A 48,883-nucleotide genomic window follows, 5' to 3' on the forward strand; every position below is an offset into this window, starting at 1 on the left:
TGGCTCTGGCTCTGGCTCTTCAGATTGTGATTCGTCGCTCGACTCGTCAACAAAAAAATCGTCAGATTCAAAGCTTTCATCACCTAACAGCGCAGTAAAATAATCATCCAGTGCTTGTTCACTGGAGAGACTTGGCTGCGCCAATGTTGATTCTTTATTCGCGCTCATTTATCGCCAACCTTTCGAGATAAATAAGCAACTGTTTATAAGCAAATACACCACGGCTACCCGATGCAAAATGAGAGGCTGGCAAGCGCTTTAGGCTCGCATCTCGAAACTTGGTATCAATCGGCACAGCAGACGTCCAAACTTGGTTTGGGTAATCATCTTTGAGCTGCGTTAATGTTTGCAGTGAGGCTTTGGTTCGCTTGTCGTACATCGTCGGGACAATCGTAACCTTAAACGGTGTTTTTCGAGACTTCTGCATGATGGTCAAAGTGCGAATCATGCGCTCTAAGCCCTTCATCGCCAAAAACTCAGTCTGTACCGGAATCAATATACGATCGCTAGCAGCCAATGCATTGACCATCATCACACCAAGAATTGGCGGGCAATCAATCAACACATAGTCATAGTCGTCTTTCAAAGCGGCCAAAGCACGCTTCAAGATCAACCCCATGCCGCTTCGATTTCCCATTACACGGTCTAATGTCGCCAAAGACATGTGCGCAGGGATAATATCGATACCTTCGACTTCCGTTTGTAGAAGCAAAGGTCTTACCGTCTGCGCATTAAACTCACGCAACTGGAACAGATCAAACAGGCTCGATTCCACCGTATCTGAGTCGTAACCCAGATAGGTGGTCAGTGATGCATGTGGGTCAGTATCAACCAACAGAACACGGTGCCCCTTCAACGCAAGTAAACCTGCTAGAGTCACGGTCGTGGTCGTTTTACCAACACCACCTTTTTGGTTTGCAACACTCCAAACAATCATTTCGATTTACCTAAGCTAACCCAACTTCAACCAAGATCCTTTCCGCAATGCGGTCTAGAGGTAGGTCTTCAGTAGAAATGCCAGCTTTTGCTACAGCTTGAGGCATACCATATACAACACAACTATCTTCGTCTTGTGCCCAAATCGTCGAGCCCGCAGTTTTCAACATACGCGAACCTTCTCGGCCATCTGCTCCCATACCGGTCAGTATCATAGACAAGACTTTGTCGCCGTAGATCTTCGCTGCAGAGCCGAATGTGACATCCACACAAGGCTTGTAGTTCATGCGGTCGCCGCCATCGATAATTCTTAGACGTGCAGACCCTGCGCGGCCATCCACCATCATCTGTTTACCACCCGGAGCAAGATACGCCACGCCAGGCTTTAGCACATCACCGTCTTGCGCTTCACGAACTTCAATCTTACACAAGGTGTTCAATCGACTTGCAAAAGCAGCGGTGAATGTTGCAGGCATATGCTGAACTAACACAATGGGATGTGGATAGTTGGCAGGGATGCGAGTCAAAATCTTCTGTAGAGCAACAGGGCCGCCAGTCGACGTACCAATTGCTGTTAATTGATACTTCTTACCTGACGCTCTGAATTTCGCCGTTGATGCAACCGCAGGCTTCGCTGTGGAAGTCGCAGCTGTTGTTGAAATTGGTTGGCGTAATGGCGTAGATGTTGAAGTCGTTGCTGTCGCTCTCGGCACAATAGGAGCACGACGCATAAATGCACGCTTTGCAGCAATCTGAATCACTCGCTGTTGAAGCAATGCAACTGCATCGTCGCGGTTACGTGCGATGTCTTCAAACTTCTTAGGTAAGAAGTCGAGAGCACCTGCATCTAACGCATCTAACGTTGCTCTCGCTCCATCATGCGTTAACGATGAAAACATCAAAATAGGCGTTGGAGACGCGGCCATGATCTCACGAACGGCAGTGATACCGTCCATGACAGGCATTTCAATGTCCATAGTGATTACGTCAGGTCTTAGCTGTTTCGCTTTCTCAACGGCTTCTTTACCGTTTACTGCAACATCAATGACTTCTAGGCGAGCCTCTGAGTTGATGATCTCGCTAACGCGACGACGAAAAAAACTCGAATCATCAACGACTAATACTTTAATCGCCATATTTATCCTTAAATTAAATTCTTGACGCTGCTGCGTACTGCTTCAACAAGTCCGGCACATCTAGAATCAATGCAATGTGTCCGTCACTTGTAATTGTCGCGCCTGCCATTCCTGGCGTGCCTTGCAGAAGCTTATCAAGCGGCTTGATGACTACTTCTTCTTGACCGATCAGCGTATCGACAACAAAACCAACACGTTGGCTACCAAGTTGCACGATAACAACATGGCCGTGTCCTTTGCGCAGTTCAACAATACCCGCTTTAGGTGCAAGCCAGTTTTGCAAGTAGAACAACGGAATAGACTTATCGCGAACGATGATCGTCAGCTGACCATCAACCACGTTTGTGCGGCTTAAATCTAGGTGGAAAATCTCGTTAACCGATGCCAATGGCAATGCAAATGGGTGACCTGCAACACCGACCATCAAGGTTGGTAGAATCGCTAGGGTTAGTGGAACCTTGATGGTGATCTTGGTGCCCTGTCCCATTTCTGAATCAATATCAATAGAGCCGTTCAGTGTGTTGATCGCTGTTTTCACAACGTCCATACCCACACCACGACCAGAGATATCCGAGATCTGCTCTTTGCTTGAGAAGCCAGGAGCAAAAATCAGGTTAAAACACTCTTTATTTGATAAGCGAGACGCTGCATCTTCATCCATCAGGCCACGTTTAACCGCGATAGCACGAAGCTTATCAGGGTCCATACCGCCACCGTCATCAACGATAGCCAGTTCAATGTGGTCACCTTCTTGAGAGGCAGACAGAATCACTTTACCCGTTTGTGATTTACCCGCAGCAACACGGTCGTTTGGCATTTCAATACCATGATCGACAGAGTTTCTCACCAAGTGAATCAGGGGATCAGCAAGTGCTTCTACTAAGTTTTTATCAAGGTCCGTTTCTTCGCCACGCATTTCAAGAACGATGTCTTTCTTCAAGCTACGAGCAAGGTCACGGACAACTCGTGGGAAGCGACCAAATACTTTCTTGATCGGCTGCATACGAGTCTTCATTACCGCACCTTGAAGGTCTGCAGTAACAACATCTAAGTTAGAGACAGCTTTCGACATTTCTTCGTCGTTGCTGTTGAGGCCTAGGCTGACTAGTCGGTTACGCACCAATACCAGTTCACCCACCATGTTCATGATGGTGTCCAGTGTTGATGTATCAACACGAACTGTCGCTTCAGCTTGTTGCTTCTTAGCCGGCACTTTAACTTCAGCTTTTGCTGGAGCGCTCGGTTTTGGCTCAGCTTTAACGGCAACTGGCGCAGCAGGTTTAGGCGCAGCTTGAGGTGCTACTGCCTTAACTTCTGCTGGCTTAGTCGCGGCATCCAATTCTTCAATCGAAGGTCCATTACCTGAGCCATGTAGTTGGTCAAGTAACTTCTCGAACTCTTCGTCAGTCATCAGATCATCGCCTTCAGACATCGCCGAAACAGGTGCTGCTGGCGGCGTTGGCGGTGGAGGAGGCGTTGAACTTGCCGCTGTCGGGCTCTTACCCGCACCGTGCAATTCATCTAATAACTTTTCAAATTCGTCATCAGTAATATCACCACTGTCAGCAACAGACTGAGGTGCAGCGGGTGCTGGCGGCGGTGTTGGTGCAGAAGGCGCTGTTGGTGAACCACCTTTACCGTGAAGCTCATCAAGCAAGCGTTCAAACTCATCTTCAGAGATATCATCGACTGAAGATGCATTGATGTTTGAGCTTTCAGCAGTAGGTTCCGGAGCAATAACAGGCTCAGGCGCTGCAACAACAGGTTCAGGGATAATAGGTGCAGGCGCTTCTACTGGTGCCACTTCATCCGCAGACTCTGGTTTACAGAGACGGTGAAGTTCATCCAATAAAGATTGGTCGGCTGGCACTAAAGGTTCCTGATCTTGCACGGCGCGAAACTGTACATTGACTGTATCTAGCGCCTGCAGCATGGTATCCATCAAACCTGATGTTACGCTGCGTTGGCCGTTTCGCAGAATGTCGAACACATTCTCAGCACCATGACAAGTATCCACCAGCTCAGTTAATGCTAGGAAACCAGCACCACCTTTTACTGTATGGAAACCACGGAAAATAGCATTTAATAGGTCTTTGTCGTCAGGGTTATTCTCAAGCTCTACCAGTTGTTCTGATAGGAGTTCAAGGATCTCTCCTGCTTCGACTAAAAAGTCCTGAAGAATATCTTCGTCTAAATCGTAGCTCATACGTTACCTTTAAAATCCAAGACTGGATAACAAATCGTCGACTTCATCTTGAGATGCGACAGCGTCTTCGCGCTCTTCTGGGTTCATAATTGGACCTTCAGGCGCAATCGATGCTTTCTTCTCTGACTCTGGAGTTGGCTCTTTTTGATTCGCACCGAATACCGTGAGAATCTCGACCAAACGTCCTTCCACCTCATTCACCAAGGTAATAACTTTGCTGATTATCTGCCCAGTTAAATCTTGGAAATCCTGAGCCATCAAGATTTCAGTCAATTGTCCGCGTAGTTCAGTACTGTCGCCTTCTACTTGGACAAGCAATCCATCAATGCGGTGACATAAAGCTTTAAATTGTGCCAGCTCAATGCGGCCATGCATCAGTTCATTCCATTGAGGCCTTACTTGAAGTAAACACTCGTGTAGGTTGTCTGCGATTGGCATACAGCGATCGACAGCGTCCATCGTCTTATTTGCCGCAACTTCCGTTTTATCAATGACATACTGAAGGCGATCCCTTGCATCAGGGATTTCGTCATTTGCGATAACGCTGATGCGTTCATCGAAATTGAATTGAGTCAAAGAGTCGTGGAGGTCGCGTGTCAGACTTCCTATTTCTTGAAGCATTGGATTGTCTTGAAGACTAAAGTTATCTTCATAAATGCTTCTCACAAGAGAATCAGCATTTTGCTGCTCATCGTTCTCAAGCAGCTCTACTAATTTTTTTGCTTGTTCTAATGAAATCATCCTGAATTCGGCCTTACTCCGCATACTTTGTGCGCTTAGGCTATCGAGATAAACAGATAACTTATCAGTCAGTGTTTACCTAGAAGTGCCTAAATTTATTGATGCTTATAAGCGATCAAAAATCTTATCAAGTTTCTCTTTCAGCGTTGCAGCAGTGAAAGGCTTCACAATGTAACCATTAACACCCGCTTGCGCAGCTTCGATGATCTGCTCACGCTTCGCTTCAGCTGTGATCATAAGCACTGGAAGGTGCTTAAGTTCTGCGTCTGCGCGAATGTGTTTAAGCAGGTCAATCCCTTGCATGCCTGGCATGTTCCAGTCAGTTACCACGAAATCAAATTCGCCTTTTTTCAGCATAGGTAACGCGGTCAAGCCATCATCTGCTTCTTGAGTGTTGTTGAAACCTAAATCGCGAAGTAGGTTTTTAACAATTCGGCGCATCGTTGAAAAATCATCAACAATGAGAATTTTCATGTTTTTGTTCAAATTAGCCTCCACTGAATAGGATCAGTGTTGTTAGTCGTTCTGTGTCCAAGCACTTAACTTAGTGCGTAAACGCTGCATAGATTGGCTCAGTATTTGGCTGACACGAGATTCGCTGACACCTAACACTTCCCCAATCTCTTTTAAATTGAGTTCTTCGTCGTAATAAAGCGAAAGCACAAGGCCTTCCCTTTCCGGAAGTTGTTTTATCGAATCGATCAAAGCTTGGCGGAATGACTCATCAGCAACCCCTTGAAAAGGCGTATTATCTTGAGAGTCTTCATTCGGAGATATTACATCATCTGAGACGCCTAAATCTTCAATTCCAACCAGTCTTGAGCAATTAATGTCAGTTAAAGCACTGTGATACTGCTCTAAACTGAGCCCCATGTGTTTTGCCACTTCGGCATCACTCGGGTCGCGGTTGAGGATACCCTCTAATTCCGCAATTGCACTGCTGATTTCTCGATTGTTCTTATGAACCGATCTCGGCACCCAGTCCCCACGGCGAATGTCATCCAACATTGCCCCGCGAATCCGAATACCAGCATACGTCTCAAAGCTTGCGCCTTTGGTACCATCATAGTTTTGTTGCGCTTCAATCAAGCCGATCATGCCAGCTTGAATTAAGTCATCAACCAATACATTAGGCGGTAATCGCCCCAACAAGTGATGAGCGATACGTTTAACCAACACAGAGTACTTCTCAAAAAAAGCCTGTTGGCTATTGTGATTAGCGTGTTGGTCGTAAGTAAGCGCTTTATTCACCAAATGGTTCCTCTATAAATTCAGTACGATTCAGCAGCCTTTCAACAAAGAACTCCAAGTGTCCGCTCGGTGTTTTTGGTATTGGCCAGGTCAAGGCTTTGTTAGCCAAAGAGCTGATTGCCAATGCAGCTGGAGAGCGAGGAAACGCATCGACTACGATTTTCTGTCTCTTGACTGATTGACGTACTTTATCATCTAAAGGAATACATGCTACGAGTTCGAGGCTCACATTCAAGAAGCGCTCTGTGACCAAAGTCAACTTTGCAAATAATTCTCGGCCTTCGCGGTAGCTTCTGACCATATTTGCAACAACTTTGAATCGCTGAACTTGGTGTTCTCTGCTTAAAAGCTTAATCAAAGCATATGCATCCGTGATCGAGGTAGGTTCATCACATACCACGACAACCACGTCTTGCGCCGCTCTTGAGAAGCTGATCACCATGTCCGAAATACCGGCTGCGGTATCAACCAACAAGATATCCATCTCGTCTTCAAGCGAACCGAATGCGCGAATCAAACCAGCATGCTGTGCGTGTGAAAGTTCAGTCATGCTTTGAGTGCCCGATGTCGCTGGAATAATTTTAATTCCGTGCGGCCCTTCGACAATCGCATCCTTAAGTTCACATTCGCCAGCCAACACATGCCCAAGGTTTCGTTTAGAACGAATACCTAGCATGATATCGACGTTCGCTAGTCCTAAATCGGCATCTAGCACCATGACTTTTTTGCCTTGGCGCGCCATGCAAATAGCCATACCTAACGTCACATTAGATTTACCAACGCCTCCCTTACCACCGGTTACAGCGATAACTTTTGTGAGTGAAGGCTTGGTTAAGCGACGGAGGCCGCTAGCTTGGTCATGTATCATATTTTCATTCATATTTATCCGCCGCCTAGAGCCCTTCAGAATCGCTATTCCAGTAATGAGGTTCATTCTCTGTAGATTTTTCTAATAGCTCATTAGCCTTAGCAATCATGTACTTTGGCTGAGCTATAACGATATCTTCAGGAACTCGTTGACCATTTGCTATGTAAGCAACTGGTAATGCATTTTGTATTACGACACTGATGAATTCACCTAGACTTAGGGATTCATCCAGCTTAGTCATGATGCATCCCGACAACGGGATTCTTCTAAAGTGTTCAATTGTTTCTTGCAGCACTTTGCGTTGCGCGGTTGCAGGCAACACAAGGTAGCTATTGATAACGGAACCACTCTCTTGCATCAATGTGTCTAACTGCTCAGATAGGCGAACATCTCGTTGTCCCATGCCTGCAGTATCGACCAGAATCAGGCGACGATTACGTAACTGATATATTACATCGGCCAGTTCGCTAGAATCTTTAGCAACTCTTACAGGACAACCCATAATTCGGCCGTAGATCGATAACTGCTCATGTGCACCTATACGATATGTGTCAGTTGTCACTAGTGCGACGTTATCAGCGCCATATTCCATGGCAGCACGTGCAGCTAGCTTTGCAACAGTCGTTGTTTTACCCACGCCGGTTGGGCCAAGTAGAGCCACAATACCGCCGCGTTTTAAAATATCTTTTTGTGTAACGGAGATTTGGTCAGCAACCAGAGCTAACAGAGCCTTCCATGCACGTGCAGGTTTAGTATCTTCAGGAATGTAGCAAGCCATTTGATCGGCAAGCTCTGCAGATACACCCATACGTTCAAGGCGCTTAATAAGCATGGCTCTCAGTGGTTCACGGCGCTCAACTTCTTGCCACATCAACCCAGAAACTTGATGCTCTAACAGACGACGAATTGAGGTCATCTCTTCGCGCATCGTTTCCATTTCAGTATCAGAACCTTTGGACTGAGTGTTCTCTCGACCACGATCATAACGGGTAGGATCCAAGCGAGGTGTCGGGCGCTCTACTCTGCGGTCTTCAGCAATCAACTTAGACAAACCCGTTTCACGAGCAAATGCAGAATCAAGATTTCCGTGAGACTGTTGGTTACCGTGAGATTGCTGATGGCCATGAGACTGCAAATTGCTTTGAGTCTGATGACTATGAGGCTTATGGCCCGTGCTTGATTGGCGATTGAGCAATGCTGACAATGAATCTTCATTTTCTGCACGATGCTGTGGCTCATCATCGGCGCCATGACTGTATTGCTTAAGCATATTCGCAAAGCGCTTAGTCATTGAGCGTCCACCTTCAACATTCGACTGTAGGCTAACCTTGTCATCGTCTAGTTGACGTCGCCCAGCAGGAGCTGCGGGCGCGGCCATTTGCGTATATTGGCTTTGTGCAGGCTGCTGAGGTTTATTTAATCTCTGGCTCGCTGTCGACGGGCTGGATTCGCCATCAATAGCGGCAACAATTTCCACGCCACCTGCGACCTTTTTGTTAGACATGATCACCGCTTCTGAACCAAGTTCTTCTTTAACTTGGAGCAGAGCCGTTCGCATATCTTTTGCAAAAAATCGTTTAATTTTCAATTCGATTGTCCGTTCTAATTAGGCGGCTTAATTACCAACAGCTTGTACTATACGTATCTGCTTTTCGTCCGGTATTTCTTGGTAAGACAAGACTCGCAAGCTTGGGATCGTGTTCTTCACGAACTTAGCCAGAGTCGAACGCAACACGCCAGAGGTCAATAGTACCGCGGGCTCACCTTTCAGCTCTTGCTCTTGTGTAGCGTGGCTGAGAGAGGTCTGTAAACGTTCGGCTAAACCAGGTTCAATACCAGCAGATTCTCCGCCGGATGCCTGCATGGTTTGATGCAAGATTTGTTCCAGCTCAGGAATCAAGGTTATCACTGGTAACTCGGGCTCTATACCATTGATTTCCTGAACAATTAATCGTTTCAATGAGATGCGAACCGCCGCAGTAAGTATGTCAGGTTCTTGACTCTTACCTGAATACTCCGACAAAGTTTGGACTATGGTTCGAATGTCACGAATTGGAATCGCTTCATTCAGCAGGTTCTGTAGCACTTTCACAACCACACCCAACTGCAATTGATCCGGTACAAAACCTTCCACCAGCTTAGGTGTTGAGCGGCTGAGCATCTCAAGTAAGTTCTGAACTTCTTCGTGGCCAATGAGCTGCGATGCGTTGTTGGTTAGCAGCTGGCTAAGGTGTGTCGCCAGTACTGTAGAAGAATCTACAACGGTATAACCTAGAGCTTGTGCGTGTTCACGCTGCTCTTCACGAATCCAAACCGCTTCAAGGCCAAAGGCAGGGTCAATCGTCGGCTCGCCATCGATCATGCCATAGACTTGGCCCGGGTTAATCGCGAGCTCCATGTCTGGCTTAATCTCAGCTTCACCCACAGCAACACCCATCAGGGTAATACGGTAGCTGTTTGGTGTCAGTTCTAGGTTATCGCGAATGTGTACCGCTGGGATCAAGAAACCAAAGTCTTGAGACAGCTTTTTACGCACACCTTTAACGCGTTCAAGCAATTCACCACCTTGGTCTCTATCAACCAAAGGAATTAAACGGTAACCCACTTCTAAACCAATAATATCGACAGGTTGAACATCATCCCAAGAGAGCTCCTTCTGAGAGCCTACTTCTCCATTCGCTTCAACTGTCGCCGGAAGGTTAGGCTCTTCCGCCTTCTTCTTGTTCTTTTTATCGATGTAATACGCCCCCGCGCCTGCAACGATGGCAAGGCTCAAGAACGAGAAATGTGGCATACCCGGAACAATACCCATGATGCCAAGGATGGCGGCGGTGATCATCAAGGCTTTTGGATTGTCGAACATCTGGAAGACAAGTTGCTCACCCATATCTTCATCAGTATTTTGGCGCGTTACCATCATCGCAGCTGCAATAGACAGTAATAGAGATGGAATTTGTGCAACCAGACCATCACCGATAGTCAGTAGCGTGTAGATTTCGATTGCTTCACCAAAACCAAGATCAAACTGAGCCATACCAATGCTCAAGCCACCAATGATGTTGATGAATAAGATTAAGATACCAGCGATCGCATCGCCTTTAACAAACTTAGAAGCACCGTCCATGGAACCGTAGAAGTCAGCTTCTTTGGTGACTTCAAAACGTCTCAGACGCGCTTGGTCTTGGTCGATCAAACCTGCGTTCAAGTCGGCATCGATTGCCATCTGTTTACCCGGTAAGGCGTCTAACGTGAAACGCGCGCTTACTTCCGAGATACGACCCGCACCTTTGGTTACAACCATGAAGTTGATGATCATAAGAATCAAGAACACCACTAAACCAACCGCGTAGTTACCACCGATAACCACGTTACCGAAGGCTTCAATCACGTTACCTGCCGCGTCGCCACCTTCGTGACCATGGAGCAATACCACACGTGTCGAAGCAACGTTCAAGGCCAATCGAAGTAGAGTCGCAATCAGCAGGACGGTCGGGAATGCAGCGAAATCTAAAGGCCTGCGGGTATAAACCGATACCAATAGCACAACCATAGACAGTGCAATATTGAAGGTGAAGAACATATCCAACAAGAAAGCTGGAATGGGCAACACCACCATAGCAAGCGTTGCAAGTACCATAACAGGTGCACCAATCGCAGGCATGGCACGGTTAGGGATTTTAGGTAGCTTGTCCACAAAAGGCAGGGAGAATTTCATAAATCTAGACAGTTTCGCTATGTTGTAGCTCTCTGAACAAGTGGATTAGGTCTTAGTCAGGGCTGTTTGCTATGGGCTTATAATGTTCAGGCTACTACAGCAAACACTGTACCAACATCTCACGTCAAATTATCGCCATCACCTCTATAAAAGGAAGATTAGCTAGCTCGCTATTATCAGGGTTCATCACGCAGAGCTCAAGCAATTGATCTAATGACGTAAATCAGGTGGGATCGGCATATTAGAATCTTGCAGCTTTGGTCGCTCACCACCTCGTTTTCGGTACTGTTTAAGCTGGAAAACATATGCAAGCACTTGTGCAACTGCTGTAAACAGACCGTCAGGAATTTGTTGTTCTAGCTCAGTGGTATGATAAAGCGCCCTCGCCAATGGCGGCGCTGGAACGATATAGATGTCATTTTCACGCGCAATCTCTCGGATCTTCATCGCCATGTGGTCGACACCTTTAGCAACCACAATTGGTGCTTTGTCTTGATTCTGCTTATAGCGCAGCGCCACTGAAAAGTGTTCCGGGTTGGTCACAATCACATCCGCTTGAGGGACATCAGCCATCATGCGACGCTGAGCCGCTTCCCTTTGAAGCATACGAATTCGGCCTTTCACTTCCGGCTTACCTTCAGTGTCTTTGAATTCGTCTTTGACTTCTTGTTTGGTCATCTTCAGCTGATCAGCGTGTTGCCAAATCTGGAATGGGATATCAATCGCCACAACAATCAACAAAGAACAACTGATCAACAGAATAAAGTTGAGCAAGATATCCAAGGCATGGAAGATGTTTTGTGGATAGACGTCCATGCTCAGCTGCATTAAATCATGCTGAGAGGCTTGAATCAGATAAATCGCCATCCCCGATACGAGCGCTACTTTAAGAATAGACTTGAGCAGTTCAACCCAACTTTGCAGGCCAAACATACGCTTGATACCACTGAGTGGGTTGAGCTTAGACGCCTTTGGCATCGCCGCTTGCATTGAGAAGTTAATCCCACCGACACCCGCAGCGCCGATGACGGCAGCAACAAACAAAGTTATCAGTATCAAAAACAGCGGGAACAGCAGGTTCACCAGTGCACCACCAGCGATTTCTAGGAGTTTGTTAGTGTCAAAGATCTCGTCGCGACTCAAAGAGAACAGGCGTTGCATCGCCTCGAACAAAGCCTTCGCCATCGATTCGCCAAACCACATTAAAGCAATCGCACCGACAATTAATACCGATGCTGACGCTAGCTCTTTTGACCTTGCAACCTGCCCTTTCTCTTTGGCCTGTTGCAAGCGTTTGGGCGTGGCGTCTTCTGTGCGTTCTTGACCGTCTGACTCTGCCATTTCAGTCTCCTAGCAATCTAACCGGATTAGACGACATATCTGTTGTTCGCCCTGCATCCAGAATAGCTCATAGTGACTATACAAGCCGCCAAGGATGTACCAACAAAGTAACAGACCCACGAGTAGCGCAAATGCAAAACCCAAAGAAAAGATGTTTAATTGAGGTGCCGCACGCGTCATTACACCAAAAGAAAGGTTAATCGTTAGCAGCGCGATAATCCCCGATAAGGACATCGCCAGTGCTGTTTTGAACATGATACCAAGCCACAATGCGAGCTCTCGAAAATCTACAGAGGTTAGAGAGCCACTGCCAATCGGCAAGGTCTTAAAACTAAACACCACCAGCTGCAGCATTTTCAAGTGACCATCGGTCGCCAAAAAAAACATGGTCGCTAGCAGCATGAACAGCTGACCAAGTACCGGCGTATTTTGCCCGTTAGCCGGGTCGACCATTGATGCAAAACCCAAGCTCGATTGCATACCGAGGATCTGACCCAGCATAACAAAGGTTTGAATCATGAACTGGGTAACAAAACCCATGGCCACGCCAATCACAATTTGCTCGAAGACAGTCAGGAAGCCTTGAAAGGACAGAAGTTCAATCTCTTTGGGAACGGCCGGAATCGCAGGCATCACCGCAAAAGTGATCGCCAAGCCTAAATACAGACGAATACGCGGCGACACGAAGCGTGCCCCTGTTACCGTCATCACCATCAGCATCGCTGAGATGCGAGTGTATGGCCAAAAATAATTGGCTAACCACTCTAGTACAAGGCTCGTTGGGTATTCCATATCGGTTTAATACAGAACTTGCGGCAAGCGTTCGATGAGCTCAAAAAAGAACTCCATCATCATCTGGGTCATCCAGTGTGCGAATAGCATCAACGCCAACAAAGTTACGATCAAACGCGGCAGGAAACTTAGGGTTTGTTCGTTGATTGAGGTCGCAGCTTGGAAAACAGCCACAACCAAACCGATCAACAGGCTAGGAATAATGATGGCGCAAACCATGATTAATACCATCCAAAGGGCATCTCGGAACAACTCTACGAATATTTCAGGATTCATTATTCCCCCAGCTACAAGGCAAAACTGCCGGCGAGTGTGGAGAGTATCAAGTTCCAGCCATCAACCAGAACAAACAGCATCAACTTAAACGGCAGCGATACAATCATCGGTGACAACATCATCATACCCATAGCCATCAATACCGATGCCACCACCAAGTCGATGATTAAGAACGGCAAAAACAGCATAAAGCCGATTTGGAAAGCCGTTTTTAATTCCGATGTGATAAATGCTGGAATCAGAACCGCCATCGAAACATCTTCAGGGTTAGTCACTTCCGCACCAGAAATCTCAACAAAGGTTTCAAGATCTTTGATTCGAGTCTGTTTAAGCATGAAGGATTTAATCGGTTCTTGGGCAACATCAAATGCCTGTCGTGCCGAGATCTGTTCATTAAGATATGGCTGAACTGCTTGTTCGTTCACTTGGTTAATCACTGGCGACATGATGAAGAAGGTCAAGAATATCGCAATACCAATAATGACTTGGTTAGACGGTGTTTGTTGTAGACCCATCGCCTGACGCAAGATAGACATCACTACCACAATACGAGTGAACGATGTCATCAAAATCACCATCGCCGGCAAGAAGCCAAGCATGGTCATTAACGCGAGAATTTGCAGGTTAATCGAGTAGTCTTCACCGCCATTGGCATTGGTTGTCATGGTAAAGGCAGGTATGCCGCCACCATTGCCAGTTAAGCTGCCCGTGGTCATGGTTGTCGATTTGGCTTGGTCTTGTTCCATCGTGCTGATAGTCACCGATTCCGAGCCAGCGGTATTCGCAGGAATGACGGTGCCGTCTTCAGCTTGTGCAAATACCGACACACTGAATATGATTGAGCATAGGAGAATAAGCTGAACCAACCACACTTTCACCGTTCGGAAAACTCCGGCTTGGTGAAAGTAAGAGGAGTTCAAAAGTCCGTTACTTGTTTGCATCTTTTTTTATTAGCTGGGAAAGCTGACTTGAAAATGTACTTTTTTCCAGCATCTCCTGAGTAAGAGGTTTATCAAGCTTAGAGATCAGCTGAATCGATTGTGTGGTAATCCCTACCAAGAACTGTTCATCACCCGCTTGCACAATAGCGATGCGCTCTTTAGTACCAACAGGGATTTGCCTAACAATCGCCAAACCTTGTTGATTCGACATCGCAGGTACTTGCATTCGCTTGAGTAGCCAAGCAATAAATAAAATGAAGGCTATAACGAAAATTAGCGACCCAAAGGTGGTCGCTAAATCGAGAGAAGGCGGTGTTGCTGCAAAGGCAATGGAAGGAGCCGTTAATAGCCCTACTCCCAAGATTCCTCGTAACAAACCTGTCATTCCGAGAAAAGAGCCCGCAAGTCTTTGAGACAAAAAGCTCATTAACGCAGCTTCTTAATTCGTTCTGTTTGGCTAATAACGTCAGTCAAACGAATACCAAACTTGTCGTTCACCACAACCACTTCACCATGAGCAATCAAGGTACCGTTTACCATCACATCCAGTGACTCACCAGCAATTCTATCTAGCTCAACAACCGAACCTTGGTTCAACTGAAGTAAATTACGGATACTGATCTGAGAGCGACCAACTTCCATCGAAATAGTCACTGGAATATCCATAATGGTATCCAGCTTACGACGCTCATCTTCAGAAATCGGAGATGATGAATCGGTTAGCTCATCAAGTGGTGCCGCAAGCACATCATCAACATCAATTGACGGCGCTGAAGGATCTTCACCAAGTGCTGCAGCCCATTCGTCTGCTAGCTTTTGATCTTCACTAGGTTCCATTACCAATTCCTATACTTTTATCTATTTTACTATTCGTCGTCATCATCACTGTTTTCGAGCTCAGACAATAAGTCTTTACCTAGAAAAGCGAGATCAGTTTTAACCACATGTGGTCTTTGAATTTTTTCCGAAATCTGTACTGCAAGCTTCTCACCAGAACGGCCCATTTTCACACGATAAGTCGGCAGTTCTTCGACAAACATGGTTGCGTGCTCAGGCATGTTCATTGGGATAACATCACCAGGGCGCAGCTCCATCAGATCACGAAGGGAAATATCTTGCTCTAGCAAATTCACGCGGAAATTGACGGGCACATCCATGATCTCATCACGCAGTGCGGTACTCCAACGAACATCGGTTTCCATCTTGTCTGATTGAACACCCGCATCAAGCAGTTCACGGATCGGCTCAACCATGGAGTAAGGCATGACAACGTGGAAGTCACCACCACCGCCATCCACTTCAATGTGGAACGAACTCACAACAATCACTTCGGTTGGGCTCACAATGTTCGCCATACTTGGGTTCACTTCGGAATCCAAGTATTCAAACTCAACCCCCATCACTGGCGACCAAGCTTCTTTGTAATCTTCAAAAACAATTTTCAGCAGTAACTGAATGATTCGTCTTTCAGTAGGCGTGAATTCACGACCTTCAATCTTGGCGTGGAAACGACCATCACCGCCAAAAAAGTTCTCTACGAGAATGAAAACCAGACGAGCTTCCATGGTGATGAGTGCCGTACCTTTCAATGGACGGAAACGAACCATGTTTAAACTGGTGGGTACATACAATGTGTTTTGGTACTCACCAAACTTCATCATCTGTACGCCGTTGATCGACACTTCAGCCGTTTTACGTAACATATTAAACAAGCTGATACGCATATGACGTGCGAAGCGCTCGTTAATAAGTTCAAGGGTCGGCATTCGACCACGGACGATTCGATCTTGAGATGAGAAGTCGAAATTGACCGCATTGTCATTTTCGGTTTCTAAGACATCTTCAACTTCTTCAACATCATCAACGCCATGTAACAGCGCATCAATTTCGTCTTGGCTTAATAAATCGGTCACAAATTACCTATTGAATTACGAAGTCAGTGAATAACACTTTTTCAATCACAGGCTGGCCAACAGCTTGAGCCAGGCTTGCTTTAATATCTTCTGTTGCCTTATTACGCAGTTCCACGCGGCCTGTTGGTGAGCGCAATTGATCAACCGTTGCCGAAGCGAACGTGGCCAGTAGCGTACTTTCTACAAGTGGAGAGTGGTAACGAGCCAGGTCTTCATTCTTACTGCCACGTACCATGAGCTGTGCTTTTATCTGAACTAGGCGATCTTTTTTGTCACCTGTCACATTAAACAAGAAGGGCTGAGGAATATTAACATACATAACCGGCTCTGCAGCGACCACAGCCGTTGCTGGCTGAGACTGAGATTCAGAGGCGCTATCGTCAGAACCTAAGAAAAAGTACAGCGCACCACCTATACCAAGCAGTAACACAACTACGGCAATAATAATTATAAGGAGCTTGCTCTTCCCTTTAGGTGCATCTTGTTCTTCGGCCATATCTTACTCTAACTTCCTGTTCTTGCGATTAACTGATGGTTCTTTTTATTAACTGTTTTTTTCTATTAACCAAGCGTTCTTAGCCTGATATTAGGCATAATAACTAATTCCATCACGCTTTGATGCGACATTCAATTCAAGATTGCTGCCACTATCAAGGTTTTCATCACCTTGCGTATCATTTGTGCGGTTAGCGCCGGATTGTTGCTCACCATTGTTGTATCTATCTTGTCCCTGACCGGAGTTCTGTTGTTGAACAGACGAATCGGCAAGCTGCAGACCTTGCTGAGCAAGCATCTCTCTCAAGCGAGGTAAGGTTTGTTCAATCACATCTCTCGCTTGCTGATTACTCACCGTAAAGTGCACGTTTGCCACGTCATTATTCATGGTCATGCGGATTTTCATTTGGCCCAATTCTGGTGGGTCGAGACGAATGTCCAAGTTCTTAAGGTTCTTAGACATCATCATTTGTACTTTTTCAGCCACTTGCTCATTGGCTAGCTCTTTGGTGAGCTGTAAGGGCGCTTGTTGAGCAGCTTGAATTTCAGCTCGCGTAGGTGCTGAACCCACCGTTGCCGTACCTTGTGCACCAGCCGCAGAAGCGATCTGCTGAGCAAAGGTCGAATCTTTAGAATCTTCTTTAGCACCCGCTTTACCCAAACCAGACAGTGCTGCTGCACCGGCGCCCGCTTTAAGAAGCGTATCAGTCGAGCCTGCTTTTGTGGCAGCTGGCGTTGCATTCATCGCCATTCCTTGCGCGGTTAAAGCTGGATCCAACGTTGCTTGCTGCTGAGGTGAAGCCACATTAGCTTGTTGAGCTGCGGCCTGTTGGGCTGCATGTGCATTATTGGCGTGCAGCATTGCCGCCTTGTCCGTAAGAGCATTGTTTGCTGATTGAGAAGCGGCCTGCGCTGACACTTGTTGTGTAGCCGTCGCTACAGCTGCTGTTGATGCTGCCGCAGCTAAGGCTTTAGTTTCGCTTGAATCCGTATTATCCCAATCGATAGCAGTGGGTTCACCAGACGCACTGTTCGCAGCCGGAGCTTGACTTAGCAAAGCTGTTACTTGTTGTTGAACGTTAGCGAGCTGTTGATTCAACAGGTCTAGGTTAGAGGTCGCTTTAGCCAAAGCGGCTTGCTCATCAACCGTCAACTTAGCGCCACTTTGTTGCTTATCAAGCAAGCTATCGACAACAGACTGCTCTGATTCGATTTGTCCATTCAATTGGTTTAGCGCTTTGGTATGGGCATCTACTTGCTTTGCCAGTTCAATATCCACGGCTGACAATGCTTGGCTCTGCTCGGCAGCAACCGCACTAGCTGCATTCTTTTGGCTCAGCTCTCGGCTCATACTGGCTTCAATTTGTTCTGGAGTGACGCCTTTATCCATCAACTGTCGAATTTCAGTATCAGTTAGCTGAGAAACACCCTTACCTCCGGTAAGTACAGCGATTTCAGAATCGACTTCAAGGCTCTTCTCCTGATTTGCAGCCTTAGCTTGTTGTGTCGCCTTATCCGTAACGGAAACTCCTGCAACAGAAGCACCGGTGATATTACCTTGGGCTTGTTCTACCTGACCTTGCTGAGGCAAGCCTTTGCCGTTTGGCGCTTGATTTAGGGTTTTGTTTGCCTCATCCAATTGACCAAGCAATTTATTGCCTTCGCTCATCGCTGCATTGGCTTGCGATGCCTGCGTAGCACCATCTACCGCTGATGGACCCTGAGTTTGGGATTGAGCAATATGTTCTTTAGATTCGTTAGTCGTATCCTGCGCATCTTTACCATCTGCCTTATCTGCAACAGTCTTATCAGCGACAGTGCTATCAGTGCCCGAATTGGCTTTGAGCTGAGCCTCAGATCCAGACGCAGCCTCTGCTGATGTTTTATCAGCAGCTTTCTCGCCTTCTACTTCTGAGCTTTGCGCTTCGCTCACTTCGTCAGTAGCCTTTGATTCAGCGGAATCACCTTTGTTCGCTTCGGCTGACGCTTCACCTTCGGTAGATGTCTGTTTAGTATCAGGTTTCGCAGTGCTTTCTGTGTCTTTTGCTGCGACTTTACTGTCACTTTCTTCAAAGCCGAGCGCTTCTTTAAAGGACTCAAAGAAACCTTTAGAGTCGCCGGTTTCTTCTACCTTGGAAGAGGCAGAACCGGTGTCCAACAACGATGACATTTTGTTGGTCGCTGAATTTGAGGAAAGACTAACATTCATATATACAAGCTCTATCTACTAGCTTTGCTGCCATGAATCAGGCAACAAAAAGAAAGTCGGATGCTTTTCATGCCTTTGGTGGGCATAACGCGCAATTTTATATAAAACGGAGCAAGAAACATGCCTATAAGTTCGGTTTTCACAATATAGAGAACAGCACTGACGTCATTCGTGGCTTAGGATCACATCTTCTTTCGGCTGTATAACAGAGTCGAAAACTCATCCATTTGCTTTTGTTCTCTTCGATCTTGCAGCTTTGCTTTCTCTTTCTGCTTTTTCTCCATCAACCACTCGTAGGATTTACGTTTTTTGCGTAACTCCATCCAGTAGCTTTGGCAGTTGTCGACTTGATTTTTAAAGTGGTGCTCGGCTTCTCTCTGTTTGGATAATGTTTCATCCAACTGAGTTAAGAAGCGGTTCAAGTGACCATATTGGCTCGCCGTTAAGCCAGCCTTACCGCGGTCAACGAGCTGCTGACAATAATCCAGTCGATACTTTTCAATCTGCGCAACCTGCTCATAGTAGCCTTGCAGCTCAGAGTTCGCTTTGTTGAGCGCAAGTACCGCTTGGTTCTCTTGATCTTTGGCTTGATCGAGCAAAAATTCTAATGCGTTATCCATGACTAACCTTATTCACCCGTTAGCCACCCAATACATGTTTCAACATGTTGACGCACATGTCGTATGGGACGGTCTCTTTCATCTTCTGCTGCAAGTACTCATCCAGTTTTGGTTTCAACGTGAAGGCACTATCGATTGCTGGATCCGTTCCTGGCTTGTAAGCACCAATCGACACCAAATCTTGGTTTTTACGACAGATAGACAGCACTTGCCTTACCGCTTTCGACATCAAGACATGTTCTTCAGTGGTGATTTGCGGCATAACACGACTGACGGATTTCTCAACGTCAATCGCTGGGTAGTGACCGGCATCGGCCATCTCACGAGATAACACAACGTGACCATCGAGAATTGCTCGCGACGCATCCGCAATCGGATCTTGTAAGTCATCGCCTTCGGTTAACACGGTAAAGAAAGCCGTGATAGAACCTTGTTCATCATTGCCGTTACCTGCTCGTTCCACCAGCGCAGGAAGCTTAGCGAAGACTGATGGCGGATAGCCCTTGGTTGCTGGCGGCTCACCCACAGACAGAGCAATTTCACGCTGAGCTTGAGCAAAACGGGTCAATGAATCCATGAGTAGCAGAACATCTAAGCCTTGGTCGCGGAAGTACTCGGCGACAGCCAACGCGGTTTGACAGCCTTTTAAGCGCATCAATGGTGATGAGTCGGCAGGAGCGGCAACAACAACCGAACGCTTACGGCCATCTTCACCAAGAATCTCTTCAATAAATTCTTTAACTTCTCGTCCACGCTCACCGATTAGGCCTACGACCACTACTTGCGCAGTTGTGCCTCGAGTCATCATGCCCAGAGTTACGGATTTACCGACACCAGAGCCAGCAAACAGACCGATACGTTGCCCTTTACCCACGGTTAGCAAACCATTAATGGCTTTCAAGCCGACATCGAGTGGTTCAGAAATCGGTTTACGAGCTAACGGGTTGATTGGCTCCGCATTAAATGAAGCGCGTTGCTCTGTATAGATTGGACCTAACCCGTCGAGTGGATTACCTACGCCGTCGATCACTCGACCAAGCAGTTCCATTCCAACAGGGATACCACTTTCGGTGGTCATTGGCGTGACGCGAGCGCCAGGTAAGATCCCGGTGATTTGTTCACTCGGCATCAAAAAGAGGTTATCGCCAGAGAAACCGACGACTTCGGCTTCCATCTGACCAGACATAGTTTCGACTAAACACAAACTTCCGATTGGCGCTTTACAGCCGGTCGCTTCAAGCGTTAAGCCAACAACGCGTACTAACTTACCTGAGGCAATCGGTCGTGATTTTAACCCTTCGACTTTGTACTGACTGAGACGGTTCGCTAACTCAAGCATTACTCATGACCTTGGTGACGGTTTGCGCCGCAGAAGTTTTGAATGACGTTCTTTACGCGATCTTCCATGCGGTAGTTAACGCTCGACTCACCTGCTTCGATTTGCACGTCACCACGGTTGAGTGCTGGCTCTGCTACCAGTGTCCAATTACGACAGTCCAATTCAGTTTCGCCATACGCAGAGCGAATGATCGCCACATCTTCCGGATTGAGTTTCAATGTGATTGCGTGACCAGAAATCGGCAACGACTCTACCGATTCTTTAACGGTATCTAATATGATTTGTGGGTTGGTTTGCACTTCAACATGAACCACTTCTTTGACCATGGTAAGCACCATGTCGACCAATTGCTTCTCCACCTGAGCGTTCATCAACTCTAATGGTTGAGCGAACTGGTTTGCCAGCCCCATGAAGACGGCCACCTGCTGTTGAATGTACTCTTGACCCGCGGTTACGCCTTCAAGCTTGCCGGCTTCGTTGCCTTCTTCGTGACCGGCAGCAAAACCTTCTTCTTTGCCTTTTTCATAGCCTTGCTTAAAGCCCGCCTCTTGGCCTTGATGCAGCCCTTCCTGATAAGCGCCTTGTTTAATCAGCTCGATTTGCTCTTCAGTCAGAACCAGCTCTTCATCTTCAATGGCTTCTTCAACCGTTGGCATCCAACTAGGGTCGTAGTTAAAAGCGGTTTCTTTGGCTTGTTTGCTCACGTCAGAGGTGTAGTCAGGCAGCCCCCATTTCTGAGGTTGGGCAACCGTATTATCTTCTTCAGGGCGAAGGAAGCCGCGTTTTCTATCACCTGACATATCAGTACCTATCTATGAGTGGCTTAACTGTATTGTGAATTCAAGCAGTTAAACTGAGTTAATCTGTGGTTCGAGATTGGATAAAGAAAAGCCCCAACAGTGTGGGGCTTTTGAGATTTCTGTATTAAAGGAACTCGTCGGCGCCACCAGACAGCATAATTTCGCCACTGTCTGCCATCTTCCTCGCGATACCCAAAATCTCTTTCTGAGCCGCTTCAACATCAGAGACTTTGACTGGCGGCATCGCCTCAATATCGTCTCTCATCATATCGGCAGCACGTTTAGACATGTTCTTGAAGATCTTCTCACGTAGACCTTCATCTGCACCTTTAAGTGCTTTCTGTAGAATATCTTGTGGAACATCACGTAGTAGTCGTTGAACACCTTGGTCATCAACTTCAATAAGGTTTTCAAAGACAAACATCAGATCTTGAATCTGTGTTGCCATGTCTTCGTCTTGGTCACGGATTTGATCCATCAAGACGCCTTCCACGTTGTTATCCATGTAGTTCATGATCTCAGCCGCGGCTTTCAGGCCACCAATTTTGGCAGCTTGAGCACCCGCTTGACCCGCGAACTGTTTCTCCATGATTTCATTCAGTTCAGCAAGCGCCGAAGGTTGAACTTCTTCAAGGTTGGCAATACGCATCATCAGATCCAGACGAACTCGCTCTGGGAACTGAGACAGGATCTCAGCCGATTGATCGGCATCGAGGTACGACAACACAATAGTTTGAATTTGAGGGTGCTCGTTGATGATAATGCTCGCCACCTGACGAGGATCCATCCACTTAAGCGAATCCAAACCTTTCGAACCTGTGCCGAGAAGGATTTGGTCAACAAGGTTATTCGCCTTGTCTTCACCCAGAGCAGCAACTAACGCATTACGCATGAAGTCTTCGCTGCCCATACCAATGTTGGTGTACTTCTGAATATCATCTAAGAAAGCACGGTGCACAGCGCCTACTTTCTCTTGGGATAGGTCTGTAGCTCGCGCCATCGCACTACCCACACGCTGAACCTGCTTTGGCTCTAGGTGACGAATAATACCAGCAGCATCTTCTTCATTTAAACTGAGCAACAAGATCGCAGCGCGCTCATCGCCTGAGATAGAGCCGATATCCACGCTAGAGACATCAAGCACTTCACCGCCTTCAGTTTGTTGTGGAACTATTTCGTTAGCCATCTACCATCCAATTCTTAACTACTTGAGCTGCTAGCTCTGGTTCATTCGCTACAAGTGCACGTACTGCTTTCAGCACGTCCTCGTCTTTATGAAGGTTTGGTAAGTCGATACTTGAACCAAATTCAAACAGCTCACCACCTTCAATATCACCACCAATTAAGCTGGTTTCGCCGTCGGCACCAATTGGCATGCCATCAGGTCCGTACATCTGTTCATCGTTGTCTGCTGCTGGGTTAAGCAGTTTCTTCATTGCAGGGCGAACAAGTACCAACACCACCACAATGATAACCAAGGCACTTGCAAACCAACGAACCCAATCATTGAAGTTTGGATGCTCCCAGATTGGCACATCAGCAACAACATCTGTTACTTGAGGTGCAAACTGCATGCTTAATACGTTGAGCAAATCACCACGAGTTTCATCAAAGCCCACCGTACCAATCAGTACTTGGCGAATCGCATTGATCTCGCTCGCCGGAATCGGAGTATGAACCACTTCACCCGTATCTGGGTTCAAGGATTGGCGGTCTTTGATCGCAACAGAAACCGTCTGACGATTAACCGTGCCGCTCTGTTTACGTTCATGACTGATGGTGGTGTCTAGCTCAAAGTTTCGAGTCGCTTCTTTGTGAACAGAGCCTTGACCTGTCATCGCGCCGTCTTTCATCTGAGCCACATCTTGTGGAATTGAGGCATCCGCTGGAGGCTGGTTACTCAACGCACCCGGAATACCCGCCACCGTATTTCCATTGTTGTAATCTTCTAAGGTGTATTCACTTCGAGTCGCCGGTGTATTCGGATCAAAACGTTTTCTGGTTTGCTCCACAGCACTGAAATCGAGCTGGATATCAACCTGAGCGGTGTAGTTACCAAACCCAAGAATAGGAATCAGGATGGAGTCAATTTTTTCACGCAGCGCTTGTTCTTGATTGCGCTCTAACTCGTGTTCTTTACGACGCGCCGCTGACATAGGGTCTTGAGAGCCTGAGCTCAACAATCGGCCATGCTGATCGGTCACCGTAATACGTGAGGTTTTCATTCCCGGAACGGCACTTGCCACCATATCCACAACAGAATCAACTTCTTGCTGCTTGAGGTTAGTACCTGTTTTTAGAGTTAGGAATACAGAAGCAGAGGCTTCTTGATTATGACGTACAAAAACACTCTGCTTCGGCAGGGCCAATAAAACCTGAGCTTTACGTACCTGTTTCATCTGCTCAATGGCTTTGGCAAGTTGTCTTTCGCGGCTTAATTTAAGGCGTTCTTGTTCTAAACGTTGTGATACACCAAAACCCATGTCTTGCATGAGGATGTCATCACCCGCGTTTCGCTCTTGATTCAAACCCGCTCGTACCATATTAAGCTTTAATGAGTTGTACTCACTCGCCGGTACTGAGATGGTATTGCCTTCAAGCGTGTAATCGATCTTTTGCAGATCTAAGTAATCAAGAACGGGGATCAATTCTTCTGTTTCGTAAGCCCCTAATGGACGCATTTCTGGCTCTTTTACCCAGAAAAACAGCATCACAATCAGCGCTACACAGATAGAGATAGAAAGGACTAAGACGACCTGACGAAGTAAATCGAGATCACCGACAGCCATATCGAACTTCGATGAACTGCGTTCACCTAGATCGGGATTTTGCCCTTCTCCGTCTAGCTCAGAGCCTGCAATCAGTGCGTGGTCGTTGCTATCGCTTACGGTTAAATCTGTTGTTTGACTATTATCTGCCACTATTTAACTACCCAACTTATACCGGCATATTCATCAGCTCTTTGTACGATTCGACCAATTTATTTCTAATTTGGATCGTCGCCTCAAAAGCCACACTAGATTTATTACGAGCAATCATCACGTCCGATAGGGATACGCTTTGGTCGCCACTATCAAAACGAGCTTGAAGATCACCTGAAGTCTTTTGTAATGAGTTCACATTATTGATGGCATTAGTCAGCATGTTGCCAAAATCTGCACCGACCGCTTGCCCCGTTGCTGCGGGACGCGCGCTGGCAGCTTCGACCATCATCGCCTGCATTTCGCCTTGTAAACCATCTATTCTCATCTACTACCTCAGGAGTCAAAATTATGACTATCTATTTAGCTATATTATTGACAGAGCAATTAGCGTGCCACACATTAAATTGACTAGATATCGTATTACACTAGTCAGAAAGCTGACACTACTAATCTATCCTCAGTTTGGGATATCTATTCCAGCATCGCGCATTTTAGCCAACTTGTAACGCAGTGTACGAGGGCTAATACCCAGTTTTTCAGCCATATCTTTGCGTCGGCCATTACATGCAATCAGGGTTTCAAGAATGATCGCATACTCTTGATCTCTAAGCTCATTACCTAACCCTTCGCTGCTAGCCGCGATTTTATTGATTGGGTTTGCTTCGGCAATAGGCTTAATTTCTGGCGCAGCTACGTCACTGCCTTCGACGATTTGTTGTAGGCTGCTTGCGTCTTGCCAATCGACACCTTCAAGAAGGATATGCTCACCAGAGATGTTCTCTTGTTCGCTCAATATTAGCGCACGCTGTACCACATTGTCTAATTCGCGAACATTGCCCGGCCACGGATAATTGACGAGTTTGCTGATCGCTTGTGCTGACATAACGGGTACAGGCATACCAAGTTTGGTGCAGTGGCGCTCAACTAAGTGCTTGGCTAAAGGCTCAATATCGCCTTTACGCTCGCACAATGGAGGCCAAGAAATTGGGAATACATTCAGGCGGTAGTATAAATCCTCACGGAAATTCCCTTCAGAAACATACTGTTTAAGGTCTCGGTTACTGGTCGCTAATACACGAACATCCAATTTGATGCTCTTACGACTACCTAATCGCTCAACTTCGCGCTCTTGCAAAACACGCAGTAGTTTGGCTTGTAGGCTAAGATCCATTTCACTGATCTCATCCAACAGAATTGTACCGCCCTGCGCTTGCTCGAATTTCCCCGGGCAAGCTTGAATAGCGCCAGTAAATGCGCCTTTTTCATAACCAAACAGGGTCGCTTCTAACATGTTGTCTGGGATCGCCGCGCAGTTAATCGCGACAAACGGGCCATCTTTTCGGCTAGAAGCATTGTGAATGTAGCGAGACATCACCTCTTTACCAGAACCACTCGGGCCCAACACCATGACGTTGGCATCGGTTTTCGCAACTTTATCAGCTAGCATCATTAGCTTGATACTTTTTTCATCAGCAACGATAGCGTCGCCGTTGTCATCCGACTTTACAGGCGCATAACGGCTGACCATGTTGAGCAGCACTTCTGGCGCAAATGGCTTTGCCATATAGTCGATAGCGCCCTCTTTCATTGCAGCAACGGCATCTTCGATGTTGGCGTACGCTGTCATTAGCAATACCGGCAAATTTGGCCAATGCTGCTTAATGTTTCTCAATAGTGCCAAGCCACCCATGCCCGCCATCTGCACGTCAGATACGACAATATCAACGGAGTTCGATTTTAATTTGACCAGAGCATCTTCCGCACAATCCGCTTCCAGCCATTCATAGCCAGCAAGCGCGAGTGTGTCGACAAGGGCTTCGCGTAGACCTTCATCATCTTCGACGATTAACACTTTGCTTTGAGCCATAGGATTCTCCAGTGTAAATTCAGTTAAAACTTATTAGTCTTCAGAAGAAGCACTTCTTTCAAGCGGTAGACACATGGTAAAGCATGCGCCGTCGCCTTCTTCTGATATCAATTCCAGTCGGCCTTCATGTGCTCGACATACCATTTGTACAACCGCTAAGCCTAGACCTGTACCTTGTGAACGAGTGGTAAAGAAGGGTTCCATTATTTTACCTTGAAGCTCTTTCGGTACGCCGGGGCCACTGTCTTGCACTGATATCTTAAGCTCGCCATTTACGGGCCTAAAAAACACATCGATCTGCGATTCCTTACCCGCAATTTGAACCGCGTTCAACACTAGGTTGCTTAACGCTGAGGCGATAGCATTGGCGTTGCCGAACATTTGAGTCTGTTCGCCCTCAACTTCTTGGCAATAATCAATCTGGTTAGTTTTCAATGCCGCTTCCACCATAGGGTGAAATTCAGTGATCAATTCAGCCACAGTAAATGGCTTAACGACTTTGTTGTCACCACCTTTGGCAAACAACAGCATGTCGTTCACTTGCTTCTCTAAGTCATGCAATCTATCCATAAGCTTAGATTGAAAACGCGTTTTTGTTGCCGGCGGCAGATTTGGCGCGGCAAGGTTTGATGCATACAGCATCGCACTTGAAAGCGGCGTTCGCACTTGATGGGCAAGCGAGGCCACCATTCTACCTAATGAAGACAAACGCTGAAGATCACTCACGCGAGACTGCAATAGTCGGGTCTCGGTCAGATCGGTAATCAAAATCAGCTGACCCGTGGTAGAGGCTGAAATCGCCAAACGCACTTTTCGCCCGTTCTTCAATGAGATCTCATGACCGTCATCGTCTTTTGGGTCAAAGGCACTTTGAATCACTGAAAACCACTTCTCGCCAACCAACTCAACACCAAGAATACGATGCGCTTCAGGGTTCGCTTCTCTCACTTCGCCGTGTGTATCTAACAAGATAACCCCAGCTGGCATCACGTCGAGTACTTGCTTATAGCGCTCAACCTGCTGTTCAACAGAATCTAGGTGTGATTGATTTTCTGGTTCGTTAGATACGCGCATGTCAAAAATTTGCCTCAAATACTAAAACAGCCTGAGACGTACAACACGAGTCAGGCTATTTGCTATATTTATCACATAGTTAAGCAAGCAACAACTCGACTATGGTTTATCTGTTCACTTAGCTAGAGTTACCAAATAGCTAAAAAGTGTGTGCTAGTTTTTCGTTTTCATCGAAAACTGGACACTATCGCTGCAAGTTATATTTACGCATTTTTTCAACCAGAGTGGTTCTACGCATTCCAAGCATGTCAGCAGCACGAGCAACAATGCCGCCCTGCGCTTCCAACGCTTGATTGATCATATTCACTTCCATATCCGCGAGTAGCTCTTTCAAGTTAACCCCTTCTGGCGGTAACTCTTGAGGCGCATTAGCATTGTCGGCAATATCATCTTGCTGGTCAAAACTGAAATCTTCTGAGAATAAGTCAGCAAGTGCATCACGCTCTTGCTCCTCTTCAGATCCAAAGCTATTAAACTCTGGCTGGAACTCAGGGATATCGCTGTATCGATATTTAGTTGGCAGGTGATTCACATCAACCAAGCTGTTTGGATACAAGATAACCATTCGTTCAACCAGGTTCGCTAGTTCACGAACGTTACCTGGCCAGTAATGCTCCATCAAAGAGTTGATAGCACGAGCCGTGAAACAGATAGGCATGCTGCCTTCCGCTTCCATTCGAGTCATCAGCTCTTGAAGCAACAGTGGAATATCTTCTTTACGATCTTGAAGCGCCGGCATTTCAATCGGGAATACATTTAAGCGGTAGTAAAGATCTTCACGGAACGAATCATCGTCGATCATATCTTCAAGGTTGCGGTGGGTTGCCGCAATCACTCTAACATCAGCTTGTATGGTGCTATTGCCACCTACACGCTCAAAGCATCGCTCTTGCAGTACTCGTAGCAGCTTAACTTGCATCGCCATCGGCATATCGCCAATTTCATCAAGAAACAGTGTGCCACCTTCAGCCAATTCAAAACGGCCTTTACGTGCGGTAATCGCCCCAGTAAATGCGCCCTTCTCATGACCAAACAGTTCACTTTCAAGCAAATCAGGTGGAATCGCGCCACAGTTTACAGGAACAAAAGGCCCTGAACGACGTTTAGAGTGATAGTGAATGTTACGCGCTACGACTTCTTTGCCTGTACCAGATTCACCAAGAATCAGCACGTTCGCTTCCGTAGAAGAGACTTGTTCAATTAAGTGACGTACTTCTTGAATGCCAGCACTTTGTCCTACTAGGCTGCGAAACAGGGTGTTCTTGCGTGCCGAAGACACAACTTGAACACCTTTGCGGCCTAAGAAGTCTTTACAGTGTCTCAATGCATCACTTAATTGCGGGTAGTTAAGAGGAAGTTCAAGCTCACCAACATAGTTAGTCAACTCGTCAACCGGGTGATTGTTTTTGCCAATCACCAGTAAAGGGATGTGATTGGCGTGAACAAGCTTCTCATTCAGTAATGCGTTGAAGCCTTTACCTTTAATGGTACCAATAATGCAGCCGGCCCACTGTAGTGACCAGTCAACTTTACGTGCTTGTTCAGAGCTGATTACTTCGCAGCTCTCTCCTACAAACTCTAATATTGTGCTTAAATTGTGACGATCTTGAGCGTTATCGTCGACGACAAGCAGTTTTGCCAAACCTTGCATAAGTAGGAATTATTGCCTTTATTTTGGTGCGATGCGGAAAAACGGTGAGCAACGTAGTCTATAAAACAGTGAGATGTATCAATGATTATGGTCTACGTGGACAAATTTAGGAAATCAGCAACGAAAAAAGCCATTAGGCTATCTAATGGCTTCTATTTTATTTGATTAAAAAAATAAGGCAACCAACCAATTAAGGGATATGAGATTGGTTAAAACTGCAATTTTTCTTTAAATACCTACGTCAGCGGACGTCAAGTTGTGATATTCGTTCGGAATTTGGTCCCAAGCGCTCTTAATTTCGCGAATAATATCGATAACATCATCAATAGGCTGTGGGTCATTTTTGTGATTTGCCGCAGAAATTTGCGTGATCATGAACTCATAAAGTTGATCTAGGTTTTTCGCAATATCGCCACCATCGTCCATAGATAGGCAACTACGTAGGCTAATAATGATATCTAGAGCCTTACCAAGTCGCTCACCTTTCACTGGGATGTTGCCTGCTTGCATTGCCGCTTTGCCTTGAATCAAACGCTCGATAGCACCGGCCATTAGCATTTGTACAATCTTATGCGGTGAGGCAGCCGTTAGCTGACTATCCACTGATACCTTTTTATATGCCTGTAAAGAACCGCGCATAGTAAACCTCTTCTATAAAAACTTTTTGTATTGTTGAACTGATTTAGCGCCGTGACGGTATTTATGTAGGGTCTTACCTACTCGACTCGTCTCAGACTGCATCAATTCGACTAATTTTCTGGTTCTGGTAATGGCTTCAAACCATTCAGAACTTTGCTTAACGTCGGGATGTGAGTCGATTATTTGAAGCACGTTTTGCAATAACTGTTCTCTGTTATCGACAAGCTGCGTTATTTCTTCAGCATTAATTTCACTAAATTCCAGTTTAGAGATAATTAGTTGATCGAGTTCACAAAGCTCTTGTAGCTGGCTATTCATCTATTAGCCCAACGCATTCATCATACTGCCCAGCTGAGATTGCATCTTACTGGTCGCATCTTGCATGGCTGTGAACTTAGAGTGGGTACGGCTCTCTAGGCTGTCCATGCGGCGGTCGAGCGCGCTTTGGTCATCAACCAAACGGTAGTTTTGCTCGACCAAGCTCTTTTCTCTAGTACGGATTGAACCCGTGATACCTGTGATACCTTGAATCGCATCTTCCACTTTTTTGGCGAAACCGTTGTTGCCACCAAAGAACTCACCCAACTTATCAAAGTTATTGTTGAGTTGACGGTCAAGCATATCGTAGTTGATTTCTAGCGAGCCTTGTCTTGTGGTGGTGATACCGAATTCAGTCAAAGACTTTAGATTGTCTGGCGCACCTTCGATACTTGATGAGAACACCCCTTTCAATCGGGAGTCGGCGTTACGCACTGTACTGTCACCAGAGAGCGGGCCTTTTTGACCAGTCGTTGGATCAACACCCGCGAGGTCTTTCGACACTTGATAGAACTGGTTATAAGAGCTCACAAAGGATTCGATATCTTGGCGAACACTGTTACGGTCGTACTCCACACCAATTTCTGCCGGCGGCTTATCTTTTGGCGTTTTTCCTTTCACCGTAATATCAATACCTTCAATGGCATCTTCAATCACATTGTTATTACTAGAGAGTTGAGCAACACCATCTAGGACAACCATAGAATCTTGGCCAGCCTGAACTTCAGTCATTCCACTATAGGTATCAAAAGATTGCTGTGCTTGTTCAAGATCTGCTTGCGCTTTATCGACCTTCTCTAAGAGCTCGCGCTCTTCGGGTTCTAATTTGGCACGCTCAATTTTCTTGGCTTGCTCTGCCGTGAGTTCGCCTTTTTGAACTTTCTCAGCCAACTCCGCTTTTTCTTGTGAAATCTTCTCTTCGATACGCGCTTGCTCAGCCTCAAGCTTTTGTTGGGCTTCTTTCGGTGTCACGTATGAATCGGTCAGAGTACCTGAGGCAGCATTTGACCACCCCGGCACATCGGGTGCCTTCTCTATCGCTTTTTCATCAAGCTCAAGTTCTGGTGTGTAGTAAGAATCTAAAAGCGTACCTGACGCGGTTTCAGTCCAGCCAGGGATATTATCTTCAGGCATCACAGACTTTGCCGCTTGAGCTGCGTCTAGGGCGGCTTGGCCGTCGGCGGCTGCTTGCTCACCGTAGCTGAGACTTTTAGAGTCTCCGTCAACATCTGAAGTAGAATCGGTTTGGGCTGCTGGGATGATATTGCCATCTTTATCGAGTGTTTCATTCGCATTTGGGTCATCGCTAGCGATCACTTCATCGATGAGTTCAACGGCTTTTCCTGCAGGGGTTAGAGCTAGAATATCTTGAGCAGCAACGCGCGCTTTCTCTAGCGCTTTAACACGTTCTTCAAGCGTTTTGTATTCGAGTTTTTTTAAGGGATTGGCAGCATCTGACTCAACATTAATGCTGATCTGCTGATCTGAACCAGACTGGTTCGAGGCAATAATAAGTCTTGGACCTTCGACATCGTTGATAATAGATGCACGAACGCCTGGGTTGCTATCTGCACCGTTGATACCACGAACAACTTCGATAAGTCTCGATCTGTCGCCAACTTGCACGTCAAAGCTGTCATCACCAAGCGAAACCTGCAGCTTACCTGGGCCAAATTTCATGTCCTCTGACAGTACATCAGAAGCCAATTTATGGCTTTGGGCAAGCTGCAACACATCGATGGCATATTTGCCAGCGATCGCTTCGGTAGTCGCGGTTGCAGAGACAAGCGCTTCATCGGTACTTTCCACTGTTCGCACAGCAAAAGCTTTTTCCTGACGAAAGTTTGTCATCAGGTTTTTCATCGAATCAAGGGATTCTCTGAGTCTTCCATAGGCACTAATGCTGGTATCGATTCGCGTTCGTTCATTGTCGATTCGTTGCTGTTTAGGTACACGCTCCGAATCAACAATTTTGCTGACCATGGAATTGATATCCATGCCAGACGAAATCCCCATTGGGCCAAAACTCATTAAATCACCTCAATAATACGACTTAAACCTTCACCTCAAATATTCGACTATTCGAGTTTTGGGCTGCTAGGCGTCTTAGAATTTCAAGCATTTCTTCATCAGGGATCTGGCGAATAATATCACCGGTTGTGGTCTCATAAATGGTAACCACATCTCTCCCAGATTCTTCATCGACCTTAAAAGCCACACCTTTATTGAGAGAGGAGATAAACTCGTTTACCTTCTCCACCATCTTGACTCGCTCTTCATCATTCAGCTCTTGTCTATGTTGAGCTAATTGAATCGCCGCTTCGGTAGCTTCCTCTTTCGATTTCTCTACCTTGTCATAAGGTGTTGCTTCTTTCAGTCGTGAAGTGCTCGACGCACTACTACCTTCATCGCTTGCAATTTTAATGCCATTAGGTGAGCCATAAGGCTGGATGTTCGATGCGTTGGATGATATTTCCATAACACTCTCCCTCCCTCCTTTATGAGCCAAACAGTAAAACTCTACCCAGAGTAGAGTTTACCGCTACTTACCGAGGTAAGTTTAGCCCAATAAGCTTAGAGCTGCTGATGGTGACTGTTTTGCTTGAGCTAGGATAGAAGTACTCGCCTGTTGTAGGATTTGAGACTTCGTCATAGCTGTTGTTTCTTTCGCGTAATCGGTATCTTTGATACGGCTCTTAGACGCATTAACGTTTTCGTTGATGTTGTCTAAGTTGCTGATTGCATGGTCAAAACGGTTTTGGAAAGCACCTAGAGAAGCACGTTGGCTATCAACAGATTTTAGAGCACCATCAATGATAGATACTGCTTCGTTTGCACCTGCAACAGAAGTTACGTCGATATCGTTAACGGTAACGTCTTTACCAGCACCGATACCTAGTTCGCCCGCAAGGCTGCCGCCAAACTCAACATCACCTTCAACTTTTTGGCTTGAAGCGAAAAGTTGCAGTTTACCGCCTTCACCCACAGACGCTTTAACGTCTTGGCTTTGACCATTGATGTAAGTTGCTAGCTCTTCGATATCGTTGCCTTCTTTAGCAGAGATAGATAGCTCTTGCGCTTCACCAAACTTATCGTTGTATTTGATTGTTAAATCAGCACCCGCACCTACACGCCAAGAAGCATCTTTGCCTTCTGTAACGCCGTAGCTCTTACCACCCATGTCTTGAGTGTCAGTACGCATGTTGCTCATAGATAGCATTACTGCTTCACCTGAGTCAGCACCGATTTGGAAAGATTGGCTGCCGTAAGTACCGTTCAGAAGCTTGTTACCACCAAAAGAGGTCGTTTCAGCGATACGGTTAAGTTCTGTGTTTAGAGCAGAGACTTCTTCTTGGATCGCAACACGTTCAGATTTGCTGTTCGAACCGTTTGAAGATTGAAGAGAAAGGTCACGCATACGTTGCAGAATGTTGGTTGACTCATTCATTGCACCTTCAGCTGTCTGTGCAATAGAGATACCGTCATTCGCGTTTTTCACAGCCATATCTAGGCCACGACTTTGCGACGTTAAGCGGTTAGAGATTTGTAGGCCTGCAGCATCATCTTTTGCGCTATTGATTTTATAGCCAGAAGACAAACGCTCCATTGATTTTTGAGTACCTTCAGCCGCGCTATTTAGGTAGCGCTGAGCCGTCATTGCAGACACATTTGTGCTTACATTAATCGCCATAGTTGATCTCCTTTAGGCATTTTTTAATGTACTTATGTGACTCTCACCTCACACTAATACATGTCAATTTTGTTTATGCACCAGTGTCTCTCTCACCTTACATTGGTACATATCATTTCTCTCAATCCCTTTAACGGCGCCTTAATTAGAAGCTTTAATAAAAAATGCGCTTTTTTTCATATTCTTTTCAACAACAAAGGAAAGTGTGATCGGGCTTCAATTAATAGGGCGACATTCGCTAAAGTTGCCCCATTATTTAAGTTAATGAGCGTAGTGTTGAATATAAAGTCAGAAGAGATCCCTGATATCTCGTTCTACTCGATTCTGGGGTGACGAAAGACTGCTTCGATGTAGTAAGCGAGGAAACCATCATCTCCCAATTCCCGTCACTCCCTACAGTGAGGAGCGAGCGTGATAGGGAATCTCGCTTTCCAATCAACGACCAACACCAAAACTCCCCCCTTCTCCAAATTGCAGGCAATAAAAAACCCAGCCGAAGCTGGGTCTGTTTAGCGCTCATCTCTCACCACGAGCTAATTTGTGGAAGCCTAACGTTGACGCTTATAGTCAACGTGGCTTTTTAATCGATTAACCTAGTAGGCTAAGTGCCGAGTTCGGAGCTTGCTTCGCTTGAGCAAGAATCGAGCTTGAAGCTTGAGAAAGGATCTGAGACTTAGTCATCTGAGTCGTTTCTTTCGCGAAATCGGTATCTTTAATACGGCTCTTAGATGCGTTAACGTTCTCGTTAATGTTGTCTAAGTTGCTGATAGCGTGGTCGAAACGGTTTTGGAAAGCACCTAGCTCAGCACGGTGGCTATCTACATACTTAAGTGCCGCATCGATAATAGCTACAGACTCTTGTGCGCCGCCAACTGATGTTACGTCGATAGTATCAACCGTTACGTCTTTGCCAGGTTGCATGCCTAGTTCGCCAGCCAGGCTGCCAGAGAATGCCACTTCGCCTTCAACCTTGTTGTTACCAGTAAACATTTGTAGCTTACCGTCTTCAGTTACAGACGCTTTAACAGAGTCTTGTTGACCGTTGATGTACGTTGCTAGCTCTTCGATGTCGTCACCCGCTTTTGCGCTGATGTCGATTTCTTGTGCTTGACCGAAGTTATCAGTGAACGACATTTTTAGGTCGTTAGCGCCTGCTTGAACGTTCCAATCTTTATCTTTCGCGTTCTCAGTTTGGTAGCTCTTACCACCCATCTGAGCGTTATCAGAGCGCATGTCTTTCAGTTGAAGCATTACCGCTTCACCGTTGTCTGCACCGATTTGGAATGATTTAGTACCGTGAGTACCGTTAAGCAACTTGTTGCCACCAAAAGACGTCGTTTCCGCGATACGGTTCAGTTCGTCGTTCAGCGCTGTTACTTCTTCTTGAATCGCTACACGCTCAGATTTTGAGTTTGAGCCGTTTGAAGATTGTAGAGACAAATCACGCATACGTTGCAGGATGTTAGTCGTCTCATTCATTGCACCTTCAGCTGTTTGTGCAATTGAGATACCGTCGTTCGCGTTACGTACAGCAACATCAAGACCACGACTTTGAACGTTCAAACGGTTCGAGATTTGTAGACCCGCAGCGTCATCTTTTGCGCTGTTGATTTTTGAGCCAGAAGCTAGACGCTCCATTGATGTTTGTTGTGCGCTGTTTGCGTTGTTTAGGTAACGTTGCGCTGTCATCGCTGAAACGTTTGTATTTACATTCACTGCCATGGTGATTTCTCCAATTGATTTTCCGGTATAGCGGTTTCCGACGTCTCGGAAAACCAAGTAGTTCTCTCAAAGTTACTTTTAATAACGGCGCGAAAATCAGAAGCTTTAGAAAAACTTTCAAAAAACCACAAAAAAAATATTAATCTAATATTTATCAACAACTTAATTTTCATCATTTTCTAATACAGCGATAGATTTCAATTGGAAAAAGATCTTAATCTGTTCAGAAAGCGTACGAACCGCCGTCTAAATGGCTCAAGGTCGAGAAATGATCAATCGCCAAAGATCTCTGACTTACGCAAATCTTGTGTAATAGATGACATTATTTGTCGTGAAGAAGAACCATCAAATAGAGATTTGGAAAAGGTAGTGCGAGAAAGTTCACAGGAAAATAAATAGCAAAAACAAGAAATACAGAAAGGAAAAAGCCCCTTTTCCTTTGAGAGAACCGGGGCTAGTTGGCGCGTCAGAGCCTGTGTGGAGATCATCGAGAAATGAACACATTTCCGACTTGCCGTTGCATTCTTACTGCAAAAATGGATAGCAGGTGAGAGATGAGAGAGCTAAACATTCAATAGTAAGTATGCTTGCCAGTTTCCCTTGCTGCATGGCTCACGTCTGAACACGAGCAGCAAGTTCAACCAATAACTATTGCAATAATGACATTGCAGAGTTAGGCAACTGTTTTGCTTGAGCAAGTATTGAAGTACCTGCTTGTTGCAGAATTTGTGATTTGGTCATTTGCGTCGTCTCTTTCGCAAAGTCCGTATCTTTGATTCGGCTGTTTGAAGCGTCTACGTTCTCTTGTACGTTTGCCAAGTTATTAATACTGTGGCTTAGACGGTTCTGTTTTGCACCCAAATCAGCACGCTGTGAATCCACGTACTTCATTGCAGAATCAATCACGCTGATCGCGTTCTGTGAACCCGCAACGCTGGTTAAGCTAACATCTTGAACCGAGGTTGCGCGGCCTTCACTCTTAATACCTAGCTCAGACGCTAGACCACCAGAGATAGACATTGGGCCGTCAAGGTCAGGTTCAGCAACGAACAGTTGAATGCGACCATCATCAGTAACCGATGCGTTCACAAGATCAGACTGACCATTAATGTAAGTCGCAAGCTCTTCGATATCATCGCCCGCTTTGGTATTGATATCTAAAACGATGTCTTCACCCGCTTTGGTTTTGAATTCGAACTTAAGATCGCTCGCTGTTGGCGGCACTTCCCAGTTCTTATCTTTCGCGTTTTCTGAATCGAACGTAGTACCACCCATACGGTAGTCATCTGCACGGATACTTGTCAGAGCCATGATCATTGCTTCACCAGAGTTAGAACCGATCTGGAATGAAGCTTCACCGAATGAACCGTTCAGTAGACGACGACCACCAAACGATGTGGTTTCCGCAATACGGTTAAGCTCATCTTGAAGTGCCATTGACTCTTCGTTCAGTGCAGTACGCTCTGCCGGCGAGTTAGTGCCGTTTGATGATTGAATCGCTAGATCACGCATACGTTGTAGTACGTTAGTCGATTCGTTCATCGCGCCTTCTGCTGTTTGAGCAATCGAAATACCGTCGTTGGCATTACGCATTGCCACATCAAGACCACGAGACTGAGCGGTTAGACGGTTCGAGATTTGCAGACCTGCCGCATCATCTTTCGCGCTGTTGATCTTGTGACCAGATGACAAACGCTCCATAGAAGTCGCTAAGTCATTAGATGCTTTATTCAGGTAACGCTGTGCTGTCATAGCAGATACGTTAGTGCTTACATTGATAGCCATTTTGCTCTCCTTATGAGTTCGCAAAGTTTCTGCGAAGCGGCCAGCTTTACTCTCATATGGATAAGCACTGACCGTGTATTACTCGATAAACCCTATACAAGGTTTAAGATCTGTATTAATCATTTATAACCAACACAGATACAAGTTGTATGCCAAGTTTAATATCATATAAATAATTTTTTAATTATCTAAAAATCAGAAGCTTACAAACAACACTGCGCAATTATGATTTTCTACTATTAGAAGATGAAAAACATTCACCTTCCTTATTGCCGTTTTTTGCCGCTATTCTAGAAACATCATGCTTCGTACAAAAAAGCGGCAAACTGTGGCGTCATTCGCACGTATGGCATAGCACATACGGCAAGGAATCAACGCCATGGTGATCGACAAGCCACCATTAAATACCGATTGATCATTAAATATAGTTAAACAAGGTCAGGTCTTTGGTTTTGCCAAACGCTTGTTGAGAAGCTTGTAGTGCTCGAGAGTTTTCATTGAACTCAATGATCGCTTTCGAGTAATCCAAGTCTTCAAAGTTGCTTTTTGCTTTTGCTAAAGACAACTTGAAATCTTCATGTTGTTGCTCTTGAATATCCAAAGTACTCAAGCGTGCACCAACATCGGTTCTTGCCTTAGTCAAATGGATAAACGCAGCGTGGAACTCTTCAGTTACTTGGTGCAGTTTCGCTGTTGCTGATGCATCCGATACCGGGTTTTCAGCCTGCTCAGCAGCCTCTTTGAACGTATCAAAGATAGAGAAAGTCTCTCGTGGTTCTAAGGTGATCGAATCACCTTTAGTGATTTGGCCTTTGATTTGAATATTCAGCCCTTCATAAACAATGCCTGTCGAAGGATCAAAATCTTCTGCCGCAACCACTGCGCCGTCTTTTTCAAGCTGATAAGCGAAATTGCCCGTCTGCATGTCGACAAACGTCACTTTATAAGTAGACCCATCTTCATCGCTGTTGGTCGCACGCCCGAGCAATAACTCAGACGCAGGTTCAAGCTCGTACTGAGGTTCGTAGTCACCGAACGGGTTGTCTATTTCCATAAACATCTTGCTGCCCGGATCATTCATTGCCATTTCAAAGCTGCTTGCCACACGCATCTTGCGTTGGTAGTCATCACCTTGATATGTCACATTCCCTTCGTTATCTCGAAAGAAAGGCTGATTTTTCGGCTTAGTGCCTGCAAACGTGTAGTTACCCGACTCATCTTGAGAGTTGGCTAAATGCAGGAAGTTATTCGCCAGTTCTTGAATTTCACGCTTCTTAGCTAAACGGTCTTCCGGAGAAAGCGCACCGTTGATCATTTCCATCACGGTTCGTTTTGCTTCATCAGCAAAGCCTTCAGTGTTAGAAACCAATACTTCATGATGCTCAAGACGGTTTCTGACTAGAGTAATCGCATCGACATACTGTTTAAGCTGTTCTGACTGCTGACCAATGTTCTGTAAATAGTGCGTCGCTAATGGGTCATCACTTGGCGACTGTAACTTCTTACCCGAAGCAAGTTGTGCTTGGTTGTGATGCACCTTGTTCTCTTGACGGCGCAAGTCGTTTTGTACTGACTGATAATTATGGAAGCTAGAGATACGATTCAACATTTATACCTTCCTATCTCAGAGCCAAAATAGTGTTAAACGTATCGTTGGCTGCTTGCATGATACGTGAAGAAGCCATATACGCTTGCTGAAATTTCATCATGTTTGCCGCTTCTTCATCGAGGTTTACTCCCGAGATAGAAGCAATACGTTCTTGAGCCGACTGTTTTTCTAATGTCGCAATATCACTCAGGCGATTTGCCGTTGAAGACTTCAAGCCCGTATTAGTATTCAAGTTGTGGTAAAGGTCTAAAATCGTAGACTCACCATCATTCAACAGCTTTCCTGTTTGAAGATCTTGTAGCTTACGCAGGTTACCGTTGTCACCTTCTGATGGGACAAGGTTTGCCGTAAACTTATCATTTGCCACCGCACCGGGTGTGAGCTCAAACGTTGTACCGTTGATGGTCACTGGCCCTTGTGGCGGATACGGTTGAGGCTGCATTAAAATGTTACCCTTCGGATCCGTCACAGCAAACTGCTCACCTTTTGGTGAGACAATCACTTCAAACTCACGCAGTTGACCGGCTTCTAGGATTTTAAATCCCGCTGTACCCTTGGCAAACGTGGTCGATGCCTCATAACTTTGCGCAGCAATGTCTTTCGGGTCTTTGGTTTTCATATGAATCTGCGCAGCAAAATTACGCGTTGGACGCAGTAACAGTTTCTCTCCTAGTTCAGGAGGGTTACGTACTTCCACTCGCATGCCATCAAGATAAAAAGCACTACCGCTAGAGTCGGTCGCCATCTTAACGGTCTCACCGTTCGGCTTAGTCACGACATAATCACTGCCATCGTATTTCAGTCCATACTCACCGCCTTTTAAGGCAGAAGTATCATCAATGTATACCGCAACATCGGCTTTCGATTGCCCGCTAGCCGTGACACGAGATTTTGCCACCAGCTCTGAGTTCACGTCGGTAAACAAGTCCTTACCTACGTTGCCGTTAAGATCCAAACCTTGTTCTTGAAGACTATTGACCTCATATGAAAACGCGGTCGCCAAACGACCAAGCTCATCCATGATTGCTGGGATATGTTCGTCACGCATGTCTAGCATGGCGCCGATTTTTCCGTCGATATCACTGCTGGTGATCGGTTTTAAAGACTTACCTTCAACAATCGCTAGGCGGCGCTGATGTGCATCGGGTAAGCCATCAACCATCTTCAGCTGACTCGCTTCACTACCAGAGACCAAGGTATGGCCATTACCAATATGGACATTAAACCCTTCGGCATTTGAGCGTGGTGTCACCGTAACTTTGGTGTAACCAGAAAGCTCATTAATCAACTTTTCATGCTGATCTCGTAGGTCATTATGAGGCCCAGGAGTTCGCATCATTAAACGCTGAACATCACGGATCTCGTACGCAAGTTGGTTAACTCGCTCGATACCCATATCTAATTTTTTATTCGTAGAATCAGACTGTTGACGAACTGTTTCATGAAATTCATTCAAGGTTTTAGTTACAAGCCCTGCTTTCTCTAACACGACCTTACGCGCACCCACATCATTTGGGGTATCGGCGAGAGTCTTAACGGAATCAAACCATTCGTTGAGGTTTTCTGGAATCTTCTTTGAAGCGACCGACGACAACATGCTCGACAGCATATCGAGGTTGGCTTCGGTATCGCCTTTGTTGGCGGCATTGGTTGTCGATAAGTTAAGTTCTTTGACGGCAAACTGATCCCAAGAGCGGCGAACATTTTCCACATGTACACCCATACCGTAGGATTGCCCACCGTACTGGCGCGGGTCATTCACACCTTGAATCACAGACTGGCGGCTATAGCCCTCTGTGTTAGCGTTAGAAATGTTATGACCTGTGGTGTTGAGCTGTCTCTGAGCCGTAAGAACACTTTGTGCCCCTACATTCAGAAGATCCGACGCCATAATGCCCCCAAAAAACTTAACAAAACCAGAATGAACTGATTAACTACAACCGTATATTACCAAGATAAATGCAATATGTGTGCCAACACAAACAACAGGAAATTAAAAGACGATAATTTATTGAAGTGTAAGGAGATAACTATGGATTACGCGTAAGAACTGAAGGGGCGGAGAAGAAAAGAGCCTGCCAGTAGCAAGCTCTCTATGTTGATTTATGACGCTAGTTCATCTCATCAATCTTGGCTTTAACTCGTAAAACCTTGTCTGCATAGTTAGGGTCAGTTGCGTAACCAGCCTGATGAATACCTTTGATGAAATTCTCTGAATTGCCTTGATGCTGTAGCGCCGTTTCGTATCTTGGATTTTCGTTCAAGAACTTCACGTAATCATTAAAGCTATCTTCGAAATTAGAGTAAGAACGGAAGGAAGCTGACTCTTTAACGGCGGTTTTGCCATGGAACTCAAGAGTTTGAGTCGCGACCTTATCGCCCTTCCAACTTCTATCTGCTTTGATGTTAAATAAGTTATTGCTGTTGCCCAAAGAGTTCTTAACCATTTTAGAACCCCAACCCGTTTCAAGGGCAGCTTGTGCCAATAGAAGAGACGAGTCCACACCAAGCGCACTTGCCGCTTTTTCCGCGTAAGGCTTCATTGAGGTCACAAACGATTCTGGAGAATCAAAGGATACTGGCTGTTTTGCTGCTTGCGCAGGTTGAACGTCTGACGCTCGCTCTTCCGAACGGCCTGAATATTGCGGTCTTTGCAATGAAGCATCAAAGCCTTCACTGCGAACCTTCTCTTCAGACGTATCGCTTGCTTGGCCAGCGCTTAGTTGAGCCACGATCATATCTGCAAGACCTAATGAACCTGAAGCGCTTAACTCACTCGCCATTTGGTCATCTTGCATCTGACGATAGAACTGCTCGTTCTGGCTGTTCAACATATCCGACTTAAAGCTCGAGTTAGCATCGCGCATTGACTTAAACAACATCGAGGTGAAAATCGATTCAAACTGTTTTGCCGCCGCGGTTAATGCTTCTTTCTCGCTACCTTCTTCACCGTTTACCGCTTGTTGACGAAGACGGTCTAAACTACCGATGTCGTGAATAAAGCCGATGTCATTGTTATTCTTAATCATGCTTTATTCCTTAGATAATGATCAATTGGCCTTCAATCGCACCCGCTTGTTTCAGTGCTTGAAGGATTGCCATTAAATCAGAAGGTGCAGCGCCCACTTCATTGACTGCGCGTACCAAATCGTCCAGCGTTAGGCCAGGTTCAAATTTGAACATCTTACCATCGCCTTCCCTGATTTCGATATCAGAATCAGGGACCACTACCGTTTGGCCACCAGAGAATGCATTCGGTTGGCTTACGTTTAGATTTTCTTTAATTGCAACCGTCATACCACCGTGGGTGACCGCCGCCGCTTTTAGGCGAACGTGCTTACCAACCACAATCGTACCTGTACGAGAGTTGACGATGATTTTTGCAGAGCCTTCAGCAGGGTCGAACTCGATGTTTTCGATAGCCGACAAGAATGCTACACGCTGGCTGATTTCACGCGGTGCACGAACTTTTACTGAAGTTGCGTCTACCGCTGAAGCCATTTGTGGGCCTAGGAAATTATTAACCGCATCAGCCATACGCTGAGCCGTTGTGAAATCTGATTGGATTAGGTTGAAGGTGATGTAGTCACCACGACCGAATGGCGTTGGGATCTCTTGTTCAACCGTCGCACCGCTAGAGATGATACCAACGTTAGGGTTGTTACCGACAATCTTAGAACCGTCGTTACCTTGTGCACTAAAGCCACTTACCACCAAGTTACCCTGCGCGACCGCATACACTTGACCGTCTAGACCTTTCAAGAAGGTCTGTAGCAAGGTACCACCACGAAGGCTTTTTGCTGAACCGATAGAAGAAACGGTTACGTCAACTTCTTGCCCTTGCTTAGAGAATGCTGGCAGTTCAGCAGTCACAATAACAGCCGCGACGTTTTTGGTTTTTGGCTTAGTGCCGGGCGGCAATTGGATGCCAAAATTTTGCAGCATTGCGTTAAATGTTTGATCGGTAAAGGGAGTTGTCTCACCAGTACCCGGCAAGCCCGTGACCAAACCATAACCGACAAGTTGGTTACTACGAACACCCGCCACTTTTGCCACGTCTTTGATTCGCGCAGCATGGGCACTGGTGGCAAGAAATAGCATGCCGAATAGTACGAGTGTCAGTTTTTTCATTGAGTAACCTGTCTGTATTGCTTTAATTTATAATAGCTTAGCTAAATGTGGCTGAGTGATAGAGGCTGTCAGTATGTCGTCGTCCTATCAAGCTCTACAGAGATACATTAAAGAATCGTGCCAAGAATCCAGGCTCTTGCATATCTTTCTGTACGCCAGTCCCTGAGTACTGAATTCGTGCGTTAGAAACACGGTTTGAAGCAATGGTATTTTCGAAGTCAATATCGTCTGGACGGATGGTACCGCTTAGGCGGATGTACTCATCGCCGGTGTTCAGTGTCATCCACTTCTCACCACGAACCACTAGGTTGCCATTAGCTAATACTTCGATGACTTCAACGGTAATGTAGCCGCTGATGCTGTTACTTTGGTTGGCTGACGCATCACCAGCAAAAGTATTGGTGTTACTCAGATCATAAGAGAAGTTGTACTTGTCGATCGTCAGATCTTGACCACCAACAGCCAGCGGCTCCATTGATGCATCATTCGACTTAGACATGTCTGCGTTGGCTTTTTTGGTCGCTCGAGTATTCTCATCTAACGCTACAGTAATTATGTCACCAATACCACGCGGTTTTGAGTCGTCATACATGCTGCCAATGTGGTTCACATTAAACAGTGAGCCCGTTGCCGCTGCGTAATGCTCTGGTTTCTGCTTGGGGTTGATTGGCGCCCATGCAGGGTCACCAGCAATTGGATCGGTTCGCCCACGAAGCGTGTCAATAATGCCAGAGCTCTCTTGCGCCGACTTATCACCTTCCACAGCATCAACCACTGTGGTTGCATTTTCTTCTGCCGGAGTCTCGATCGGGTCCAGAACAGCACATCCCGACATAGACATAAACAAAGCTAAACAAAAAATACGTTTCATGGCGATATACTCTCAGCAGGCAGTGGTAAATGGGTCAATTAGCAAAAACAGATAGATTAATTAAAAAAGTAAACGGCGAATAAACCAATTACAGCTGTTGGTTAACAAAGCTCATCATCTTGTCTACTGACGAGATAACTTTCGAATTCATTTCGTATACACGCTGAGCTTCAATCATGTTTACCAGCTCTTCGGTTACGTTTACGTTCGATGTTTCTAGCATCGATTGGCGGATGTTACCCAGGCCATCAAAACCCGGCACACCCTCTTGTGGGTCGCCACTCGCGCCAGTTGGCAAGTAAAGGTTTTGACCTACTGGCTCTAGACCACCTGGGTTTACAAAGTCAGTAATGGTAATTTGACCAACCACGACGTTGTTTTGCTCGCCACGTAGACGAACCGATACTTCACCGTCGTTACCAACCGTTACCGAGATCGCGTCTTCAGGAATCACAATTTCTGGTTGTAGAGGATAACCTTGGCCCGACGTTACGATCGCGCCTTCACCGTTCAGTGTGAACTGACCATTGCGGCTGTAACCTGTTTCACCGTCTGGCATTTCAACTTGGAAGAAACCGTCGCCTTCAATCATCATGTCTAGGCTGTTAGATGTCGTTTGTGCGTTACCGTGAGTGTGCACTTTTTGAGTCGCGACGACCTTAGAACCGGCACCCAGCATCAAACCACTTGGCAGCTCAGTATTCTGAGACGATTGACCACCCGGTTGATTAATATTCTGGTAGAACAGATCTTCAAATACCGCGCGGCTCTTTTTAAAACCAATGGTCGAGGCGTTGGCAAGGTTGTTCGAAATCGTTGAGATATTGGTTTGTTGGGCGTCTAAACCCGTTTTACTTACCCATAATGCTGGATGCATAGCAATGTCCTTTAAATTCTATTAGCTCATACGAAGCAGTGAATCAGACGACTTGTCCATTTCCTCTGCTGTGCTCATCATTTTGACCTGCATTTCAAACTGACGTTGTAAGTCAATTAGGCTGGTCATTTCACCTACGGCATTTACGTTACTGCCTTCGATAGCACCTTTTAGCAACGTTACCGCTGCATCTGCTTCGTATGCCTGATCTGGGTTTTTCGAACGGAATAGACCATTCGTGTCTTTAAACAAACTTTGGTTGTCTGGACGTACAAGCTTAATACGATCAACCACGGCCAATTCTTCAGCTGGAGCACCTTGAGGAATCACCGAAATCGTACCGTCTGTACCAATTTCTACTTTGCTGATTGGGATTGGCAGCGTGATTGGTGCATCGTTTTCACCAAGCACTAAGTGACCGCTTGCGTTGGTTAGTAAACCGTTTTGGTCAACCCTTAGGTTACCGTTACGTGTTAAACCTTCACGGCCAGTATTGTCCATCACTGAAATCCAACCATCACCTTGAATGGTAACGTCTAGATCTCGGCCAGTAGTAACCACACTACCCTGAGCGAAATTATGACCCGGACGCTCTGTCATGCTGAAAACACGAGTAGGCATGCCTTCGCCATACGCTTGCATTGAACGTGCCTGTGCTAAATCAGCACGGAAACCCGTTGTACTTACGTTGGCAAGGTTGTTTGCACGTAGCTGCAAAGCTTGCATATTTTGCTTAGCGCCACTCATGGCAAGAAACAGTGCGCGATCCATAATTTTGCTCCAAAAAACATCTTCTGGGGCTAATAAAGCAAACACTGTGCCAATATTTTTAACTGTTATTTATCAATAATTTAAATAGAAAACGAACAAGAAGGGTGATCATCAAAGGATCATTGAGGAAGAATTGTTGCCAGTGGCATTACCGGGCGGCAATAGGGGCGGCAAATAAAAAGACAAACAACAATACCCAATTCAATAACATTGAATTGGGTATTCGCAGATGATTCAAACGCTTTAAACGATTAACGAATCTGAAGAATATTCTGTTGTAGCTGGTTGTGTACTTCTAGAGAACGCGAGTTCGCCTGGAAGTTACGTTGAGCAGAAATCAAATCAACCAGTTCTTGAGTCATATCGATGTTCGACTGCTCTAGCGAGCCGTTGTTGATGCTACCAAATGAACCTTTGTTCGACTCACCCCAGATCTTGTCACCAGAGTCGTTGGTAGAATCCCATTGAGTACCGCCTTTCTTATCCAGACCTTGCTCATTTGGTACACGAACCAAGCCTACACGGCCAAGCATCACGTTTTCACCATTTGAATAAGTACCTAGAACACTGCCGTACTCATCGAAATCGATTTTTGTTAAGAAACCTGTTGTCGCGCCATCTTCATCAAACTTAGTCAATTCAAACGGAGCGGCAAACTGAGTTGAAGAATCTAAACCAAACTTAAGCACTTGAGTTGGATCAGCACCGTTCAAGTCAATAGGGTTCGCACCAGCACCCAGTGGTTCCGAGTTAATCGGCTGACCATTGTTTAGGCTTGCTAACGTACCGTCATTGTTGAACTTCATTGTGTGACCAACATGACCTTGTGCATTCGTCGCATCACCACCAGTAATGTTGACCGGCTTTTCACCGTTCTCATCTGACATGGTGTAGTACGTTTGCCAAGTGTTTGGTTGAGTCTGATCTTTGAGGTAGTAAGTCGTTAACTTGTAAGACTGACCCATAGAATCGTATACCGTCGAAGACGTTGCACGGTTATAAGTATCAGCATCTTTGAAGTTAAATGCAGCCGGGTCTTTAAGATCACCGTTTGCAGGAAGGTTAACCCCTACTTCAATGTTTTCTGTCTGTTTTGGTTTACCAAACTCAGCAGGAATGTCGAGAGGCTTTGGCGCATAAGAAAGAACTTCCCCCGAGTTTGGATCAACATCGTAACCTAAAAGAAACTCATCATTAGCGGTAACCATGTAGTTGTCTTTGTTTAGGTGAAATGCACCATTACGCGTTAATTCGTTAATCTCTGGCACCATGCGGTCTTTCGATACTGCAAAGAAACCTGTACCACTTACACGTAAGTCCATTGGGTTGTTCGTATAAATACTTGAACCTTCGTGGAACTGTTGCGCCACTTGGCTAGCTTGCGCACCGCCACCTGCCGTCGTTTTTGCGTTAGTGAACAACGAGCTTGAGTAAACATCACCAAACTCGGCACGAGACTCTTTAAAGCCAAATGTGTTCGCGTTCGCAATGTTGTTACTGGTTGTATTCAGGTCTAATTGTGCAGCGGATAGGCCGCTTAAAGCTACATATGACATTCCATTATTCTCCTAATCTATCTAGCTAGCATAGTCACTCAATAAAGAGCTACGCTTTACCAACTTCTAGTACTTCAGCAAGTCGTACTGGCGATGTGAAACCAGCCAGATTGAGTAGTACGTTGCCATCGCCCTTACCAAGAAGCACACTGTTCACGTTCGCATAACTGGAAACTTGGAACTCTGTGTTCTCGCCATCCAGCAAACCCGACGCTTTCACGTTGTATTTACCGGCCGGCAATGGGTTACCGTCTTCGTCTTTTCCGTCCCATTCAACACGTGTATCACCAGATGGTTTAGAGCCGATATCAAATGTGCGAACCAATTGGCCAACTTCGTTCTCAACACGGACCATTACATTGTCCATTGCCTGAGGAAGCTTAACCATTGCCGCCATACCGCCATCACCGGGTTTTACACCTGCCGCACCAGGAACCAATACATCACGCCCAACTAAAGAGGAGGCCTGAAGAGCTTGGTTAGAGGTCATTGATGAATTCAAGCTTTCAAACTGTGTATTCATTTTGCCAATGCCATCTACGGTCGCAAATGAAGCCATTTGCGCAATCATCTGGTCATTGCTAACCGGCTTGAAAGGGTCTTGTTGTGCTAGTTGCTTAGTCAACAAAGATAAGAAGTCTTCTTGTTTAAGATCCTGCTTACCTGTTGTTTCGTCGGGCTTTTTAGCGCCATCTTGAAGACTCTTCAGCTGGTCAACATAGGACAAGCCGCTTTGACCAACATTGTTGTTGATTCCAGCCATGTGCTACCTCCTTATCCTTATTGACCCATCTGCAGCGTACGCAGCAGCATTTGTTTACTCGAGTCAGCAACCTGTACGTTTGTTTGGTACGCACGTGATGCCGAAATCATGTTTGCCATTTCTTCCATAACGTTGACATTAGGCTTGTAGATATAGCCTTCGTTGTTCGCTAATGGGTGATCCGGGTTGTACTCCGCGCTTAGCGGCTTATCGCTTTCCACAATACCTAATACTTTCACAGGCACAGTGTGACCACTGTTGCGTGCTTTATTTAACTCAGCGCCGAACACTGCGTGACGAGCCTTGTAAGTTTCTTCAGCAGAACTACTTACACTGTCCGCGTTCGCAAGGTTGCTCGAGGTCGTATTTAGACGAACAGATTCAGCACTCATCGCAGAACCAGTCACATTGAATACATTGAATAAACTCATCTAATTATTCCCCTTTAATCGCTTTAGTTAAATTCTTGAACTTACTTCCTAAGAAGTCGAGAGAGGCTTGATGCCTAATTTGGTTTTGCATGAAAAGGTTTCTTTCCAAATCCAAATCAACCGTGTTGCCATCTCCTGTATCAGGTTGGGTAGGAATGCGATACTTCGTTTCCCCGTTCACCGTTGTTGAGGCAGAAATGTGCCGACCATCTGTACGGCTAAGACCAATGCTTGCCCCAGAACTTGCCGCTTGCAGTGATTTCTTAAAGTCTAATCCCTTTGCTTTATACCCAGGCGTGTTTGCTTGCGCGATATTGGTGGAAAGCACCTCAGCGTTACGCTCACGTACACCAACTGTGTGCTGGTGAATGCCCAAAGCATTGTCAAAAGAAATAGCCATGTAAACCTCAACTCAAGAACTGACTGTTATGAAATAACCAAAGCAATATATATACCAACTTTTGAAACAAGGCGGTCTATCAATGCTTTTACAGGTTACTCGTGGGTAAACTTGCAATAAACAAGCCAAAAAATAGAGTAAATTGGAATGTCACTCTGACTTAAAGATATAGCTTAAGCAGGAAAAAGAAAACCCAGCACTTGGCTGTAATGCCGATCAGTTAA

General features: G+C 45.9%; 45 protein-coding genes and 1 pseudogene. All 46 read right to left on the bottom strand.

Going from position 1 to position 48,883, the window contains the following annotated elements; all coding sequences use genetic code 11:
• Nucleotides 1-168, bottom strand: a pseudogene (locus AB4323_RS18370) (chemotaxis protein CheW); the annotation flags it as partial.
• Nucleotides 155-937 (bottom strand): ParA family protein, encoded by a 783-nt coding sequence (locus AB4323_RS18375; protein WP_017064111.1) that lies wholly within the window; start codon nt 935-937, stop codon nt 155-157. The pseudogene AB4323_RS18370 and the gene AB4323_RS18375, both read right to left, overlap by 14 nt.
• 10 nt (nt 938-947) lie before the next feature.
• Nucleotides 948-2,072 carry a chemotaxis response regulator protein-glutamate methylesterase gene (locus AB4323_RS18380; protein WP_372134026.1) on the bottom strand — a complete coding sequence of 375 codons (1,125 nt, stop codon included), beginning with the start codon at nt 2,070-2,072 and terminating at the stop codon, nt 948-950.
• A gap of 13 nt (nt 2,073-2,085) precedes the next feature.
• Entirely contained in the window at nt 2,086-4,278 is a 2,193-nt protein-coding gene (locus AB4323_RS18385; RefSeq protein ID WP_017064112.1) for a chemotaxis protein CheA, read from the bottom strand.
• Nucleotides 4,279-4,287: 9 nt separating this feature from the next.
• Nucleotides 4,288-5,019, bottom strand: a complete 732-nt coding sequence (locus tag AB4323_RS18390; RefSeq protein WP_017064113.1) for a protein phosphatase CheZ — start codon at nt 5,017-5,019, stop codon at nt 4,288-4,290.
• A gap of 105 nt (nt 5,020-5,124) precedes the next feature.
• Complete coding sequence (gene cheY / locus AB4323_RS18395; protein WP_016767062.1) at nt 5,125-5,493, bottom strand: chemotaxis response regulator CheY; 369 nt, start codon at nt 5,491-5,493, stop codon at nt 5,125-5,127.
• A gap of 42 nt (nt 5,494-5,535) precedes the next feature.
• Entirely contained in the window at nt 5,536-6,270 is a 735-nt protein-coding gene (locus AB4323_RS18400; RefSeq protein WP_017060667.1) for an RNA polymerase sigma factor FliA, read from the bottom strand.
• Complete coding sequence (locus AB4323_RS18405) at nt 6,263-7,150, bottom strand: MinD/ParA family protein (protein ID WP_017060668.1); 888 nt, start codon at nt 7,148-7,150, stop codon at nt 6,263-6,265. Before AB4323_RS18405 ends, AB4323_RS18400 begins: the two co-directional genes overlap by 8 nt.
• A gap of 13 nt (nt 7,151-7,163) precedes the next feature.
• The gene (gene flhF / locus AB4323_RS18410; protein WP_029235190.1) at nt 7,164-8,726 is read right to left on the bottom strand and encodes a flagellar biosynthesis protein FlhF; all 1,563 of its coding nucleotides are present in this window, start codon (nt 8,724-8,726) and stop codon (nt 7,164-7,166) included.
• A gap of 27 nt (nt 8,727-8,753) precedes the next feature.
• Nucleotides 8,754-10,853, bottom strand: coding sequence for a flagellar biosynthesis protein FlhA (flhA, locus tag AB4323_RS18415; RefSeq protein ID WP_017064115.1), 2,100 nt, complete (start codon nt 10,851-10,853; stop codon nt 8,754-8,756).
• A gap of 210 nt (nt 10,854-11,063) precedes the next feature.
• Nucleotides 11,064-12,194, bottom strand: coding sequence for a flagellar biosynthesis protein FlhB (gene flhB, locus AB4323_RS18420; RefSeq protein WP_017064116.1), 1,131 nt, complete (start codon nt 12,192-12,194; stop codon nt 11,064-11,066).
• 9 nt (nt 12,195-12,203) lie between these two features.
• Nucleotides 12,204-12,986 carry a flagellar biosynthetic protein FliR gene (fliR, locus tag AB4323_RS18425; protein WP_017060672.1) on the bottom strand — a complete coding sequence of 261 codons (783 nt, stop codon included), beginning with the start codon at nt 12,984-12,986 and terminating at the stop codon, nt 12,204-12,206.
• Nucleotides 12,987-12,992: 6 nt separating this feature from the next.
• Entirely contained in the window at nt 12,993-13,262 is a 270-nt protein-coding gene (fliQ, locus tag AB4323_RS18430; protein WP_029235191.1) for a flagellar biosynthesis protein FliQ, read from the bottom strand.
• Between the two features lie 11 nt (nt 13,263-13,273).
• Nucleotides 13,274-14,203, bottom strand: coding sequence for a flagellar type III secretion system pore protein FliP (fliP, locus tag AB4323_RS18435; RefSeq protein WP_372147805.1), 930 nt, complete (start codon nt 14,201-14,203; stop codon nt 13,274-13,276).
• Complete coding sequence (fliO, locus tag AB4323_RS18440) at nt 14,190-14,630, bottom strand: flagellar biosynthetic protein FliO (RefSeq protein ID WP_017060675.1); 441 nt, start codon at nt 14,628-14,630, stop codon at nt 14,190-14,192. Before fliO ends, fliP begins: the two co-directional genes overlap by 14 nt.
• Nucleotides 14,630-15,040: a flagellar motor switch protein FliN gene (fliN, locus tag AB4323_RS18445; RefSeq protein ID WP_004739851.1), complete on the bottom strand. Its 411-nt coding sequence runs from the start codon at nt 15,038-15,040 to the stop codon at nt 14,630-14,632. The genes fliO and fliN overlap by 1 nt, the downstream gene beginning before the upstream one ends.
• A 29-nt stretch (nt 15,041-15,069) precedes the next feature.
• Complete coding sequence (gene fliM / locus AB4323_RS18450; RefSeq protein WP_017060676.1) at nt 15,070-16,116, bottom strand: flagellar motor switch protein FliM; 1,047 nt, start codon at nt 16,114-16,116, stop codon at nt 15,070-15,072.
• 7 nt (nt 16,117-16,123) lie between these two features.
• Complete coding sequence (fliL, locus tag AB4323_RS18455) at nt 16,124-16,612, bottom strand: flagellar basal body-associated protein FliL (RefSeq protein ID WP_017060677.1); 489 nt, start codon at nt 16,610-16,612, stop codon at nt 16,124-16,126.
• Between the two features lie 90 nt (nt 16,613-16,702).
• Nucleotides 16,703-18,820: a flagellar hook-length control protein FliK gene (locus tag AB4323_RS18460; RefSeq protein ID WP_372153057.1), complete on the bottom strand. Its 2,118-nt coding sequence runs from the start codon at nt 18,818-18,820 to the stop codon at nt 16,703-16,705.
• Between the two features lie 182 nt (nt 18,821-19,002).
• Entirely contained in the window at nt 19,003-19,440 is a 438-nt protein-coding gene (gene fliJ / locus AB4323_RS18465) for a flagellar export protein FliJ (protein WP_017060679.1), read from the bottom strand.
• 19 nt (nt 19,441-19,459) lie between these two features.
• A complete protein-coding gene (fliI, locus tag AB4323_RS18470) occupies nt 19,460-20,779 on the bottom strand; it encodes a flagellar protein export ATPase FliI (RefSeq protein WP_017060680.1) in 1,320 nt (439 codons plus the stop codon).
• Nucleotides 20,779-21,579 (bottom strand): flagellar assembly protein FliH, encoded by an 801-nt coding sequence (fliH, locus tag AB4323_RS18475; RefSeq protein WP_017060681.1) that lies wholly within the window; start codon nt 21,577-21,579, stop codon nt 20,779-20,781. Before fliH ends, fliI begins: the two co-directional genes overlap by 1 nt.
• A 124-nt stretch (nt 21,580-21,703) precedes the next feature.
• On the bottom strand, nt 21,704-22,765 hold the full coding sequence (fliG, locus tag AB4323_RS18480) for a flagellar motor switch protein FliG (protein WP_017060682.1): 1,062 nt from the start codon (nt 22,763-22,765) through the stop codon (nt 21,704-21,706).
• Nucleotides 22,758-24,500, bottom strand: coding sequence for a flagellar basal-body MS-ring/collar protein FliF (fliF, locus tag AB4323_RS18485; RefSeq protein ID WP_017060683.1), 1,743 nt, complete (start codon nt 24,498-24,500; stop codon nt 22,758-22,760). The genes fliG and fliF overlap by 8 nt, the downstream gene beginning before the upstream one ends.
• A gap of 16 nt (nt 24,501-24,516) precedes the next feature.
• Nucleotides 24,517-24,828, bottom strand: coding sequence for a flagellar hook-basal body complex protein FliE (gene fliE / locus AB4323_RS18490; RefSeq protein ID WP_017060684.1), 312 nt, complete (start codon nt 24,826-24,828; stop codon nt 24,517-24,519).
• A 132-nt stretch (nt 24,829-24,960) separates the two neighbouring features.
• The gene (locus AB4323_RS18495) at nt 24,961-26,370 is read right to left on the bottom strand and encodes a sigma-54 dependent transcriptional regulator (protein WP_017060685.1); all 1,410 of its coding nucleotides are present in this window, start codon (nt 26,368-26,370) and stop codon (nt 24,961-24,963) included.
• Nucleotides 26,371-26,403: 33 nt separating this feature from the next.
• On the bottom strand, nt 26,404-27,444 hold the full coding sequence (locus AB4323_RS18500; protein WP_017060686.1) for a PAS domain-containing sensor histidine kinase: 1,041 nt from the start codon (nt 27,442-27,444) through the stop codon (nt 26,404-26,406).
• Between the two features lie 184 nt (nt 27,445-27,628).
• Nucleotides 27,629-29,095: a sigma-54 dependent transcriptional regulator gene (locus AB4323_RS18505; RefSeq protein WP_017064122.1), complete on the bottom strand. Its 1,467-nt coding sequence runs from the start codon at nt 29,093-29,095 to the stop codon at nt 27,629-27,631.
• Nucleotides 29,096-29,323: 228 nt separating this feature from the next.
• Nucleotides 29,324-29,734, bottom strand: a complete 411-nt coding sequence (gene fliS / locus AB4323_RS18510) for a flagellar export chaperone FliS (protein WP_004736194.1) — start codon at nt 29,732-29,734, stop codon at nt 29,324-29,326.
• A 12-nt stretch (nt 29,735-29,746) separates the two neighbouring features.
• The gene (locus tag AB4323_RS18515; protein ID WP_017060688.1) at nt 29,747-30,052 is read right to left on the bottom strand and encodes a flagellar protein FliT; all 306 of its coding nucleotides are present in this window, start codon (nt 30,050-30,052) and stop codon (nt 29,747-29,749) included.
• 3 nt (nt 30,053-30,055) lie between these two features.
• A complete protein-coding gene (gene fliD / locus AB4323_RS18520) occupies nt 30,056-32,083 on the bottom strand; it encodes a flagellar filament capping protein FliD (RefSeq protein WP_372153059.1) in 2,028 nt (675 codons plus the stop codon).
• 22 nt (nt 32,084-32,105) lie between these two features.
• The gene (gene flaG / locus AB4323_RS18525; protein ID WP_372153061.1) at nt 32,106-32,531 is read right to left on the bottom strand and encodes a flagellar protein FlaG; all 426 of its coding nucleotides are present in this window, start codon (nt 32,529-32,531) and stop codon (nt 32,106-32,108) included.
• Between the two features lie 81 nt (nt 32,532-32,612).
• Nucleotides 32,613-33,743, bottom strand: coding sequence for a flagellin (locus AB4323_RS18530; protein WP_017066381.1), 1,131 nt, complete (start codon nt 33,741-33,743; stop codon nt 32,613-32,615).
• A 588-nt stretch (nt 33,744-34,331) separates the two neighbouring features.
• The gene (locus AB4323_RS18535) at nt 34,332-35,465 is read right to left on the bottom strand and encodes a flagellin (protein WP_372153063.1); all 1,134 of its coding nucleotides are present in this window, start codon (nt 35,463-35,465) and stop codon (nt 34,332-34,334) included.
• 648 nt (nt 35,466-36,113) lie between these two features.
• Entirely contained in the window at nt 36,114-37,250 is a 1,137-nt protein-coding gene (locus AB4323_RS18540; protein ID WP_017064128.1) for a flagellin, read from the bottom strand.
• Between the two features lie 418 nt (nt 37,251-37,668).
• Nucleotides 37,669-38,859, bottom strand: a complete 1,191-nt coding sequence (flgL, locus tag AB4323_RS18545; protein ID WP_017064129.1) for a flagellar hook-associated protein FlgL — start codon at nt 38,857-38,859, stop codon at nt 37,669-37,671.
• Between the two features lie 10 nt (nt 38,860-38,869).
• Nucleotides 38,870-40,750 carry a flagellar hook-associated protein FlgK gene (flgK, locus tag AB4323_RS18550; protein ID WP_372153065.1) on the bottom strand — a complete coding sequence of 627 codons (1,881 nt, stop codon included), beginning with the start codon at nt 40,748-40,750 and terminating at the stop codon, nt 38,870-38,872.
• 220 nt (nt 40,751-40,970) lie between these two features.
• Nucleotides 40,971-41,888 carry a flagellar assembly peptidoglycan hydrolase FlgJ gene (gene flgJ / locus AB4323_RS18555; RefSeq protein ID WP_017064131.1) on the bottom strand — a complete coding sequence of 306 codons (918 nt, stop codon included), beginning with the start codon at nt 41,886-41,888 and terminating at the stop codon, nt 40,971-40,973.
• Nucleotides 41,889-41,898: 10 nt separating this feature from the next.
• Complete coding sequence (locus AB4323_RS18560) at nt 41,899-42,990, bottom strand: flagellar basal body P-ring protein FlgI (protein ID WP_372153067.1); 1,092 nt, start codon at nt 42,988-42,990, stop codon at nt 41,899-41,901.
• A gap of 94 nt (nt 42,991-43,084) precedes the next feature.
• Complete coding sequence (gene flgH, locus AB4323_RS18565; protein WP_017066181.1) at nt 43,085-43,861, bottom strand: flagellar basal body L-ring protein FlgH; 777 nt, start codon at nt 43,859-43,861, stop codon at nt 43,085-43,087.
• A gap of 88 nt (nt 43,862-43,949) precedes the next feature.
• Nucleotides 43,950-44,738, bottom strand: coding sequence for a flagellar basal-body rod protein FlgG (gene flgG, locus AB4323_RS18570; RefSeq protein WP_017062259.1), 789 nt, complete (start codon nt 44,736-44,738; stop codon nt 43,950-43,952).
• Nucleotides 44,739-44,759: 21 nt separating this feature from the next.
• The gene (flgF, locus tag AB4323_RS18575) at nt 44,760-45,509 is read right to left on the bottom strand and encodes a flagellar basal-body rod protein FlgF (RefSeq protein ID WP_017056855.1); all 750 of its coding nucleotides are present in this window, start codon (nt 45,507-45,509) and stop codon (nt 44,760-44,762) included.
• Nucleotides 45,510-45,760: 251 nt separating this feature from the next.
• Nucleotides 45,761-47,065 (bottom strand): flagellar hook protein FlgE, encoded by a 1,305-nt coding sequence (gene flgE / locus AB4323_RS18580; RefSeq protein WP_017062260.1) that lies wholly within the window; start codon nt 47,063-47,065, stop codon nt 45,761-45,763.
• Nucleotides 47,066-47,114: 49 nt separating this feature from the next.
• Complete coding sequence (gene flgD / locus AB4323_RS18585; RefSeq protein ID WP_010439286.1) at nt 47,115-47,828, bottom strand: flagellar hook assembly protein FlgD; 714 nt, start codon at nt 47,826-47,828, stop codon at nt 47,115-47,117.
• 17 nt (nt 47,829-47,845) lie between these two features.
• Complete coding sequence (flgC, locus tag AB4323_RS18590) at nt 47,846-48,259, bottom strand: flagellar basal body rod protein FlgC (protein ID WP_004736176.1); 414 nt, start codon at nt 48,257-48,259, stop codon at nt 47,846-47,848.
• Between the two features lie 4 nt (nt 48,260-48,263).
• Nucleotides 48,264-48,659, bottom strand: coding sequence for a flagellar basal body rod protein FlgB (gene flgB / locus AB4323_RS18595; RefSeq protein ID WP_004736175.1), 396 nt, complete (start codon nt 48,657-48,659; stop codon nt 48,264-48,266).
• Nucleotides 48,660-48,883 lie beyond the last annotated feature (224 nt).

It is taken from the genome of Vibrio sp. 10N.261.52.C11, from assembly GCF_041471405.1.
GTDB classification, from domain to species: Bacteria; Pseudomonadota; Gammaproteobacteria; order Enterobacterales; family Vibrionaceae; genus Vibrio; species Vibrio crassostreae_C.

Bases quoted from the DNA above. Each gene is read 5' to 3' on its own strand.
- AB4323_RS18460 (WP_372153057.1), bottom strand. From the start codon at position 18,820: ATGAATGTTAGTCTTTCCTCAAATTCAGCGACCAACAAAATGTCATCG.
- AB4323_RS18530 (WP_017066381.1), bottom strand. From the start codon at position 33,743: ATGGCGATTAATGTAAGCACAAATGTGTCTGCAATGACGGCTCAGCGC.
- fliS (WP_004736194.1), bottom strand. From the start codon at position 29,734: ATGCGCGGTTCTTTACAGGCATATAAAAAGGTATCAGTGGATAGTCAG.
- AB4323_RS18535 (WP_372153063.1), bottom strand. From the start codon at position 35,465: ATGGCAGTGAATGTAAATACAAACGTTTCAGCGATGACAGCGCAACGT.
- fliJ (WP_017060679.1), bottom strand. From the start codon at position 19,440: ATGGATAACGCATTAGAATTTTTGCTCGATCAAGCCAAAGATCAAGAG.
- fliD (WP_372153059.1), bottom strand. From the start codon at position 32,083: ATGAGTTTTGGCCCAATGGGGATTTCGTCTGGCATGGATATCAATTCC.
- AB4323_RS18495 (WP_017060685.1), bottom strand. From the start codon at position 26,370: ATGGCTCAAAGCAAAGTGTTAATCGTCGAAGATGATGAAGGTCTACGC.
- flgF (WP_017056855.1), bottom strand. From the start codon at position 45,509: ATGGATCGCGCACTGTTTCTTGCCATGAGTGGCGCTAAGCAAAATATG.
- flgD (WP_010439286.1), bottom strand. From the start codon at position 47,828: ATGGCTGGAATCAACAACAATGTTGGTCAAAGCGGCTTGTCCTATGTT.
- AB4323_RS18390 (WP_017064113.1), bottom strand. From the start codon at position 5,019: ATGATTTCATTAGAACAAGCAAAAAAATTAGTAGAGCTGCTTGAGAAC.
- flgK (WP_372153065.1), bottom strand. From the start codon at position 40,750: ATGGCGTCGGATCTTCTGAATGTAGGGGCACAAAGTGTTCTTACGGCT.
- AB4323_RS18405 (WP_017060668.1), bottom strand. From the start codon at position 7,150: ATGAATGAAAATATGATACATGACCAAGCTAGCGGCCTCCGTCGCTTA.
- AB4323_RS18515 (WP_017060688.1), bottom strand. From the start codon at position 30,052: ATGAATAGCCAGCTACAAGAGCTTTGTGAACTCGATCAACTAATTATC.
- fliG (WP_017060682.1), bottom strand. From the start codon at position 22,765: ATGGCTAACGAAATAGTTCCACAACAAACTGAAGGCGGTGAAGTGCTT.
- flgL (WP_017064129.1), bottom strand. From the start codon at position 38,859: ATGTTGAATCGTATCTCTAGCTTCCATAATTATCAGTCAGTACAAAAC.
- flgJ (WP_017064131.1), bottom strand. From the start codon at position 41,888: ATGATTAAGAATAACAATGACATCGGCTTTATTCACGACATCGGTAGT.
- flhB (WP_017064116.1), bottom strand. From the start codon at position 12,194: ATGGCAGAGTCAGACGGTCAAGAACGCACAGAAGACGCCACGCCCAAA.
- flgH (WP_017066181.1), bottom strand. From the start codon at position 43,861: ATGAAACGTATTTTTTGTTTAGCTTTGTTTATGTCTATGTCGGGATGT.
- fliR (WP_017060672.1), bottom strand. From the start codon at position 12,986: ATGGAATACCCAACGAGCCTTGTACTAGAGTGGTTAGCCAATTATTTT.
- fliQ (WP_029235191.1), bottom strand. From the start codon at position 13,262: ATGAATCCTGAAATATTCGTAGAGTTGTTCCGAGATGCCCTTTGGATG.
- flgE (WP_017062260.1), bottom strand. From the start codon at position 47,065: ATGTCATATGTAGCTTTAAGCGGCCTATCCGCTGCACAATTAGACCTG.
- fliP (WP_372147805.1), bottom strand. From the start codon at position 14,203: ATGCAAACAAGTAACGGACTTTTGAACTCCTCTTACTTTCACCAAGCC.
- flhA (WP_017064115.1), bottom strand. From the start codon at position 10,853: ATGAAATTCTCCCTGCCTTTTGTGGACAAGCTACCTAAAATCCCTAAC.
- AB4323_RS18560 (WP_372153067.1), bottom strand. From the start codon at position 42,990: ATGAAAAAACTGACACTCGTACTATTCGGCATGCTATTTCTTGCCACC.
- fliE (WP_017060684.1), bottom strand. From the start codon at position 24,828: ATGAGAATAGATGGTTTACAAGGCGAAATGCAGGCGATGATGGTCGAA.
- flgG (WP_017062259.1), bottom strand. From the start codon at position 44,738: ATGCATCCAGCATTATGGGTAAGTAAAACGGGTTTAGACGCCCAACAA.
- AB4323_RS18380 (WP_372134026.1), bottom strand. From the start codon at position 2,072: ATGGCGATTAAAGTATTAGTCGTTGATGATTCGAGTTTTTTTCGTCGT.
- flgB (WP_004736175.1), bottom strand. From the start codon at position 48,659: ATGGCTATTTCTTTTGACAATGCTTTGGGCATTCACCAGCACACAGTT.
- AB4323_RS18505 (WP_017064122.1), bottom strand. From the start codon at position 29,095: ATGCAAGGTTTGGCAAAACTGCTTGTCGTCGACGATAACGCTCAAGAT.
- cheY (WP_016767062.1), bottom strand. From the start codon at position 5,493: ATGAAAATTCTCATTGTTGATGATTTTTCAACGATGCGCCGAATTGTT.
- fliI (WP_017060680.1), bottom strand. From the start codon at position 20,779: ATGCTTGAGTTAGCGAACCGTCTCAGTCAGTACAAAGTCGAAGGGTTA.
- fliO (WP_017060675.1), bottom strand. From the start codon at position 14,630: ATGAGCTTTTTGTCTCAAAGACTTGCGGGCTCTTTTCTCGGAATGACA.
- AB4323_RS18540 (WP_017064128.1), bottom strand. From the start codon at position 37,250: ATGGCTATCAATGTAAGCACTAACGTATCTGCTATGACAGCACAGCGT.
- flgC (WP_004736176.1), bottom strand. From the start codon at position 48,259: ATGAGTTTATTCAATGTATTCAATGTGACTGGTTCTGCGATGAGTGCT.
- AB4323_RS18385 (WP_017064112.1), bottom strand. From the start codon at position 4,278: ATGAGCTACGATTTAGACGAAGATATTCTTCAGGACTTTTTAGTCGAA.
- fliL (WP_017060677.1), bottom strand. From the start codon at position 16,612: ATGGCCGAAGAACAAGATGCACCTAAAGGGAAGAGCAAGCTCCTTATA.
- AB4323_RS18375 (WP_017064111.1), bottom strand. From the start codon at position 937: ATGATTGTTTGGAGTGTTGCAAACCAAAAAGGTGGTGTTGGTAAAACG.
- fliH (WP_017060681.1), bottom strand. From the start codon at position 21,579: ATGTCAGGTGATAGAAAACGCGGCTTCCTTCGCCCTGAAGAAGATAAT.
- flaG (WP_372153061.1), bottom strand. From the start codon at position 32,531: ATGGAAATATCATCCAACGCATCGAACATCCAGCCTTATGGCTCACCT.
- AB4323_RS18500 (WP_017060686.1), bottom strand. From the start codon at position 27,444: ATGCGCGTATCTAACGAACCAGAAAATCAATCACACCTAGATTCTGTT.
- fliN (WP_004739851.1), bottom strand. From the start codon at position 15,040: ATGGAACCTAGTGAAGATCAAAAGCTAGCAGACGAATGGGCTGCAGCA.